General features: G+C 74.8%; 50 protein-coding genes and 1 pseudogene. 30 read left to right on the forward strand and 21 right to left on the reverse strand.

Annotated elements, in window-relative coordinates; all coding sequences use genetic code 11:
• The 11 genes and pseudogenes from K7640_RS20185 to K7640_RS20235 all read left to right on the forward strand — a co-directional run.
• Positions 1-200, forward strand: a pseudogene (locus K7640_RS20185) (hypothetical protein); the annotation flags it as partial.
• A 75-nt stretch (positions 201-275) separates the two neighbouring features.
• Positions 276-698, forward strand: a complete 423-nt coding sequence (locus tag K7640_RS20190) for a protein phosphatase (RefSeq protein WP_222956427.1) — start codon at positions 276-278, stop codon at positions 696-698.
• Between the two features lie 83 nt (positions 699-781).
• The gene (locus K7640_RS20195; RefSeq protein ID WP_222956428.1) at positions 782-1291 is read left to right on the forward strand and encodes a SigE family RNA polymerase sigma factor; all 510 of its coding nucleotides are present in this window, start codon (positions 782-784) and stop codon (positions 1289-1291) included.
• Positions 1291-2709, forward strand: coding sequence for a WD40 repeat domain-containing protein (locus K7640_RS20200; RefSeq protein ID WP_222956429.1), 1419 nt, complete (start codon positions 1291-1293; stop codon positions 2707-2709). Before K7640_RS20195 ends, K7640_RS20200 begins: the two co-directional genes overlap by 1 nt.
• A 111-nt stretch (positions 2710-2820) precedes the next feature.
• Positions 2821-3132 carry a hypothetical protein gene (locus tag K7640_RS20205; protein ID WP_222956430.1) on the forward strand — a complete coding sequence of 104 codons (312 nt, stop codon included), beginning with the start codon at positions 2821-2823 and terminating at the stop codon, positions 3130-3132.
• A 63-nt stretch (positions 3133-3195) separates the two neighbouring features.
• Positions 3196-4479, forward strand: a complete 1284-nt coding sequence (locus tag K7640_RS20210) for a D-alanyl-D-alanine carboxypeptidase family protein (RefSeq protein WP_222956431.1) — start codon at positions 3196-3198, stop codon at positions 4477-4479.
• Between the two features lie 136 nt (positions 4480-4615).
• Positions 4616-6961, forward strand: a complete 2346-nt coding sequence (locus K7640_RS20215; RefSeq protein ID WP_222956432.1) for a flippase-like domain-containing protein — start codon at positions 4616-4618, stop codon at positions 6959-6961.
• Positions 6962-7007: 46 nt separating this feature from the next.
• Positions 7008-8243: a glycosyltransferase gene (locus tag K7640_RS20220; RefSeq protein ID WP_222956433.1), complete on the forward strand. Its 1236-nt coding sequence runs from the start codon at positions 7008-7010 to the stop codon at positions 8241-8243.
• Positions 8240-9007, forward strand: a complete 768-nt coding sequence (locus K7640_RS20225; protein ID WP_308042617.1) for a polysaccharide deacetylase family protein — start codon at positions 8240-8242, stop codon at positions 9005-9007. The genes K7640_RS20220 and K7640_RS20225 overlap by 4 nt, the downstream gene beginning before the upstream one ends.
• Complete coding sequence (locus K7640_RS20230) at positions 9004-9846, forward strand: DMT family transporter (RefSeq protein ID WP_222956434.1); 843 nt, start codon at positions 9004-9006, stop codon at positions 9844-9846. Before K7640_RS20225 ends, K7640_RS20230 begins: the two co-directional genes overlap by 4 nt.
• A 165-nt stretch (positions 9847-10011) precedes the next feature.
• Entirely contained in the window at positions 10012-11262 is a 1251-nt protein-coding gene (locus K7640_RS20235; RefSeq protein ID WP_222956435.1) for a D-alanyl-D-alanine carboxypeptidase family protein, read from the forward strand.
• Positions 11263-11269: 7 nt separating this feature from the next.
• Here the strand turns inward: K7640_RS20235 and K7640_RS20240 are convergent, their stop codons facing one another.
• Positions 11270-12289, reverse strand: a complete 1020-nt coding sequence (locus K7640_RS20240; RefSeq protein ID WP_222956436.1) for a LacI family DNA-binding transcriptional regulator — start codon at positions 12287-12289, stop codon at positions 11270-11272.
• 441 nt (positions 12290-12730) lie between these two features.
• Between K7640_RS20240 and K7640_RS20245 the strand changes: the two genes are divergently transcribed.
• Positions 12731-13696: an acetylxylan esterase gene (locus K7640_RS20245; protein ID WP_222956437.1), complete on the forward strand. Its 966-nt coding sequence runs from the start codon at positions 12731-12733 to the stop codon at positions 13694-13696.
• 60 nt (positions 13697-13756) lie between these two features.
• Positions 13757-14572 carry a M15 family metallopeptidase gene (locus K7640_RS20250; protein ID WP_308042618.1) on the forward strand — a complete coding sequence of 272 codons (816 nt, stop codon included), beginning with the start codon at positions 13757-13759 and terminating at the stop codon, positions 14570-14572.
• 48 nt (positions 14573-14620) lie between these two features.
• Here the strand turns inward: K7640_RS20250 and K7640_RS20255 are convergent, their stop codons facing one another.
• Positions 14621-15280: a DedA family protein gene (locus tag K7640_RS20255; RefSeq protein WP_222956439.1), complete on the reverse strand. Its 660-nt coding sequence runs from the start codon at positions 15278-15280 to the stop codon at positions 14621-14623.
• 180 nt (positions 15281-15460) lie between these two features.
• Here K7640_RS20255 and K7640_RS20260 point away from each other — a divergent pair, with 180 nt between their 5' ends.
• A complete protein-coding gene (locus tag K7640_RS20260; RefSeq protein WP_222956440.1) occupies positions 15461-16501 on the forward strand; it encodes a zinc-dependent alcohol dehydrogenase family protein in 1041 nt (346 codons plus the stop codon).
• A 44-nt stretch (positions 16502-16545) separates the two neighbouring features.
• On the opposite strand, the gene K7640_RS20265 is transcribed toward K7640_RS20260, so the two are convergent.
• Complete coding sequence (locus K7640_RS20265; protein ID WP_222956441.1) at positions 16546-17319, reverse strand: alpha/beta hydrolase family protein; 774 nt, start codon at positions 17317-17319, stop codon at positions 16546-16548.
• A 175-nt stretch (positions 17320-17494) separates the two neighbouring features.
• Here K7640_RS20265 and K7640_RS20270 point away from each other — a divergent pair, with 175 nt between their 5' ends.
• The 3 genes from K7640_RS20270 (at position 17495) to K7640_RS20280 (ending at position 19751) form a co-directional block, all read left to right on the forward strand.
• Positions 17495-17866 carry a hypothetical protein gene (locus K7640_RS20270; RefSeq protein ID WP_222956442.1) on the forward strand — a complete coding sequence of 124 codons (372 nt, stop codon included), beginning with the start codon at positions 17495-17497 and terminating at the stop codon, positions 17864-17866.
• Between the two features lie 107 nt (positions 17867-17973).
• The gene (locus tag K7640_RS20275; protein WP_222956443.1) at positions 17974-18930 is read left to right on the forward strand and encodes an ATP-binding cassette domain-containing protein; all 957 of its coding nucleotides are present in this window, start codon (positions 17974-17976) and stop codon (positions 18928-18930) included.
• Positions 18927-19751 (forward strand): ABC transporter permease, encoded by an 825-nt coding sequence (locus K7640_RS20280; RefSeq protein WP_222956444.1) that lies wholly within the window; start codon positions 18927-18929, stop codon positions 19749-19751. The genes K7640_RS20275 and K7640_RS20280 overlap by 4 nt, the downstream gene beginning before the upstream one ends.
• A 5-nt stretch (positions 19752-19756) precedes the next feature.
• On the opposite strand, the gene K7640_RS20285 is transcribed toward K7640_RS20280, so the two are convergent.
• Together K7640_RS20285 and K7640_RS20290 are read right to left on the reverse strand one after the other, a co-directional pair.
• On the reverse strand, positions 19757-22906 hold the full coding sequence (locus tag K7640_RS20285; RefSeq protein WP_222956445.1) for a BTAD domain-containing putative transcriptional regulator: 3150 nt from the start codon (positions 22904-22906) through the stop codon (positions 19757-19759).
• A 32-nt stretch (positions 22907-22938) separates the two neighbouring features.
• Positions 22939-23538, reverse strand: a complete 600-nt coding sequence (locus K7640_RS20290; RefSeq protein WP_222956446.1) for a phosphatase PAP2 family protein — start codon at positions 23536-23538, stop codon at positions 22939-22941.
• An 84-nt stretch (positions 23539-23622) separates the two neighbouring features.
• On the opposite strand from K7640_RS20290, the gene K7640_RS20295 reads away from it, so the two are divergent.
• The 4 genes from K7640_RS20295 (at position 23623) to K7640_RS20310 (ending at position 31350) form a co-directional block, all read left to right on the forward strand.
• A complete protein-coding gene (locus K7640_RS20295) occupies positions 23623-23994 on the forward strand; it encodes a BlaI/MecI/CopY family transcriptional regulator (RefSeq protein WP_222956447.1) in 372 nt (123 codons plus the stop codon).
• Positions 23991-24944, forward strand: coding sequence for a M56 family metallopeptidase (locus K7640_RS20300; RefSeq protein WP_222956448.1), 954 nt, complete (start codon positions 23991-23993; stop codon positions 24942-24944). Before K7640_RS20295 ends, K7640_RS20300 begins: the two co-directional genes overlap by 4 nt.
• Before the next feature lie 181 nt (positions 24945-25125).
• The gene (locus tag K7640_RS20305) at positions 25126-30576 is read left to right on the forward strand and encodes a biotin carboxylase N-terminal domain-containing protein (RefSeq protein ID WP_222956449.1); all 5451 of its coding nucleotides are present in this window, start codon (positions 25126-25128) and stop codon (positions 30574-30576) included.
• 357 nt (positions 30577-30933) lie between these two features.
• The gene (locus K7640_RS20310) at positions 30934-31350 is read left to right on the forward strand and encodes a hypothetical protein (RefSeq protein WP_222956450.1); all 417 of its coding nucleotides are present in this window, start codon (positions 30934-30936) and stop codon (positions 31348-31350) included.
• A 7-nt stretch (positions 31351-31357) separates the two neighbouring features.
• Here the strand turns inward: K7640_RS20310 and K7640_RS20315 are convergent, their stop codons facing one another.
• From K7640_RS20315 to K7640_RS20335, 5 genes are all read right to left on the reverse strand, one after another.
• Positions 31358-32062: a hypothetical protein gene (locus K7640_RS20315; protein WP_222956451.1), complete on the reverse strand. Its 705-nt coding sequence runs from the start codon at positions 32060-32062 to the stop codon at positions 31358-31360.
• Entirely contained in the window at positions 32034-33326 is a 1293-nt protein-coding gene (locus K7640_RS20320; protein ID WP_222956452.1) for a hypothetical protein, read from the reverse strand. Before K7640_RS20320 ends, K7640_RS20315 begins: the two co-directional genes overlap by 29 nt.
• The gene (locus K7640_RS20325) at positions 33323-34069 is read right to left on the reverse strand and encodes an ATP-binding cassette domain-containing protein (protein ID WP_222956453.1); all 747 of its coding nucleotides are present in this window, start codon (positions 34067-34069) and stop codon (positions 33323-33325) included. The genes K7640_RS20320 and K7640_RS20325 overlap by 4 nt, the downstream gene beginning before the upstream one ends.
• Before the next feature lie 646 nt (positions 34070-34715).
• A complete protein-coding gene (locus tag K7640_RS20330) occupies positions 34716-34955 on the reverse strand; it encodes a helix-turn-helix transcriptional regulator (protein WP_222956454.1) in 240 nt (79 codons plus the stop codon).
• Positions 34955-35653: a DUF2975 domain-containing protein gene (locus K7640_RS20335; RefSeq protein WP_308042619.1), complete on the reverse strand. Its 699-nt coding sequence runs from the start codon at positions 35651-35653 to the stop codon at positions 34955-34957. Before K7640_RS20335 ends, K7640_RS20330 begins: the two co-directional genes overlap by 1 nt.
• A 403-nt stretch (positions 35654-36056) precedes the next feature.
• On the opposite strand from K7640_RS20335, the gene K7640_RS20340 reads away from it, so the two are divergent.
• Positions 36057-37256: an RtcB family protein gene (locus tag K7640_RS20340; protein ID WP_222956455.1), complete on the forward strand. Its 1200-nt coding sequence runs from the start codon at positions 36057-36059 to the stop codon at positions 37254-37256.
• Between the two features lie 44 nt (positions 37257-37300).
• Here the strand turns inward: K7640_RS20340 and K7640_RS20345 are convergent, their stop codons facing one another.
• The 4 genes from K7640_RS20345 to K7640_RS20360 form a co-directional block, all read right to left on the reverse strand.
• Positions 37301-38311: a hypothetical protein gene (locus K7640_RS20345; RefSeq protein WP_222956456.1), complete on the reverse strand. Its 1011-nt coding sequence runs from the start codon at positions 38309-38311 to the stop codon at positions 37301-37303.
• A complete protein-coding gene (locus K7640_RS20350) occupies positions 38302-38805 on the reverse strand; it encodes a SigE family RNA polymerase sigma factor (RefSeq protein ID WP_222956457.1) in 504 nt (167 codons plus the stop codon). The genes K7640_RS20345 and K7640_RS20350 overlap by 10 nt, the downstream gene beginning before the upstream one ends.
• Positions 38806-39047: 242 nt before the next feature.
• Complete coding sequence (locus K7640_RS20355) at positions 39048-39551, reverse strand: HIT family protein (RefSeq protein ID WP_222956458.1); 504 nt, start codon at positions 39549-39551, stop codon at positions 39048-39050.
• A gap of 27 nt (positions 39552-39578) precedes the next feature.
• On the reverse strand, positions 39579-41240 hold the full coding sequence (locus K7640_RS20360; RefSeq protein WP_222956584.1) for a Na+/H+ antiporter: 1662 nt from the start codon (positions 41238-41240) through the stop codon (positions 39579-39581).
• A gap of 193 nt (positions 41241-41433) precedes the next feature.
• Between K7640_RS20360 and K7640_RS20365 the strand changes: the two genes are divergently transcribed.
• Entirely contained in the window at positions 41434-43917 is a 2484-nt protein-coding gene (locus K7640_RS20365; RefSeq protein WP_222956459.1) for a M14 family metallopeptidase, read from the forward strand.
• Between the two features lie 52 nt (positions 43918-43969).
• On the opposite strand, the gene K7640_RS20370 is transcribed toward K7640_RS20365, so the two are convergent.
• The gene (locus K7640_RS20370) at positions 43970-45244 is read right to left on the reverse strand and encodes a hypothetical protein (protein WP_222956460.1); all 1275 of its coding nucleotides are present in this window, start codon (positions 45242-45244) and stop codon (positions 43970-43972) included.
• 195 nt (positions 45245-45439) lie between these two features.
• Here K7640_RS20370 and K7640_RS20375 point away from each other — a divergent pair, with 195 nt between their 5' ends.
• Entirely contained in the window at positions 45440-46210 is a 771-nt protein-coding gene (locus K7640_RS20375; RefSeq protein WP_222956461.1) for a hypothetical protein, read from the forward strand.
• Between the two features lie 252 nt (positions 46211-46462).
• The gene (locus tag K7640_RS20380; RefSeq protein WP_222956462.1) at positions 46463-48145 is read left to right on the forward strand and encodes a family 10 glycosylhydrolase; all 1683 of its coding nucleotides are present in this window, start codon (positions 46463-46465) and stop codon (positions 48143-48145) included.
• On the opposite strand, the gene K7640_RS20385 is transcribed toward K7640_RS20380, so the two are convergent.
• Positions 48070-48918 (reverse strand): alpha/beta fold hydrolase, encoded by an 849-nt coding sequence (locus K7640_RS20385; protein WP_222956463.1) that lies wholly within the window; start codon positions 48916-48918, stop codon positions 48070-48072. The genes K7640_RS20380 and K7640_RS20385 overlap by 76 nt on opposite strands.
• Positions 48919-49133: 215 nt before the next feature.
• On the opposite strand from K7640_RS20385, the gene K7640_RS20390 reads away from it, so the two are divergent.
• The 3 genes from K7640_RS20390 to K7640_RS20400 all read left to right on the forward strand — a co-directional run bounded on the left by K7640_RS20390 (position 49134) and on the right by K7640_RS20400 (position 52259).
• A complete protein-coding gene (locus K7640_RS20390; protein ID WP_222956464.1) occupies positions 49134-49862 on the forward strand; it encodes a hypothetical protein in 729 nt (242 codons plus the stop codon).
• A gap of 87 nt (positions 49863-49949) precedes the next feature.
• Positions 49950-51749, forward strand: coding sequence for a gamma-glutamyltransferase (gene ggt / locus K7640_RS20395; protein ID WP_222956465.1), 1800 nt, complete (start codon positions 49950-49952; stop codon positions 51747-51749).
• Positions 51750-52055: 306 nt separating this feature from the next.
• Complete coding sequence (locus K7640_RS20400; protein ID WP_222956466.1) at positions 52056-52259, forward strand: S1 RNA-binding domain-containing protein; 204 nt, start codon at positions 52056-52058, stop codon at positions 52257-52259.
• Between the two features lie 77 nt (positions 52260-52336).
• On the opposite strand, the gene K7640_RS20405 is transcribed toward K7640_RS20400, so the two are convergent.
• On the reverse strand, positions 52337-52660 hold the full coding sequence (locus K7640_RS20405) for a pentapeptide repeat-containing protein (RefSeq protein ID WP_222956467.1): 324 nt from the start codon (positions 52658-52660) through the stop codon (positions 52337-52339).
• Between the two features lie 204 nt (positions 52661-52864).
• Between K7640_RS20405 and K7640_RS20410 the strand changes: the two genes are divergently transcribed.
• Positions 52865-53077, forward strand: coding sequence for a hypothetical protein (locus tag K7640_RS20410; RefSeq protein WP_222956468.1), 213 nt, complete (start codon positions 52865-52867; stop codon positions 53075-53077).
• Positions 53078-53100: 23 nt separating this feature from the next.
• Positions 53101-53850, forward strand: coding sequence for a hypothetical protein (locus K7640_RS20415; protein WP_222956469.1), 750 nt, complete (start codon positions 53101-53103; stop codon positions 53848-53850).
• Here K7640_RS20415 and K7640_RS30625 read toward each other — a convergent pair.
• From K7640_RS30625 to K7640_RS20435, 4 genes are all read right to left on the reverse strand, one after another.
• Positions 53831-54775, reverse strand: a complete 945-nt coding sequence (locus K7640_RS30625; RefSeq protein ID WP_222956470.1) for a Gmad2 immunoglobulin-like domain-containing protein — start codon at positions 54773-54775, stop codon at positions 53831-53833. The genes K7640_RS20415 and K7640_RS30625 overlap by 20 nt on opposite strands.
• A complete protein-coding gene (locus K7640_RS20425; RefSeq protein WP_222956471.1) occupies positions 54772-56169 on the reverse strand; it encodes a HAMP domain-containing sensor histidine kinase in 1398 nt (465 codons plus the stop codon). Before K7640_RS20425 ends, K7640_RS30625 begins: the two co-directional genes overlap by 4 nt.
• A gap of 10 nt (positions 56170-56179) precedes the next feature.
• Positions 56180-56857, reverse strand: coding sequence for a response regulator transcription factor (locus tag K7640_RS20430; RefSeq protein WP_222956472.1), 678 nt, complete (start codon positions 56855-56857; stop codon positions 56180-56182).
• 90 nt (positions 56858-56947) lie between these two features.
• A complete protein-coding gene (locus tag K7640_RS20435) occupies positions 56948-57505 on the reverse strand; it encodes a hypothetical protein (RefSeq protein ID WP_222956473.1) in 558 nt (185 codons plus the stop codon).
• Positions 57506-57671: the final 166 nt, after the last annotated feature.

Here is a 57671-nt window from a genome sequence, read left to right on the forward strand (position 1 = left end):
GTTGGGGTACGCCGGAGCAGATCACCGACCCCGAGTACTCCACCCTCGCGTTCCTCAAGGGCCTGAAGCAGGTCGACGGCTGGCAGGACATGCCCCTGACCGACGCCGCCCAGACCGTGCAGGTGTCCGCCTACCCCGACGCGTACGCGCAGTGGGAGCAGCAGGCCGCCGACCTCGTCACCCAGCACTGGAACAGCTGACCTAAACCCCGAAGGCCGGCACCCGACAACGGGTGCCGGCCTTCGGCAGCTCCGGACCAGGGGCATGATGGCGGGATGGCTGCGTGGTCGGACCGTACCGGAGTGGTCGTACTGCCCGGCGGGGCCCAGGTACGCGGTCGACCCGCCGCCGCGCCGGCGTCGCCGGCCGACTTCACCGTGCTGCTGGTCGACGGGCCGGCGCCGGCGTGGCCGTACCGACGGGTGCGGTGGCCGGACTTCTGGATACCGGCCGACCGGGACGACGCGGTGGACGCGCTGCGGGAGGCGCTGCGGCGGGCGTACGCCGGGGAACGGGTCGAGGTGGCCTGCCGGGGCGGCAAGGGCCGGACCGGCACGGGGCTCGCCGCCCTGGCCGTGTTGGACGGCCTGCCGGTGCGGCAGGCGGTGCCGTGGGTCCGGCGGCACTACCACTCGCGCGCGGTCGAGACTCCCTGGCAGCGCTGGTGGCTGCGCGCGCTGCCCAGCCTCCGGGACTGACCGTCGCACGGACCGGGAATCCGGCACCGGCACCCCTCCACCCGGACACCTCCCGGCGTGTCAGAGGGAGGAGGAGGTGGCGAGTGGACGCCGACCGGCAGTCGTTCGAGGCGTACGCGCGGGAGCGCGGCGCCGCCCTGTCCCGCCACGCCTACCTGCTCACCGGTGACCACCACCTCGCCGAGGACCTGGTGCAGCAGACCCTGCTGCGGGTGGCGGGGCGGTGGCGGCGGGTGGTGGCCGGCGGCGACCCCGACCCGTACGTGCGCAGGGTGCTCTATCACCAGCATGTCTCCTGGTGGCGGCGGCGGACCCGGCGGGTGGCCGAGTCGCCGTTGGACACCGCCGACCGGGCGGTGCCGGATCCGGCGGACGCGGTGGCGGTGCACCTCGCGGTGCGCGACGCGTTGGCCCGGCTCGCGCCCCGGCAACGCGCCGCCATCGTGCTGCGCTACTACGAGGACCTGTCGGAGGCCCAGGTGGCCGAGACGCTGGGCTGCCGGGTCGGCACGGTGAAGAGCCAACTCCGGGACGGGTTGGCCCGGCTGCGGGTGCTCGCGCCGGAACTGGCGCGGCTGCTGGAGGTGCGGTGATGGGTGACGGGCGGCTGGGCCAGGTGCTGCACCGGATCGCGGCCGACGCGCGGCCCGCCCGGTTGGGGCCGGACCTGTGGGAGCGGGGACGGCGGCGTCGGCGGCGCACCGTGGCCACGGCGGTGGTGGCGGTGCTGGTGGTGCTGGGCGCCGCGCCGGTGGTGCTGCCCCGGGTGCACGCCGACGGGTACGCCCCGGCCGGCGGCGACCGGCCGGTGGTGCCGGCCCGGGTGTACCCGCCGCTGACCGGGCAGGCCGGCGTGGTCGAGCACCCGACCGGGCCGGCCGCCCTGGTGGTCTCCGGCGACCGGGAGCTGCGCGGCAGCGACATCTGGGGCTGGGAGGGACGCAGCCTGCTCGTCGCCCGGGACGGCCGATACCGGCTGGCCCGTACGGTGGGCGAGGTGAGCGCCGGGGTGGGGGACCTGCTGCTCTCCCCGGACGGCCGGCGGCTGGCCGCGATGCCGTGGCTGGAGGGCGTCGCCTACCAGCACGACGTCGCCGGCCCGGGCGGCCCGCAGGGCGTCACCGCGGTGGTCGAGCTCGGCACGGGGGAGAACCGGACCTACCCGGGCGGTTACCCGCTGGCCTGGTCGCCGGACGGCGACTCCCTGCTGCTGCGGCCGGCCACCGAGGATTCCCGGCTCGGCGGGTTGAACCTGCTCGACCTGGCCACCGGGCGGGTGCGCGCGCTGCCCCGGATCGACGAGGAGTTCCGGCTGGGCAACCTGGCCGCGTTCTCGCCGGACGGGGCCCGGCTCGCGGTGGCCACGGTCGACGCGCTGTACGTCGTGGAGACCGCCGGGATGACCGTACGCCGGATCGCCACCCTCACCCCGGCGGAGCGGCTGGCCGGGCCGGGCGCCTGGTCGCCGGACGGCACCCGGCTGGCCATGTGGACGATGGGGGACTGCGAGGACGGGACCACCTGCGACGAGCGGCGCCTCGCCCGGCGGGCGATCCGGCCCGGCTGGCGGGACGCGACGACCGGCGCGGTGGTGGACGGGCCCCGGCTGCCGGCCGCCCGTGGGCTGGCCGCCCGGCTGCTCGGCTGGCAGGGCGACGGTGACGCGGTGGTCGTCGAGTACCAGCCGGAGGCCGGCCTGACCCGCGAGCCGGACAACCCGCGCTGGTCGGAGACCGACTGGTGGGCGGTGGGCTCGGTGACGCTTACCGAGCTGCGCCGCGACGGCTCCCGGCACCGGTTGGTGGACCTGCCGGGCAGCGCGCTGTTCGTGGACGTGCCGGCGGGGCTGCTGGACTCCTTCGGCGGCCCGTCGCCGTCGCGGGTCGAGGGCGCGGTGCGGTGGCTGCTGGCGCTCTGGTGGCCGCTCGGCCAGTTCGTGCTGCTGCTGGTCGCGGCGGTGGTCGCCGGCTCCGGGCTGCGCCGGTGGCGCCGGCGGACCCGGCGGCGCTGACCGGCGGGTCCGGGCGGCGGTCGACGAGAGTCCGCCTCGGGGCCCCGACCGAGATGTTCGGCGGTGAATTCGTCGAGGGGATAAAGTTCGCGCAGTGAGGAAGGTGGCACGGTGCGGGCGCTGATCCTGATCCTGCCGCTGGTCGTCGCGGTCCTCCTGCTGGCGCTCGCGGTGGGCCGGGCGCTGGACCGGCGCTCCGCGCGCTCGGCCCGCTGGCAGGTGGTGCACTACGGGCAGGACGGGCACACCGTGGTCGCGGTGGGGCTGCTGCCCCGCCGCGGCGGTACGCCGCTCGACGAGCACGTGGTGGACCGGATCCCGGCGGGCGATCCGGAGTGGACCACCCGGTTCCTGCACGCCCGGGAGGTCGCCGAGGAACGGGCCTTCCATCTCAACTCGGGCCCGACGGCGTTGCCGGGCTGACGGCGCGCCGCCACGCCGGGGTGGTTAGCCCTTCCTGGATCTTCCCGGTTACCCTGCTCACCCATGAGAGGACGGGCCCTGGCAGCCGCGGTCACCGCCGCCGTACTGATGGCGACGCCGGTCCCGGCCGCCGCGACTCCCCGCGCCGCCGCGGCCCCGGCGGGTACGCCGGTGCCCTGCCCGCGCGTCCCGCCACCGCCGCAGACGAAGCGGCCGCCGAAGCCCGCACCCCCGCCCCGGGTGCCGGCGGACCAGCGGGTGGGTGGCGACGAGCTGGCCACCACCGGCCTGGTCGTGCCGGCCGGCGCGCCGAAACCGCCGGCGGTCAGCGCCACCTCGTGGATCGTCGCGGACCTGGACACCGGCGCGGTGCTCGGCGGTTGCGGCCCGCACGAGTACGGCATCCCGGCGAGCACCCAGAAGCTGCTGCTGGCGGCGACGATGATGCCGAAGCTGAACCCGAAGCAGCTGGTCACGGTCACCCGCGGTGATCTGGACATCGAACCGGGCAGCTCGGCGGTCGGGCTGGTCGAGGGCGGCAGGTACCGGGTCGAGACGGTCTGGCTCGGGCTGCTGCTCAACTCCGGCAACGAGGCGGCCAACCTGCTGGCCCGGTTGGGCGGCGGGTCGGTCGCCGGTGGCGTGGCGCAGATGAACGCGAAGGCCGAGGAGCTCGGCGCGTTGCAGACCCACGCGGTGACCCCGTCGGGGCTGGACGGCAAGGGGCAGTTCACCAGCGCGTACGACCTGGCGTTGATCGGCCGGGCCTGCTTCGCCCTCCCCGACTTCCGCCGGTACGCGCTCACCGAGAGCACCCAGATCCCGGCGCAGCCGGCGTTGAAGCGACCCGGCTTCCAGATCCAGAACGAGAACAAGCTGATCTACCGCTACGACGGCGCGCTCGGCGGCAAGACCGGCTTCACCGATCTGGCCCGGCACACGTACGTCGGTGGCGCGCAGCGCAACGGCCGGCGGCTGGTGGTCACCCTGCTCAACGCCGAACGCAACCCGATGCCCGGCTGGCAGCAGGGCGCGACCCTGCTGGACTGGGGGTTCGCGCTGCCGAAGGACGCCTCGGTGGGCCGGCTGGTCGAGCCGGGCGAGCTCGCCGCGGAGCGGGACGCGCCCGCCGCCGAGCCGGAGGGGACGGCAGCCGAGCCGGACCCGGCCGACACGCCGGGGCCGGTCGCGGCCTACCGCGCCGCCGAGGACTGGACCCGGCGCTACTGGCCGGCGGCGGCCGCCACCGGCGTGCTCCTCGTCGTCCTGGTGATCGTCGTGCTGGCCCGGGGTCGCGGGGACCGGGGCAAGCGCCGGCGCGGACCGGGCCGCCGCCGCGCCGCCTGACGGCGGGCGGGTCACCGCCTGCGTGATCTGACCGGTTGCCGGGATTCCGGCACGGCCGCCCACCTAAGGTCGACTCATGGCTCCTCGACGGCCGGCGGGCGGGACCGGCCGCCCACGTCCGGCCGGGTAGGCCGGGGTGGCCCGGATCCGTCGGCCCGCCCCGGCGACGGTGGCGAGTCTGCTGGTCTCCGCCGGCCTGCTCGTCGCGCTCAGCCACTGGGCCCGGCACCGGCCACCGGGGCGCTGGGAGCGGGACCTCTTCGCGCTGCTCAACCAGATACCGGGGCCGCTCACGCCGGTGCTCGGGGTGGTGCTGGCCCTCGGCTCGTACCCGGCGGTGTTCGTCGCGGCGGTCGGGGCGGCCGCCGCGCGCCGCTACCGGCTGGCCCGGGACCTGCTGGTCGCCGGCAACCTCGGCTACTGGCTGACGGTGCTGGTCCGGGCGGCGGTGGGCCGGCGCCGGCCCACCGGCTACCTGGCCGACGTGCGGGTGCACGCCCACGTGCCCGACACGTACGGCTATCCGTCCGGGCACGTGGCGGTGGTGACCGCGCTCGGCGTCGTGCTGGCGCCCGCGCTGCCCCGGCACCTGCGCTGGCTGGTGTGGTCGGCGGTCGGTGCGGTCGCCGTCGCCCGGGTCTACGTCGGGGCGCACCTGCCGGCCGACGTGCTGGGCGGGCTGCTGGTCGGCTGGTTCTCGGCCACCCTGACCCGGCTGCTCGTCGGTGAGGTCGGCCCGGGGGAGGCCGCCGGGCGGATCCGGCGGGTGCTCGCCGGGCGGGGGATCGCGGTGGCCGAGGTGGCCCCGATCGCCGGCGACGCGCGCGGTTCCCGCCCGTGGCGGGTGCGCACCACCGACGGCCGGCGGCTCTTCGTCAAGGTCACCGGCGGGCGGCAGCGGGACGCGGACTGGCTGTACAAGCTGTACCGCCGGCTGCGCTACCGGCACGTCGTCGACGAGCCGCCGTACGTGACGGCGAAGCAGAAGAGCGAGCACGAGACGTACCTGCTGCTGCTCGCGGCGCGGGCCGGAGTGCGTACCCCCGGGTTCGTGGCCACCGCCGCCGACCCGGCGGGGGACGCGCTGCTGGTGGAGGAGTGGGTGGCCGCCCGCCCACTGGACGGCCTCGGCCCGGGCGAGCTGGGCCCGGACGCGCTGGTGGACGTCTGCCGGCAGGTGGCGGCGCTGCACCGCGCCGGGCTGGCGCACGGCGACCTGCGGGCCGCCAACATCCTGGTCGCCGACGCCACCGCCTGGCTGGTCGACCTGGGTTTCGGCACCGACGACGCGACCCCCGAGCAGCAGGCCCGGGACCTGGTGGAGCTGCTGGTCACGCTGGCCTGCCTGGCCGGGGTACGGCCCACCGTGGACGCGGCGGTCGGCCAACTCGGCGCCGGCCCGGTCGCCGACAGCCTGCCCTGGCTGCAACGGGCGCTGCTGTCCCGGGCCGGGCGCGCGCTGCTCGCCGCCCACCCGGAGGTGCTCGACGCGCTGCGCGAGGAGATCACCCGCCGCTGCCCGGACCGGCCGGGGCAGCTCGCCCGGGTGGTACGGGTCAGCCGGCGCGACGTGTTCCTGCTGGTGATGCTGGGGCTGCTGGTGCACTTCCTGCTGCCGCAGCTGGCCCAGGTGCGGGTCGCGGCGCACGCGCTGGTGCACGCCGTCCCGGGCTGGGCCGCCGCCGCCCTGCTGGCCTCCGCGGCCACCTACCCGCTCAGCGCGTACGCCCTGCGGCTGGCCACGGCGGAGCGGGTGCCGCTGCGGGAGACCGTGCTGGTGCAGGTGGCCGCGTCGTTCGCGAACCGGCTGGCGCCGGGCGCGGTCGGGGGCGCCGCGCTCGGGGTGCGGTACCTGCGGCAGCGGGGCCTGTCGGTGGCGGTGGCCGCCACGGCGGTCGCGGTGACCCGGGTCGCCGGCATCCTGTCGGTGCTGGTCCTGCTGCCGGTGCTGGTGCCCTTCGCCCGGACGGCGGGCCGTCACCTCACCGGGGCCGCCACGGCCCGGGCGCTGACCGTGCTGCTGGTGGTGGTGGCGGTGCTGCTGGGGATCGCCGGGGCGCTCGCCGTGCCGCGGCTGCGGGCCCGGGTGCGCGCCGCGCGTCGCCAGGCCGCCGGGGCGGTACGCGCGCTGTGGCACAGCCGGCGGATGCTGCGGCTGCTGTCGGCCAGCGTGGGGCTCACCCTCGCCTACGGGGCCTGCCTCTGGTTCTCGCTGCTGGCCGTGGGGCTGCCGGTGGACCTGGCGCTGGTGCCGGCGGTGGTGCTGGTGTGCATCGTGGGGGAGGGAGTGGCCACGGCCGCTCCGACGCCGGGTGGGCTCGGTGCCACCGAGGCGGCCCTGGTGTCCGGTCTGTTGCTGTCCGGTACGCCGACGGCGACGGCGGTGGCCGGGGTGCTGGTGTACCGGCTGGCCAGTTTCTGGCTCCCGGTGCTGCCCGGCTACGCGGCGCTGCGGCTGCTGGTCCGCCGGCACATGCTCTGAGGGCGGTGACCGGATTGGATCATCCGTCGATGGGAAAGCCGGCCCGATGAGGGAGGAGAGCCGCGGCCGGGTCGTCGTGGTGTCGGCAGACGTGGGCGCGGGCCACGACACCGCGGCCGCCGAGCTGGCCCGCCGACTGTGCGAGCGTGGCTTCCTGGTGGACCGGGTCAACCTCCTGGAGACCCTGCCCCGGCCCGTACGCTGGGCGTTCCGCGAGGCTTACCGGGGCATCCTGCGCTGGCTGCCCTGGGGGTACGAGGCGCTGTTCACCATGACCAGCCGGTCCCGCCGATCGGTGACGGTGATCCGGATGCTGCTGTGGCCGGTGCGCCGCCGGATGCGCCGGCGCATCCCGCCGGACACCCGGGCGGTGGTCACCACGTACCCGTTCGCCAACCAGCTGCTCGGGCCACTGCGGGAACGACGGCGCCTCGGCGTACCCGTGCTCACCTACGTGACCGATTTCGTGGTGCACCCGACCTGGGTGTCGCCGGGGGTGGACGTGTACTGCGCGCTGCGCCACGCCGAGCTGCGGCCGGTCCCGCACCCGGTCACCGTCGAGGAGGTCCAGCCGCTGGTGCCGGCGGCGTTCACCACCGCGCCCGAGGTGAGCCGGGGGGAGGCCCGGTCCCGGTTCGGGCTGCCCCGGCACGACCGGCTGGCCCTGATCGTGGCGGGCGCCTGGGGCGCCGGGGACGTGGAGACGACGGTGGCCGAGGTCGCCGCGACCGGCTGCGTGCGGCCGGTGGTGGTCTGCGGTCGCAACGAGGCGTTGCGGGAGCGGCTGTCCCGCGCCCACGAGCACGTCCTCGGCTGGGTCGACGACATGCCCACGCTGATGCGCGCGGTCGACGTGGTGGTGGAGAACGCCGGCGGGCTGACCTGCCAGGAGGCGCTGGCCAGCGGCGTGCCCGTGGTGACGTACCGGCCGATCGCCGGGCACGGCCGGGCCAACGCCGCCGTGCTGGCCCGGTCCGGGCTGACCCGCTGGGCGCCCTCGGCGCACCACCTGCGGCGGGTGCTCGCCGCCCTCGACGGCGATCCGCCGGTCGGCGCCACCGGTGCGGGCGACGGCAGGTGGGCCGGCGAGGACTGGGTGGCGTCGACCGACCCGGCGCAGCTCGTCGCGCGGGCCGCGACCGCCGCGCCGGTCGTCGGGGCGCTGCCGGCGGGCCGGGTCCGCACCCTGGTCACCTCGATCGGCGACTTCGTCGGCGACGCGACGGCCGTGCTGATCGCCGTCGCCCAGTCGGCCACCCTGACCCGGACCGGCCGCCGGTGACGGGCCGCGTCGAGGTGACCGGTGCCTGGGCGGGCCGGCTGCGCCGGGCGGCCCCGGCGCTGCGCACGGTCGCGGCCACGCTGGCCGCGGCGCAGGCCGCGCCGGCGCTCACCGCCCTGCCCGGCCTGCGGGGGTGCTGCCTGCCCGGTCTCAACGGCGGTGTCGGGGCGGGCCGGGTGGCGCTGACCTTCGACGACGGGCCGGACCCCGAGTCGACCCCCTGGTTCCTGGCGGTGCTCGCCGAGCACTCCGTCCGGGCGACCTTCTTCGTGCTCGGCTCGATGCTGGACCGCTCGCCGCACCTGGGCCGGCGGATCGCCGACGCCGGGCACGAGGTCGCCGTGCACGGCTGGGACCACCGCAACCTGCTGCTGCGCGGGCCGGTGGCCACCTGGCGGGAACTGGCCCGCACCCACGAGCTGGTCACCCGGGTCACCGGCCGGGAGCCCCGCTTCTTCCGCCCGCCGTACGGGGTGCTCACCGGCTCGGCCCTGTTCGCCGCGCGCCGGCTGGACCTGCGCCCGGTGCTGTGGACCTGCTGGGGCCGGGACTGGACCCGCACCGCCACCAGCGCCACCGTCTACGACACCGTCCGGGCCGGGCTGGGCCCCGGCGGCACCATCCTGCTGCACGACTCGGACTGCACCTCCGCGCCGGGCGCCTGGCGGTCCAGCCTCGGCGCGCTGCCCCGGCTGCTCGCCGAGTGCCGCCGGCAGGGCTGGTCGGTGGGGCCGCTGGGCGAGCAACGGGCCGCCGCCCGGTGAGCATCGCGGTGGTGGCCGCCCTCGTCGCGGCGTTCAGCTACGCCGTCTCCACCACCATGCACCAGCGGGCGGCGAAGCGGCAGCCGCCCCGGCGGGCGCTCGACCTCCGGCTGCTGTGGCGGCTGCTGCGTACCCGGCTGTGGCAGCTCGGCTGGGTCCCGGACGTGGCCGGCACGCTGGCCCAGGCGCTGGCCCTGCGCTACGGTCCGCTGGCCGTGGTGCAGCCCGTGCTGGCCAGCGGGCTCTTCATGGCCGTCCTGCTGGAGGCGGCCTGGAACCGGCGGCTGCCGCACTGCCGCGACCTCGCGGCGACGCTGGTCGGCATCGCCGGGGTGGCCGGTTTCCTGGTGGCCACCGACCCGAGGGCGGGGATCGACGACCCGGCGCCGGCCGCCTGGGGGTGGGCGGGGGCCGCGGTGGCCGCCGCGGTGGCCGGCTGTCTGCTGCTGGCCCGGGCGGCCACCGGGGCGACCCGGGGAGCGCTGCTCGGGGTGGCCGCCGGGATCCTCTACGGGATGGCGGCGGCCCTGCTGAAGGCGGTGGCGACCCGGTTCGACGGCGACCCGCTCGCGCTGCTGACCGACTGGCGGCTGGCCGCCCTGGTCGTGGTCGCCGTGGTCGGGGTGCAGGTCAACCAGAGCGCGTTCCAGAGCGGGCGGATCGCGGCGCCGCTGACCGCGCTCACCCTCACCGAGCCGGTGACCGGGGTGGTCATCGGGGTGACCGTGTTCCGGGAGACGCTCTCCCTCGGCGGGGCGCGGACCCCGCTGGTGGTCGCGGCCGTCGCCGCCATCGCGGCGGGGGTCTGGCTGGCCGGCAGCACGTCGCGGGCCCGTTGACCGGCGCGGGGCGGCGCAACCCGGTCGACCCGCGCCCGGTCCCGGGCGGTTCGTCACGGGCGTGGCCCGGACGCGGCGGGGAATCCTACCGGGCCACCCGGCCCGCAGGACGCGAATGGCCGAGCAGGTGACCCGATCGAGTCGGCGTGGCTAACGTCCGTGGACATGAGAGGCCTGCCCGCGGCGCTGGCCGCCGCCCTGCTCCTGCCGGTGCTGACCGTGCCGGCGCCGGCCGTGGCGAAGGCCCGGGCCGGCGCGCCCGTGCGGCCCGGCCGGCTGCCCGCCGAGGCGCCGCCCTGCCCGAACGTGCCCGCCCCGGCGACCCGGCCGCCGCAGCCGCCACCGCCGGCCGACCCGGCCGCCCGGGCGGTCGGCGGGGCCGCGCTGGACACCGCCGGGCTGGTGGTGCCCCGGCAGGCGCCCGTGCCACCGGCGGTCGCCGCCACCGCCTGGCTGGTCGCCGACCTGGACAGCGGCGCGGTGCTCGGCGGCTGCGGCCCGCACGAGTACGCCACCCCGGCCAGCGTGCAGAAGCTGCTGCTGGCGGCCACCATGCTGCCGAAGCTGGACCCGCACCGGGTGGTCACCGTCACCCACGCCGACCTGGACATCGAGCCGGGCAGCTCGGCGGTCGGGCTGGCCGAGGGAGGCCGGTACCCGATCGAGACGATCTGGCTGGGCCTGCTGCTCAGGTCCGGTAACGAGGCGGCGAACGCGCTGGCCCGGCTCGGCGGGGGATCGGTCGCCGGCGGGGTCCGGGAGATGAACGAGAAGGCGCGGGAGCTCGGGGCGTACCAGACGCACGCGGTGACGCCGTCGGGGCTGGACGGGCCCGGCCAGTTCACCAGCGCGTACGACCTGGCGTTGATCGCCCGGGCCTGCTTCGCCGAGCCGGCCTTCCGGCGGTACACGGCGACCCGTACCGCGGTGGTGCCGGGACAGCCGGCGCTGCGGGAGAAGCCGTTCGAGATCCAGAACGACAACCAACTGCTGACCCACTATCCGGGCGCGCTGGGCGGCAAGACCGGCTTCACCGACGTGGCCCGGCACACGTACGTCGGGGCGGCCGAGCGCGGCGGCCGGCGGCTGGTGGTGACCGTGCTCGGCGCCGAGGCCACCGGCCAGCGCGGCTGGCAACAGGGCGCGGCGCTGCTGGACTGGGGGTTCGGCCTGCCCCGGGACGCGGCGGTCGGTGAGCTGGTCCGGCCCGGCGGGACGGCGGTGGCCACGCCGAGCGCCGGGGCGTCCGCCCTGGCCGGGGGCGCCGGGTTGCGGGGCGCGCCGGCCACCGGGACGTCCCGGCCGCCCACCGCGGTGGCCGTCGCGGCGGCGGTGCTGCTGGTGGCCGGCGGCGCGGTGCTGGTGGCGCGCCGGCGGCGGCACCTGCTGCGCGCCCGCTCCGGCGTCGGCCGCTGACCGGGGGTTACCGGGGGACGGGGGCGGAGCTGTCCCGCACCACCAGCTCGGTGGCCAGCTCCACCCGGGGGGACTCGATCTGCTCGCCCTGGGCCAGCCGCAGCACGGTACGGGCGGCGAGCCGCCCCATCTCGGCCAGGGGCTGGCGGACGGTGGTCAGCGGCGGTGACGCCCAGCGGGCCTCGGGCAGGTCGTCGAAGCCGACCACGCTGATGTCGTCGGCGACCCGCGAACCGCGCTGGCGCACCGCCTCGTACACGCCGAAGGCCATCTGGTCGCTGGCGGCGAAGATGGCGGTCGGCGGGTCGTCGAGGTCGAGCAGCGCGGACCCGGCGGCGAAGCCGGAGGCGTGGTAGAAGTCGCCGGGCTGGACCAGCCGGTCGTCCAGCGGCACCCCGGCGGCCTCCAGCCCGGCCCGGTAGCCGTCCAGCCGGGCCCGGCTGCACAGCAGGTTGGCCGGGCCGGCGACGAAGCCGATCCGGCGGTGGCCGAGCCCGAGCAGGTGCTCGGTCGCGGCGAGGCCACCGGTCCAGTTGGTCGCGCCGACGCTCGGCACGTCGGTGGCTGGCACGCCGGCCGGGTCGACCACCACCACCGGCACGTTGAGCCGGCGCAGCTGGGCGTGCACCGGCTGGCTCAGCTGCGAGGTCACGAAGATGACCCCGTCGGTGGCCCGCGCCCGCAGGTTCTGCAACCACTGCCGGGTCGAGGTGGACTCGCGGTGGATGGCCGACACGACGGTGCCCGCGCCGGCCCGGTGGGCGACGTCCTCCACCCCGCGGATGATCTCCACCGCCCACGGGCTGTCCAGGTCGTTGAAGACCAGGTCGACCAGGTTGGCGCGGGTGACCGTGCGGTTGCCGCGCCGCCGGTAGCCGTGGTGCCGCAGCAGTTCCTCGACCCGCTCGCGGGTGCCCGGCGCGACGTCGGAGCGCCCGTTGAGCACCCGGGACACGGTGGGCACGGAGACGCCGGCCTCCCGCGCGATCGCCGTGATGGTCACCCTGCGTTCGTCGTCCGCCTTCACGGTGTCTCCTCCTGCGGCCGTGCCCGTCGGCCGCATCCCTGCCGGGGCCCGGCGGCGTGCGCGTGCCACGGCCAATCTTGCCCCACCGGCGGGGGTTGACGACAGGCCGGGACGGGTTCTAGCGTTCCCGCAAATTACGGAAACGTTTCGGAAACGAGCCGGTGTCCTTTCCGACGGCCCGGTTCGCCGGGCGCCCGCCTCTCCTCAGCGTCGAGTGGGCGATCGGTGCGGCCCACGCGTACCTCCGGTCCCGCCCGGCCGCGGCCCGCGGCCCGGCCCCGGGGCGCCGAACCGGGGCTACTTCCGGAACGGGCCCGGCCGCGCCCCCAGCGGCGAAGCGAAAGGTACGACGATGAGCGGACCCACCCGGCCCGGCCGCGCGCCGGTGGCCGAGAACCTCCGGCGCCCGCACCCGGGCCGCGCCGTCGCGGCGGCCTGAGGGTGCACACCGACCTGCCCGAGGAGCAGTTGCGCGGCTACCGCAGCGGGCTGCGCGAACCGGCGGACTTCGACCAGTTCTGGGCCGACACCCTCGCCGACGCCCGCGCCTGCGACGTTCCCGTCACGGTGACCCCGGTGGCCAGCCCGCTGACCACCGTCGAGGTGTCCGACGTGACCCTCCCCGGCTTCGCCGGGCAACCGGTGCGGGCCTGGCTGCGGCGACCCGCCGGGGCCGACCGGCCGCTGCCGACGGTGGTGCAGTACGTCGGCTACGGCGGCGGCCGGGGCCACCCGCTGGAGAACCTGCTCTGGGCCTCGGCCGGCTTCGCCCACCTCCAACTGGACACCCGCGGCCAGGGGTCGAGCTGGAGTCGCGGCGACACCCCCGACCCGGCGGCGGCCGGCCCGGAGGTGCCCGGCGTGGTCACCCGGGGCATCGACGACCCGCGCCGCTACTACTACCGCCGGCTGTTCACCGACGCCGTACGCGCCGTGGACGCGGCGTGCGACCTGCCCGTCGTCGACCCCGACCGGATCGCGGTGCTCGGCCAGAGCCAGGGCGGTGGCATGGCGCTCGCCGTCGCCGCCCTGGCGCCACGGGTACGCGCGCTGGTGTCGCACGTGCCGTTCCTCTGCGACATCCCGCGCGCCGTGCTGGTCACCGACGCCCACCCGTACCGGGAGATCCGCGACTACCTGGCCGTGCACCGGGACCGCGAGGAGCAGGTGCTGCGCACGCTCGGCTACGTCGACGGGGTGGCCTTCGCCCGGCGGGCCACCGCGCCGGCCCGGTTCTCGGTGGCGCTGATGGACGAGATCACGCCGCCGTCGACGGTCTACGCCGCGGTCAACGAGTACCGGGGTCGGGCCGAGCTGTCGGTGTGGCGGTACAACGGCCACGAGGCGGGCGGGATCGACGACGACGCCGCGGCGGTGGACTTCCTGCGCCGTACCCTCACCGACTGACCGGGCGCGGCCCGGCCGATGCGCCGCCGGCCCGGCACCGGGTCCGGTAGACAGGACGGCGTGGGGTTCGGCCCGGCCAGCACCGTCCGGCGGCTCACGGCGGTGGCCGTGGTGGCCGCGGCGCTCACCGCCGGCTGCCAGCGGCCCGCCCCGCGCCCACCGCCGCCGACCGCCACGTCCCCCGGGCCCCGCGTCGCGGCGGGCTTCGTCGTCCTCACCGACGCCGACCCGAGCATCCGGACCGACATCCGCTACGCCACCGCGCACAACTTCGTCGGCCGGCCGATCACCGGCTACCCCGAACCGCTGTGCCTGCTCACCCGGGCCGCCGCCGACGCGCTGCGCCGGGTGCAGGCCACCGCGCTCGCCGCCGGCCGCAGCCTCAAGGTGTACGACTGCTACCGCCCGCAGCGCGCCGTGGACGACTTCGTCGCCTGGGCGCGGCGCCCCGGCGAGGAGCAGATGAGGGCCGAGTTCTATCCGGACGTGCCGAAGTCGCGGCTGTTCGCCGACGGCTACCTCGGCGCGCCCACCGCGCACAGCCGGGGCAGCACCGTCGACCTGACCCTGGTCCCGGTGCCGACGCCGGCGCAGCCCGGGTTCACCCCCGGGCAGCCGCTGGTGGCCTGCACCGCGCCGGCCGGCGAGCGGTTCGCCGACGACTCGGTGGACATGGGCACCGGGTTCGACTGCTTCGACCCCCGCGCGCACACCGCCGACGCCCGGGTCACCGGGACCGCGCGGGACAACCGGGAGCTGCTGCGGCGGTTGATGACGGCGCAGGGGTTCGAGAACTATCCCCGCGAGTGGTGGCACTACCGGCTCGTCGACGAGCCGTACCCCAACCGCTACTTCGACTTCCCGGTGGCCCGGTGACAGGAGGGTGCCCTTGTTGACGCCTGCGGTAGCGGCGGGGCCCCCGGGTTAACGCACCCGCTGCTCGCGTGCGGCGGCGCGGTGGCGGGAGCGCAGCAACTGCACCGCGATCGGCAGCACCGAGACCAGCACGATGCCGATCAGGATGAACTCGACGTTGGCCCGGACGAACGCGATCCGGCCGAGGAAGTAGCCCAGCACGGTGACCCCGACGCCCCAGAGCAGCCCGCCCACCACGTTGTACGCCACGAACGTCCGGTACCGCATCCGGCTGACCCCGGCGACGATCGGGGTGAAGGTGCGTACCACCGGCACGAAGCGGGCCAGCACCAGCGAGCGGGCGCCGTGCCGGGCGAAGAACCGGTTGGCCCGGGCCACGTGCTGCTGCTTGAACAGCCGGGAGTCGGGGCGGCGGAACAGCGCCGGCCCGACCCGCCGGCCGAACAGGTAACCCACCTGGTCGCCCAGCACGGCGGCCACCCCCACCAGCAGGCAGACCAGCCAGAGCGGCTGGTGCAGGTAGTGGCCGTCGGCGACGAGCAGCCCGGCGGTGAACAGCAGCGAGTCGCCCGGCAGGAAGAACCCGACCAGCAGCCCGGACTCGGCGAAGACGGCGGCCAGCACGCCGATCAGCCCGAAGGTGGAGATCAGCGACTCGGGCGCGAGGAAGCCCGGGCCGGCGGCCCGGGTGCTCAGGAGCGGGGACATCGGCGGCTCCGGGGGGCGGGAACGGCCGCCGTGGCGGCGGGGGGCCCACCCTCGCTACCCCACGCCGCACCCGGCAAACCCGGACGGGCCGAACGCCCCGGGCCGGGCCGACCTGCGGCCCTGCCCACCGGGCGCGCCGGCGGGAAGCGTGGGAGGTGACACACGGCGTGAGGAGGAGCCATGAAGGCACTCGTGTACGGCGGGCCGGGCCGCAAGTCCTGGTCCGAGGTTCCCGATCCGGTCGTCGCCGGCCCCCGGGACGCGATCGTCCGGGTCGACGCGGTCACCATCTGCGGCACCGACCTGCACATCCTCGGTGGCGACGTGCCCGAGGTGCAGCCGGGCCGGGTGCTCGGCCACGAGGCGGTCGGCACGGTGGTGGCGCTCGGTGACGGCATCGGCAACCTGACGGTGGGCGACCGGGTCCTCGCCTCCTGCATCTCCGCCTGCGGCGTCTGCCGCTACTGCCGCCAGGGCGCCTACGGGCAGTGCCTCGGCGGTGGCGGTTGGGTGCTCGGGCACACCGTCGACGGCGTGCAGGCCGAGTACGCGCGCATCCCGTTCGCCGACCTGTCCACCTACCGGCTGCCCGCGTCGCTCTCCGACGAGGCGGCGGTGCTGCTGGCCGACATCCTGCCCACCTCGTACGAGGTCGGGGTGCTCAACGGCCAGGTCCGGCCCGGCGACACGGTGGTGGTGGTCGGCGCCGGCCCGATCGGCCTGGCCGCCATCCTGACCGCGAAGCTGTTCTCGCCGACCCACATCGTCGCGGTGGACAGGGCGCAGAGCCGGCTGGACGCGGCGAAGCAGTTCGGCGCGGACCTGACCGTGCTGGCCGACGCCGACCCGCTGGAGGCGGTCCGGCAGCTCACCGGCGGGCTCGGCGCGGACGTCGTGGTCGAGGCGGTCGGCACCCCGGCCACCTTCGAGCTGTGCACCACCCTGGTCCGCCCCGGCGGCCGGGTGGCGAACATCGGCGTGCACGGCAAGCCGGCCACGCTGCATTTGGAGCGGCTCTGGATCCGCAACGTCACCGTCACCACCGGCCTGGTCGACACGTACTCCACGCCGAAGCTGCTGGACATGCTGGTCGCCGGCCAGCTCGACGTCGGCCACCTGGTCACCCACCGGTTCACCCTGGACCGGATCCTCGACGCGTACGACGTCTTCGCCCGGCCGGCGGAGACCGGTGCGCTGAAGGTCCTGCTGACCCGCGGCTGACCGCCGCGGCCGGGCCCGGCCGGCACACCCCCGGCCGGCCGGGCTCAGCGCTGCTTCAGCGGCAGCCAGGCCAGCACGTCACGGATCTTGGCGTCCCAGTACGCCCAGTCGTGGTCGCCGGGGGACCAGTCGACCGTGAGCGGCACGCCCCGGCGCTGCGCCGCCGCGACGAACCGGCGGTTGTCCTCGTAGAGGAAGTCCTCGGTGCCGCAGGCCAGGTAGAGCGCGGGCAGGTCGTCACCGGCCCGCTCGACGAGGGCCACCGTGTCCGCGTCCTCGGCGGGCGGCCGGTCGCCGAAGACGGTGTGCCAGACGGCCGGGTCGAGCGGGTGGGTCGGGTGGTCCCGCCGGTGGACCACGTCGAGCGCGCCGGAGAGGCTGGCCGCGGCGGCGAACCGGCCCGGGTCGCGCAGCGCCCACTTGACCGCGCCGTACCCGCCCATCGACAGGCCGGCGACGAAGGTGTCCTCCCGGCGGTCGGAGAGCCGGAAGAACGAGTGGCACACCCGGGGCAGCTCGTCGGTGAGGAACCGCCAGTACCGGTTGCCGTGCGCCTCGTCGGTGTAGAAGCTGCGACCGGCGTTCGGCATGACGACGGCCAGGCCCAGCGGTGCCACGTAGCGTTCGATGGCGGTGCGCCGGGTCCAGATGGTGTCGTCGTCGGTGAGGCCGTGCAGCAGGTAGAGCACCGGCGGGTCACCGGCCGGGGGGCTGCCCGCCAGGCCGATCTGGGCGGCGGCCCGCTCGGGCAGCAGCACCGTCATCGAGGTGCCCATGCCGAGGGCCTCGGAGAAGAAGTCGCACCGGATCCGCGCCATGGTCCCCGACCCTACCGAGGTCCCGGCGCGGCTGGCGCGCTCTCCCGTCCGGGGCGGAATCGACTGTTCCTATTGCCCTCGGACGGTGGCGGGGGACAGGATGACCAGGCGCGCCGGAAACATTCCCGTAACCCGCGCGCAGCTGGTCTCTGTCACAAGGAAGTGGGAGGCAGTCATGAGCGACGCGTCCACCGCGCTCGGTGTCCGGCTCTATCCGGACCTGGTCGAGCAGGACGGGCTCGCCGCCGCGCTGGCCGACTGCGCCGCCCGGCACGGGCTGTCCATCGGCCGGTTGAGCGCCCCGGAGAGCGGGCGGGCGCACTACACCCACGCCGAGATCTCCTGTGACCGGGGCCTGGTCCGGGTCGGGCTGGCCCGGGAGGCCCGCTACTTCATGGTGGACATCTCCGAGGGCGGCCGGGTACGCGCCCACGGTGACGCCTGCGACCTGCTGCCCGTCGTGCAGCTGGCCGAGGCGTGGTGCGGCGGGGTCGAGCTGACCGAGCTGGCCGCCCGCTTCCCGTTCCTGAAGCGCAAGAAGGACTGACCCCGCGTCCGATCGCGGCCCCGAAGCTCCGGTGCCGTCGGGCGCGGTGCGACCGCTGTCAGCGTCGTGTGCGTGGCCTGCCAGCAGGCCCGGCCATGGTGGCTGCCATGAGCTACGCATTCGAGGCGGAGGGCCTGGTCAAGCGGTTCGGTGCGACGACCGCGCTGGCCGGGATCGACCTCGCCGCACGACCGGGGACGGTGCTGGGGGTGCTGGGGCCGAACGGCGCCGGCAAGACCACCGCGGTACGCATCCTCGCCACTCTGCTGCGCCCGGACTCCGGGCGCGCCACCGTCGGTGGCCACGACGTGGTCCGCGACGCCGGCACGGTGCGCCGGCTGATCGGGCTGACCGGGCAGTACGCCTCGGTCGACGAGGACCTGACCGGCACCCAGAACCTGGTGCTGATCGGCCGGCTGCTCGACCTGAGCCGGCGCGACGCGCGGGCCCGGGCGGCGGAGCTGCTCGCCTGGTTCGACCTGACCGATGCGGCGGGACGGCCGGCCAAGACGTACTCCGGTGGCATGCGCCGCCGGCTGGACCTGGTCGCCAGCCTGGTCGGCCGGCCGGAGGTGATCTACCTGGACGAGCCGACGACCGGCCTGGACCCGGCCAAGCGGGAAGAGATGTGGGGCGTGGTCCGCTCGCTCGTCGACGACGGGTCGACCGTGCTGCTGACCACGCAGTACCTGGACGAGGCCGACGCGCTGGCCGACGAGATCTCGGTGATCGACCACGGTCGGGTGATCGCGCACGGCACGCCGGGCGAGCTGAAGCGGATCGCCGGCAGTCAGACCATCGTGGTCCGGCCGACCGACCCGGACCGGATCGGCGAGGTCGCCGACATCCTGCGCGCCGGCACCGGCGCCGAACCCGAGCTGCCCCGGCCCGGCCTGCTCACCGTGCCGGTGGAGAGCGACGCGGCGTTCACCACGGTGGTCCGCCGGCTCGACGACGCCGGCATCGGGGTGGTCGAGCTGGCGTTGCGGCTGCCCAGCCTCGACGAGGTGTTCTTCACGCTGACCGGCCACGGCGCCGCCGAGCCGACGGAGGTGCCGGCATGACCACGACCACCCGTACGGCGGCGACGCCGCCCCGGACCAGCCTGCCCCGGGCCGACGCCCGCCCGTTCGGGCTGGCCCGGCACAGCCTGTCACTCGCCGGCCGTAGCCTGATCAAGACGGTGCGTACGCCGGAGCAGCTGCTGGACGTGACGCTCCAGCCGGTCGTCTTCGTGGTCATCTTCGTCTACCTGCTGGGCGGCGCGATCTCCGGCTCGCAGCACGCGTACCTGGAGTTCCTGCTTCCGGCGATCATGGTGCAGACCGTGCTGTTCGCCTCGATCGCGACCGGGGTCAGCCTCAACACCGACGTGGAGAAGGGCGTCTTCGACCGGTTCCGCAGCCTGCCGATCGCCCGATCCGCGCCGCTGGTCGGCTCGGTGGTCGGCGACCTGGTCCGGTTCGTGGTCTCCATCGTGGTGCTGTTCGCGTTCGGCTACGCCATCGGCTTCCGGATCGGCACCGATCCGCTGTCCACGGTGGCGGCCTGCCTGCTGACCATCGCGTTCGCGTTCGCGGTGAGCTGGATCGGCGTGCTGCTCGGCGTGCTGATGCGCAGCCCGGGCGCCGTGCAGGGCACCGCGTTCCTGGTGCTGTTCCCGCTGACCTTCGGCACCAACATGATGGTGCCGACGGACACGCTGCCCGGCTGGTTGCAGTGGTGGGTCGGGGTGAACCCGGTGGCCGACGTGATGGCGGCGGCCCGGGGCCTGATCATCGGCGGGCCGGTGGCCGGGCCGGTGACCCGGTCGCTGCTCTGGACCGTGGCGATCATCGCGGTCTTCGCCCCGCTCGCCGTCCGGGCCTACCGGCGTCGGGCCTGACCGCCTCACCGAGCCGGGTCGCCGCCCACGGACGCGAGGGCGTCGGCCCGGCTCAGGCCGTGCCCTCGGGCGTACGCGGCGGCGTACCCGTCGTCGCCCAGCTCGGCGCGCAGCCGCTCGGCGAGCCGCTGCGCGTCCGCGTTGGACCGGTCCGGCCAGCCGCGCAGCGAGTCGGACGTGCCGAGCAGCTCGGCGGCCCGCGCGTACCGGCCGTCCGCCTCGGCGAGGGCCGCCCAGCCGACCGCGATGATCGCGACCACCGGCATGTCCCGGGCGGCGAGGCCCCGCTCGGTGGCCTCGGAGAGGCGTTTCCGTGCCTCCGCCACGTCGCCGCGAGCGAGCGCGAGGTGGCCCCTCGCGGCCAGCAGCAGGCCACGGAACTGTGGCGCCACCATCGGCGCGGCCTCCTGGCGGCGCATCGCGTCGGCGAAGCACTCCTGCGCCTCGTCGAGCGAGCCCTCCAACCGGGCGATGTCGCCGAGCATCATCAGCCCGAACGCGGCGTCCTGGCCGTGCCGGTCGGTCGTCCGGTCGGCGACGAACCGGCGCAGCTCCGCCTTGGCGCCGGCCACGTCGGAGCGGGCCCGGATGGCGGCCAGCCAGATCAGCTGGAAGCTCGGCTCGGCGGCCGGGTCGAGTTCGCGGGCCAGCCGCGCCGACTCCTCCAGCGCGGCCGTCGCCGCCGCGAAGTCGCCCCGCTTGGTCAGGCCGTCGGCGTAGTTGCTCAGGGCCATCGACAGGCTCCACCGCTCGCCGACCGCGCGCAGCTCCTCGACCGCCTCGGTCAGGTCGCGCAGCATGCCCTCGGCGTCGCCGTTGTTCTCCAGGATCTGGCCGCGCATGGCCAGCAGCGTCCCGTCGGTCCACGGGTCGGGATGCCCGCGCGCCCGGTCCACCGCGGCGATCCCGGCGGCCGTGTCGTCGGTGAACATGGACAGCGCCGGTTCGAGCAACGCCACCAGCGGGTGTCCGCTCCCGTTCGCCGCGCGCACCGCCTCGGTCATCTCCGCGACCCGCTCCCCGGTCGGCTCGCGGGCGCCCTGGAACATCTCGGTGACCATCCGGATGGCGAGCACCACGGCCCGTTCCGCCGCCGACGTCGGCCCGGGCAGCGCCAGCGCGCGGGCCAGCACGTCGCCGCCGATCCCGCCGTCGTCGCCCCAGATCACCAGCGGCAGCGCCAGGCCCGCGCCGATCCGCAGCGCGGTGTCCGCGTCACCGGCGTCGCAGGCGAAGTGCAGCGCGCCGACGATGTTCTCCCGCTCCGCCGTCAGCAGCCGCAGCCAGGGCAACTGGCCGGCGGTGCGCAGGTGCGGCTCCGCGGTCGCCACCAGGTCCCGGAAGTACCCGGCGTGCGCGGCGCGCGCCTCGGCGGCGGCCCCGGCGGCGGCGAGCCGCTCCAGCCCGTACTCGCGGATGGTCTCCAACATCCGGAAGCGCCCGTCGCCGACCACCTGGAGCAGCGACTTGTCGACAAGCGCGTCGAGCAGCGCGGCGGCGGCCGGCCCGGCGACGCCGGTCGCCGATTCGCCGGTGATCGAGGAGGGGAAGACCGCGAGCCGCTCGGCCAGCCGGCGCTCGTCGTCGGTGAGCAACCCCCAGCTCCAGTCCACCACCGCCCGCAGCGTCCGGTGCCGGGGCAGCGCCGTGCGGCTGCCGCCGGTCAACAACCGGAACCGGTCGTCCAGCCCGGCCGCGACCTGCCGCGGCGACAGCGTCCGCAGCCGCGCCGCGGCCAACTCGATGGCGAGCGGCAGGCCGTCCAGCCGGCGGCAGATCTCCACCACGTCGGCGACGTTGTCGTCGGTCACCGCGAAACTGGCCCGCACGGCCGCGGCCCGGTCGCGCAGCAACTGCACCGAGGGGTACGCCGCCGCGTCGGCCGGCGTCGCGTCGGCCGGCGGCAGGCGCAACGGCGGTACGGGCTCCAGCGCCTCGCCGACGATGCCCAGCGGCTCGCGGGAGGTGGCCAGCACGCGCAACCCGGGGCAGCGGCCGAGCAGTTCCTCGGCGAGCCGGGCCGCGGCCTCGACGACGTGCTCGCAGTTGTCCAGCACGATCAGCGTCTCGTCGGCGGCGAGCGCGTCGACCAGCCGGCCGAGGGTGTCGCGGACCGTGGGCCGGGCCGGTTCCACCGCCCGGTCGCGGCGGCCCAGCGTGTCGAGCACGGCCCGGGGCACGTCGGCCGGGTCGGTGATCGGCGCCAGCTCGACCAGCCAGGCACCCCCCGGCGCGCCGTCGGCCAACCGGCCCGCCGCGACGCTGGCCAGCCGGGTCTTGCCGGCGCCGCCCGGCCCGATGAGGGTGACCAGCCGGTTGCCGGCGAGCAGCCCGGTGAGCCGGCGCAGGTCCTCGTCCCGCCCGACGAACGTGGTGAGCGCGGCCCGCAGGTTTCCGCGCCGCGCGGCGGCCACCGGCGGCGGGGCCGCCTCGCCCCGCAGCACCGCCAGGTGCGCGGCCCGCAGCTCGGGCGAGGGGTCCACGCCCAGCTCGTCGGCGAGCCGCTGCCGGACCCGCTCGTACCCGGCCAGCGCCTCGGCGGGCCGGCCGGCGGCGGCCAGCGTCCGCAGGTGCAGCGCGGCCAGCCGCTCCCGCAGCGGGTGCGCGGCGGTCAGCTCGGCCAGCTCGGCGCCCAGCAGCTCCGGCCGACCGGTGCGCAGCTCCGCCTCGATCCGGTCCTCCTGGGCGGTGAGCCGCAGCTCCGCCAGCCGGCCCGCCGCCGCGGCCGCGTACGGGGCGTCGGCGACGTCGGCGAGCGCCGGTCCCCGCCACAGCGCCAGCGCGTCCCGTAGCGTGCCGAGCGCCCGCGGCGCGTCCCCGGCCAGCAGCGCCTCCCGACCGTCCCGGGCCAGCGTCGCGAACCGCTCGGCGTCCACGTCGCCCGGGTCCAGGTCGAGCCGGTAGCCGGCGGGACCGCTGCGGACGCCCAGCCCGGGCACCGCCCGGCGCAGCCGGGACACCAGCGTCTGCACGGCGTTGGCGGTGTCGGCCGGCGGCGCGTCCGCCCAGAGCGCCTCGGCCAGCGCCGACACGCTCACCGGCCGGCCCGGATCGAGGGCGAGGCGGATCAGCAGGGCCCGCAGCCGTGCCCCGGCGACGTCGACGAGTCGTTCGCCGTCGCGGACCTCCAGCGGCCCGAGGATCCCCACCCGCACGGCCCCACTCTCTCATCCGCCGAGGTGGTCGCTCAGGGGCGGCCGGCCGGCAGCGGGGGCCCGGCGACGACGAGCGGGCGCATCGGGGTGCGGCCCAGCACGTCGACGAGTCGGGTGGCGAGCGGCCGGGCCAGCGGCAGCACGATGATCGCCACGGCGGCGCCGACGGCCAGGCCGGCGAGGACGTCGTGCGGGTAGTGGGCGGCGATGTACACCCGGGAGAAGCCCATCAGCACGGCGGCGACCGTGGTGACCAGGCCGAGCCGGCGGGAGACGAACCACAGCGCGGTGGCCGCCGCGCCCGCCATCACCGAGTGGTCGGAGGGAAAGGAGAAGTCGGTGCTGCGGGTGGCCAGCACGAGGATGCCCGGGTGGGCGGTGTACGGGCGGGGCTCGTGGAACAGGGCGACCAGTGGCTGGTTGACCGCGATCGCCAGGCCGGTGGCCACCGGTGCCAGCAGGGCGGCCGCCGTCCGTCGCGGGTCGCCGGTGCCGCGGGCGTACCACCACCCGGCCAGCATCAGGGCCGCGAAGAGCAGCACCCCGTAGCCGGCGTAGCCGGTCAGCGCGGCGTGCAGCCAGGGGGTCGCCACCGCGAACCGGTTGATCCCGTCGAACAGCCCGGCGTCCATCGCCGCCCCCCGTCGTCCGCTGAGTCCTACAATGTTTGTAGTCAGCAGCCTACTCCGACAATATTTGTAGTTACTGGGGGACGGGTGAAGAACCGACGCCGCGGGCACGGGGACCTCGAACACGAGATCCTCGCGGTGCTCGCCGCCGCCGACGCCCCGCTCACCCCGGCCGAGGTTCGGGAGCGCCTCGACGCCGGCCTGGCCTACAACACCGTCACCACGGTGCTGGCCCGCCTGCAAGACAAGGGCCGGGTGACCCGCCGCCCGGCCGGCCGCGCCTACGCCTACCGGGCCGTGCGCGACCGGGCCCAGGTGGTCGCGCACCAGATGCGCCGCCTGCTCGACGACGACAGTGACCGCTCTGCCGTGCTGACCCGGTTCGTCGGCGCCCTCACCCCCGAGGACGAGGCGCTCCTGGTCGCCCTGCTCCACCGCGCCGAGCCGGACCAGACATGATCACCCCGCTGCTGGCGGTGCTGACCGCGACCCTGGCGTACGCCGGCTGCGGGCCGTGGCTCAGCCGTACGCTGCGCCCGTCCCTGGCCGTCCGCCTGCTCGCGCCGGCCGGCCTGGCGGTCACCGCGACCCTGTGGTTCGCCGCGGCCGTCACCGCGTTCACCTGGGTCGGCCAGGACGCCGAGGTCGCCGCCGTCGGCGCCTGGTCCGCCCAGGCGCTGCGGTCGCAGGCCCCACTGCCCTGGCCGGTCCCCGCCGCCGCCCTGCTCGGGCTCGCGCTCGGCGCGGCCCGCACCGCCGTCTTCCTCGGCCGGCGGGCCCGGGCGATGCGCGTCGCGCACCGCGACTGCGGGCGGCTCGCCGCGCCCGGTGCACTGGTGGTGCTCGACAGCGACGTCCCCGACGCCTTCACCACCCCGGAGGCGGCCGGCCGGATCGTGGTCACCCGCGGCATGCTGCGCGCGCTGTCCGCCGACGAGCGCGCCGCCCTGCTCGCCCACGAGGGCTCCCATCTGTCGCACCGGCACGCCTGGTGGGTGGCCGCGGTCGACCTGGCCGCCAGCGCCAACCCGTTGCTGCGGCCCACCGCCCGCCGGCTGCGCAACGCGATCGAGCGGTGGGCCGACGAGGACGCCGCGGCGCGGCTGGGGGACCGGCGGCTGGTCGCCCGGGCCCTGGCCCGCGCCGCGCTGGCCCGCCGGCGGTACGCCGCCGGTCCGCTGCCCGCCGCCACCGGCGGTGACGTGCCCGACCGGGTCCGCGCCCTGCTCGACCCGCCCGCCACCCGCCGTGGCCCCGCGCTCGCCGTGCTCACGCTCGTGCTCAGCGTGCTGGCGTTCGGCGGGGCGGCCGTCCAGCACCAGGGTGAGCACCTGTTCGAGCAGGCCCGCAGCGCGTACGCCGCGCGGGGACAGCAGGCCCCGGAGGCGGAAGCCGGCCGACGGTTGTGACCCGGAACACCGCCGGGTCGGTGGTGACGGGCCGCGTTGGTCGGTTGTCCACAAGATTCCTGCCCTCCGGGTGGCGGGTCCGGCGGTTTGCCTACCGGCCGGTAGGGGTGAAGGTTGATACGGGGACCCCGGCGCGGGCGTCCCCGTTCTGCTGTGAACGCACCATTGGGAGGCTTGCTCGGTGATCAGCCGCATCGCCATCGTCAACCGGGGTGAGGCCGCCATGCGGCTGATCCACGCCGTCCGCGAGCTCAACGCCGAGTCCGGTGCCCCGCCGATCGAGACCATCGCGCTCTACACCGAGGCCGAGCGCGGGGCGACCTTCGTCCGCGAGGCCGACCACGGCTACTGCCTGGGTCCGGCGTCGGCGCGGCCCTACCTGGACCACCGCGTCCTCGAACGGGCGCTGCTCGACACGGGCGCGGACGCGGCGTGGGTGGGGTGGGGCTTCGTCGCCGAGGACCCGACCTTCGCCGAGCTGTGCGACAAGATCGGCGTCACCTTCATCGGCCCCAGCCCCGAGGCGATGCGGACGCTCGGTGACAAGATCGGCGCGAAGCTGATCGCCGAGGAGGTCGGCGTCCCGGTGGCGCCGTGGAGCCGGGGCGCGGTGGAGAGCCTGGCCGCGGCGAAGCGGGCGGCGGCCGAGATCGGCTACCCGCTGATGCTCAAGGCGACCGCGGGCGGTGGCGGCCGGGGCATCCGGGTGGTACGCAGCGACGACGAGCTGACCGAGGCGTACGAGCGCACCAGCCTGGAGGCCGAGCGCGCGTTCGGCAGCGGGGTGGTCTTCCTGGAGCGGCTGGTCACCGGGGCGCGGCACGTCGAGGTGCAGGTGATCGCCGACGGTCAGGGCACCGCGTGGGCGCTGGGCGTGCGGGACTGCTCGGTGCAGCGGCGCAACCAGAAGGTGATCGAGGAGTCCGCCTCGCCGGTGCTCGGCCCCGAGCAGGCCGCCGAGCTGAAGGCGGCGGCCGAGCGGCTGGCGCTGGCCGTGGACTACCGGGGCGCGGGCACGGTCGAGTTCCTCTACCACCCGGGCGACCGGCTGTTCGCCTTCTTGGAGGTCAACACCCGACTCCAGGTGGAGCACCCGATCACCGAGGCCACCACCGACTTCGACCTGGTCAAGGCCCAGATCCACGTGGCCGGCGGCGGGCGGCTCGGCGACCGGGTCCCGGCCGAGGCCGGGCACGCGGTCGAGGCCCGGCTCAACGCCGAGGACCCGGACCGGGACTTCGCGCCCGCGCCGGGCCGGATCGTGCGGCTGGCGCTGCCCAGCGGCCCGGGCGTGCGGGTGGACACCGGGGTCAGCGAGGGCGACGTGATCCCCGCCGACTTCGACTCGATGATCGCCAAGATCATCGCCTACGGGCGTACCCGCGACGAGGCGCTCGGCCGGTTGCGCCGGGCGGTCGCCGAGACCACGGTGATCATCGAGGGCGGCGCCACCAACAAGAGCTTCCTGCTCGACCTGCTCGACCAGCCCGAGGTGATCGACGCCAGCGCGGACACCGGCTGGATCGACCGGGTCCGCGCGCAGGGCCGCCTGGTCTCCACCCGCCACTCCGGCGTCGCGCTGGCCGCGGCCGCGATCGAGGCGTACGAGGACGAGGCGCTCGTGGAGCGGCAGCGGCTGCTCTCCACCGCGCACGGCGGGCGCCCGCAGGTGCAGCACACCAGCGGCCGGCCGATCGACCTGAAGCTGCGCGGCGCGACCTACCGGGTGAGCGTCGCGCAGACCGGGCCGCGCCGGTTCCGGGTCGGCATCGGCGAGACCACCACGGTCGACGCCGAGCTGGAGCGGTTCGACGAGCACACCGGCCGGCTGGTGGTCAACGGCCGGCGGTTCCGGCTGGTCACCGACACGCACGGGCCGGTGCACCTGGTCGAGGTGGACGGCATCACCCACCGGGTCAGCCGCGACGAGGGCGGCGTGCTGCGCTCCCCGGCGCCCGCGCTGGTGGTCGCCACCCCGCTGGAGGTCGGCGCCGAGGTCGAGGCGGGCGCGCCCGTGCTCGTGCTGGAGAGCATGAAGATGGAGACGGTGCTGCGCGCGCCGTTCAAGGCGAAGCTGCGGGAGTGCCTGGTCTCCGTCGGCAGCCAGGTGGAGACCGGCGCGCCGCTGCTGCGCCTGGACCCGGTCGGCGACGACGACGCCGGCCCGGCCGCCGAGACCGAGGCCGTCGACCTGGAGCTGCCCGCCGAGCCGGCCGGGCTGACCGCCGAGGCCCGGGTGGCCCGGGGCGTCGCCGACCTGCGCAGCCTGCTGCTCGGCTACGACCCCGACCCGCGCGACGGGCGCCGGGTGCTGGCCGACTACCTGGCCGCCCGGGACGAGCTGGGCCACCGCCCGCTCGACCAGGAGGTCGAGCTGCTACAGGTCTTCGCCGACCTGTCCGAGCTGAGCCGCAACCGACCGGCCGGCGAGGAGAGCCACACCGACACCCGGGTGCACAGCCCGCGGGAATACTTCCACGCCTACCTGCAGAGCCTGGACGTCGACCGCGCCGGGCTGCCGGACACCTTCCGGCACCGGCTCGCCCGGGTGCTGCACCACTACGGCGTCGACGACTTCGCGCGTACCCCCGCGCTGGAGGACGCCGTGTTCCGGATCTTCCTCGCCCAGCAGCGGGCCTCGGCCGACGTCTCGGTGATCGTCACCTTCCTCCAGCGGTGGCTGACCGAGCCGCTGCCCGGCAACGGGCTGCGCGAACTGGTCGGGCAGGCGCTGGAGCACCTGATCTCCGCCACCCAGCTGCGCTTCCCGGTGGTCGGCGACCTGGCCCGCAGCATCGTGTTCCGCTGGGCGGCCCAGCCGATGCTGCGCCGCAAGCGGGCCGAGGTGTACGCGGCGGTCCGCGCCCACCTGCGCCACCTCGACCTGAACCCCGAGGCGGCCGACCGGGCCGAGCGGATCGCGACCATGGTCGCCTCGCCCGAGCCGCTGGTGCGGCTGCTCGGCCAGCGCATCGGCAAGCCGGGCGCCGACCACGGCCCGATGCTGGAGGTGCTCAGCCGCCGCTACTACGGCAACCGTGGCGCGGGCGACGCGCGCTGCGTCGAGGTCGCCGGGCACACCTTCTTCACCGCCGGGTACGACCTCGACGGCGAGCGGTTCCGGCTGGTCGCCGCCGCCACCGACTTCGCGGGGTTGCCCACGGCGCTGGCCGAGGTCGCCGGGCTGGCCGCGGCGGACACGGTCGCCGACGTCTACCTGACCTGGAGCGACCAGCCCGACGTGGACGCGATGGCCGGCACCCTGCGGGAGATCATCGACCGGGCCGGGCTGCTGGACGCGCTCCAGCGGGTCACGGTCACGGTCGCCGGCCGCACCGGCGCCGAGGTGCACCACCACTTCACCTTCCGCCCCGGCCAAGGCGAGGACCGGGTCATCCGCGGGCTGCACCCGCGGATCGCCCAGCGGCTGCAACTGCCGCGGCTGCGCCACTTCGACCTGACCCGGCTGCCGTCGGCCGACGAGGAGGTCTACCTCTTCCACGCCGTCGCCCCGGACAACCCGGCCGACGAGCGGCTGGCCGCGATGGCCCAGGTCCGCGACCTGACCCCGCTGCGCGACGCCGAGGGCCGGATCCTCGCGCTGCCCGCCGTCGAGGGCGCCCTCGACGCGTGTCTCGACGCGATCCGCAAAGTGCAGGCGCAGCGGCCGGCGCGCAAGCGGTTCGACACCAACCGGATCACCATCTACGTCTGGCCGCCGAACGACCTCAGCATCGAGGACCTGAACGCGGTGGCCCAGCGGGTGCTGCCCACCACGTCCGGCGCGGGCCTGGAGGAGGTGCTGTTCCTCGGCCGGCAGCCCGACGCCGCCACCGGCGCGGTGACCGACATCGCGGTCCGGGTCTCCTACGACGCGGGCATGCGCATCTCCGTCGACGCGCCGACGGCCGAGCCGGTCCAGCCGCTCGACGACTACCGGCAGAAGGTGCTCTCGGCGCGGCGGCGCGGCACCACCTACCCGTACGAGCTGACCGGGATGCTGGCCGGCCCGCAGGGCACCTTCACCGAGTACGACCTGGACGACAGCGGCGCGCTGGTGCCGGTCGAGCGGCCGAAGGGGCGCAACACCGCGGGCATCGTCGCCGGGGTGGTGAGCACCCCGACCGAGCGCTATCCCGAGGGGGTCACCCGGGTGGTGCTGCTCGGCGACCCGACCCGGGCGCTGGGCGCGCTGGCCGAGCCGGAGTGCGCGCGGGTCATCGCCGCGCTCGACCTGGCCGAGCGGATGCGGGTGCCGATCGACTGGTTCGCGCTGTCGGCGGGCGCGCGCATCTCGATGAGCTCGGGCACCGAGAACATGGACTGGGTGGCCGCCGCGCTCAAGCGGATCGTGCAGTTCACCCAGGCCGGCGGCGAGATCAACATCGTGGTCGCCGGGATCACCGTGGGCGCCCAGCCGTACTGGAACGCCGAGGCCACCATGCTCATGCACACCAAGGGCATCCTGGTGATGACCCCGGATTCGGCGATGGTGCTGACCGGCAAGCAGTCGCTGGACTTCTCCGGCGGCGTGTCGGCCGAGGACAACTTCGGCATCGGCGGCTACGACCGGGTGATGGGCCCCAACGGCCAGGCCCAGTACTGGGCGCCGGACCTGCCGGCCGCCCGCGACGTGCTGATGGCCCACCACGACCACACGTACGTCGCGCCGGGGGAGACCCTGCCCCGCCGGGCGGTCACCGCCGACCCGGTCGACCGGGACATCTCCGGCTACCCGCACGCCGTGCCGGACAGCGACTTCACCACCGTCGGCGAGATCTTCTCCCGGGAGCGCAACCCGGACCGGAAGAAGGCCTTCGACATCCGTACGCTGATGCGGGCCCTGGCCGACCAGGACCACCCGGTCCTGGAGCGCTGGGCGGGCATGGCCGACGCGGAGACCGCCGTCGTGCAGGACGTACACCTCGGTGGGCTGCCGGTGTGCCTGCTCGGCATCGAGTCCCGGTCGGTGCCGCGGCGGGGGTTCCCGCCCACCGACGGCCCGGACACCTACACCGCCGGCACGCTGTTCCCGCGCTCGTCGAAGAAGGCCGCGCGGGCGATCAACGCCGCCAGCGGGAACCGGCCGCTGGTGGTGCTGGCGAACCTGTCCGGCTTCGACGGCTCGCCCGAGTCGATGCGGCAGTTGCAACTGGAGTACGGGGCGGAGATCGGCCGGGCCATCGTCAACTTCGACGGACCGATTGTGTTCTGCGTGATCTCGCGGTACCACGGTGGCGCGTTCGTGGTCTTCTCCAAGGCGCTCAACCCGAACATGACGGTGCTCGCCGTGGAGGGCTCGTTCGCCTCCGTCATCGGCGGGGCGCCGGCCGCGGCCGTGGTGTTCGCCGGCGACGTCAACGCGCGTACCGCTAAGGACCCGCGGGTGGCCGACCTGCAGGCCCGGGTCAACGCGGCGACCGGCGCGGAGCGGGCGGCGCTGGTCACCCAGCTCGTGGACGTCCGGGCGAACGTCCGGGCGGAGAAGCTGGGCGAGGTGGCCGCCGAGTTCGACGCGGTGCACAGCATCCAGCGCGCGGTCGAGGTCGGCTCGGTGGACGCCATCGTCCGGCCCGAGGAGCTGCGCCCGCAGATCATCGCCGCCGTCGAGCGGGGCCTGGAACGGGCGTGACCCGACCGGATGCCCGCGCGGCGTCCGCCTGACAGCGGCGCTGGCCTGGTGGTGCTCCCACCAGGCCAGCGCCGTGTCGGGCCGGGTCGTGCTGGGTCGCGTCGTGTCTGGCCGTGCCGGCTGGGCTTCGGCGGGGCTTCGGCGTGTCCCGACCGCCACCGGACACCCGGCCCGCAGCCTTTGCTCTGCTGCCCTGTCCGCAACACAACGGCCCGGTTTCTGTTGCGCCGGCGTGAGCAGAGCAAAGGCGGCGCGCGGGGGTGTCGCCGCCGCCGACGGTGCAGGGCGGTTGACCTTCGACCTGGTTGAGCCCGCAGGATCACCGCGTCAGCCGATCGGCGATCAACGGGAGTGACGATGGATCTCGGCAATCCGGTGCTTCAGCTCTGCCAGGACGGGATGCGGGCAGAGGCGCAGGGGCGACCGGCCGCCGCGCGGGCGCTGTTCGAGCAGGCGTGGGCGAGGCGTGTCGACGACTACGACGCCTGCGTCGCGGCGCACTATCTGGCCCGGCAGCAGGACGACCCGGGGGAGGTCCTGCGGTGGAACCAGGACGCGCTGCGGCATGCCGACGCCGTCGGCGACGAACGGGTCGCCGCGCTCTATCCCTCGCTCCACGTGGCGGTGGCGATGGCCAACGAGCGGCTGGGCGACCCGGTCGCCGCGCGTGCCGCCTTCGCGCAGGCGGCCGAGCGGGTCGGCGCGTTGCCGGCCGACGCGTACGGCGAGCAACTCCGTTCGGCCATCATTGAGGGGCTTCGCCGGCTGAGCTGACGGGCCGCTACCTGATCGCGCTGCCGGCGTCCGGCGTCCGCGTCTTGCTCCAGCGGCGCCAGCTGGTCCACCGGCGGCGGCGCCAGGGGGTCGCCGCGTACGCGATCAGGCCCGTGGCGAGCAGTGTGACGCTCAGCAGGAGGCTGGGTAGGTCGTCGGCCGGCCGGGCGCTGAACTCCCACCACCGGTACTGCTGGTTCTCGGCGTACCCCCAGTACGACAGCACGATGGCCACTGTCGACGGCAGCACCCAGGCCAGCCGCCAGCCCAGGAATGCTCCACCGGCCAGGGCCAGCCCGAACCAGGCGATCCACGACCGTGCCATGATCCCGAGGATCTCCGGGCGCAGCACGACGGCACAGCTGCCCAGGAAGATCACCGCAGAGCCGGCACCCAGGCCGGCGAGGTAGAGCCGCTGCATGGCACGGAACCGCCGGGTGGCCACCAGCTCCAGGTTGGCAAGGGGGCTGTGCAGGGCGAGGACCGGCAGTACGGCGACGCCCATGGTGAGCATGCGCCAGACCGGGACCGTCGCCCTGCCGTCCGACACCGCTGTCGGGATGGGCGTTTCGACCAGACCGAACCAGGCGGCCAGTGCGCCGGAGAGGACGGTGACGGCCAGTACGGTCCGGACCGACCGCACGGTGAGGAACAGCCGGACCGGGAGCCTCTGCCCGGAGACCTCAGCGTCGTGTCGGACAGTAACGCCCACGGAGTTCGTTCACCTCTCCCTCAGCCCATCGGAACTGAGCGGCGCGAGACGGGTTTCCGGCGACCGCCCGTCCCTCGGCCCATGCCTGCTGCATCTGGGCGGGTGCGTTGGTGTGGGAGTTGGGACTACCTCCGCCGGCCAGGAACACCTCAAGCCACGCGTCGAGGGCCCAGAGTCGGGGCTCGTCCGACGAGGTGATCCGCTGCCAGTCGCATCCTTCGTCCTGGTACCCGAAGGTCGATGCGCTGATCGAGGTGCCGATGTCACCGGCATAGGACCACGGACTGCCCTCGAGGATGTAGAAGATCGGCGGTCCCTCCTCGTAACCGAGGTACTCCTTCCCGTCCGGCCCGATGTACCGGGTCTTCTGGAGCCCGACCTCGTTGATCCGTGACGGCCGGACGAAGGCGTCGGGCAGCAGATCGATCCGTGCGTTGAGGGCGCGTAGCTGGGGCAGGTATTTCTCGTGCTCCGGCCAGATGCACAGGGTCGCCGACCCTTGGACACAGGTCACCCTGGTCCCCGGCGGTTTCCGGTCGGCCACCACGTCGGTGCCGAGCATGACCACCACGAGTGGCAGAGCCACCGGGACCAGCAGCCACGTTCGCCGCCGGACCGGTCCCGAGGCGGCTGCGGCGGGCAGCCACAGCAGGACCAGGATCAGCGCCACGATCGACCCCAACCGCAGCGCCAAAGGCAACGGGTCGACCGCCACCTCAGGTCGGCCGGAGATCACGACGGACCCGTCGCGGTCCAGCAAGGTGGTCAGGAACAGGAACCCCAACGTCGCCGCGAGCGGCGCGAAGACGGGTCCGAACAGCTGGCCGCATGCCCAACCCAGCGCGACCGACGTCAGAATCGTGAAGAGACCGAGCAGGAGGTACCCCAGCCAGAGGTGGACGCCCGGCGGGAAGGTCCGAGCGGTGACGGCGAACGCCGTCGCCTGACCGATCAGATAGGGGATCAGCAGGACGATGACGGTGGCGCCGAGGCGGTGGGCCTCCGACACCATCGGCGGGACCCGCGCCGCCCGCACCTGTTCCGTGAGCCCGTGTCGCTGGGACGCGCCCGCCGACCAGGCTGCCGCGCCCGCGCCGACGATGCCCAGCAGGTACGCGGGCACCTGCGCCGCGGCGCCGGTCTCGGGCCAGACGCCGATCCAGTGCCGGTTCCGCAGGAACAGCACGGCCAGGTCGATGACGACGAATGCCGGCAGTGCCCAGCGGATCGGTGAGGTACGCAGATGCAGCCAGACCGTACTCACAGTTTCTGCTCTCCCTCGGGCAGCAGGTGCATGTACGCCCGTTCCAGTGGGGAGTGACCGGGAAGGCCGTCGTGGGCCAGCGCCGCCAACTCGGCGACCGTGCCGTCGAACCTGGCCGCGCCGCCGTTCATCACGATCACCCGGTCACAGACTGCCCCGACATCGTCGATGAGATGGGTGCTGAGCACCACGACCGTGTCGTCGAGCCCCGAGATGATCTTCCGAAACTGCAGCCGCTGACGCGGGTCCAGGCCGACCGTGGGTTCGTCGAGCAGCACCAGTCGCGGGCGCCCCACGATCGCCCAGGCGATGCCGGCACGCCTGCGCATGCCGCCCGAAAGGCTGCGCATCCGGGACTTCCGCAGCTCGGTGAGGTCGACCATCTCCAACGCCTCATCGACCACCCGGTGCCACTGGCCGGACGGCACCCCGCGCAACCAGGCCGCATATGTCACGAAGTCGGCGACCTTCATCTGCGGGTCGAAGCCGAAGTCCTGCGGCAGGTAGCCGATCCGGTCGCGGACCCGGCGCGCCGACCGCTCGCCGGCTATCTCAATCTCATCGATGCGGATCACGCCGTTGCGCGGCGGCATGACGGTGGCCAACGTACGGAGCAGGGTCGTCTTGCCCGCCCCGTTGGGACCCAGTAGCGCGGTTATGCCCGGTCGCAGCGTGACGCTGAGATTGTCGATGACGGTGGTGGTCCCGTAGCCCTGGGCCAGCGCCTCTAGCACGACACTCATGGAGCGACTCTCATTTCACGAACACGCGAGGCGAAGGAACACGGGCGCCTGACCCGCGCTCCTTCGCCGCACTGCTGGGATGGATCAGTTGTAGTCGTAGGTGATCCAACCGTTGCTGGCGCTGAACGTGCAGTCGGTCCCACTGTAGGTGGCGGTGCTGCCCGCGGAGCGGACCTTCCGCATGCTCTTGTCAACCTGCTTTGAGCACGCGACGCCGGAATAGTAGGCACCGGCGTTCTTCGCACCCGGCGAGGAGCACTTCTGTGCCTAGGCCGTGTTCCACCACTCGGTGTAGCAGTTGAAGACCTTCGTGGACGTGCCGGCAGCGGCCGCAGGTGCGGTGGCGGTGAGCCCGACCGCGCCGCCGGCGAGCAAGCCCAGCACGGCTACCTGGACGATCCGCTTTCCTGCCAGCCACGACCGTGGCGAACCCTGAGATGTGCGCACAAGCCCTCCTAGGCTCGGTGAACAAGAGGCACCGCGAAACACCTTCGCGGCACGCCGCTCCCCAGCCTTGGCGCAGGCTCATACTAGGGAGCGACGATCACCGCAGCAACCCTCGGTGCGCACTCGGTCATCCTTGGTGTCTGTCTGATGTGGATTGATCCGGCTCAGTGGTGCCTCGCGTGCGGGACTGTGGCCGGCGTCAGCCGTCGCGGGGCTCGACCTCCAGCAGGTCCCCGGGGGTGCAGCCCAGCGCGTCACAGAGGGCGGTGAGGGTGGAGAAGCGAATGGCCCGGGCGCGCCCGTTCTTCAGCACCGAGAGGTTGACCACGCTCACGCCGACCTGCGCGGAGAGTTCGACCAGGGTCAGGCCGCGGGCGGCGAGCAGCCGATCGAGGCGGACGGTGACCCGATGACCGGGCTCCTCCGGCGTCGGGGCCATCACACCAGCCCGTCGACGTCGGCGCGCAGTCGTACGCCCTGCCGGAACACCTCGGCGAGCAGCAGGACGATCGCCCCGATCGCCAGCGGCGCGACGGAGAAGGAGAAGGCCACGTCGACGACGCCCGCGGCGGCGGACCGGGCGATGACGGCCTTGTCGGCGGCGTAGCCGAGCAGTTGGACGGCGCTGCCGCCGACCGCCACCAGCAGGCCGATGAGGACTATCCGGCGGGCGTTGACGGCGGTGAACACCTCGGCGGCCGGCATCGTGCGCACGATCCGGCGCAGCAGCCAGAGCACGGCCAGGATCAACGCCTGCGCGGCGAGGTCGGGCCCGGCGAGGCGGAGCCGGTCGGGCCAGCCGGGCTCCAGGATCGACAGCACCATCGTTGGTGTCGCCAGCTCGACCGGCGGCAGTCCGGTGACCGCGTCCCGGGTGCCGTCGGCGGTGTCCTGCCAGGCGAAGACCGGGTGGGTGGCGGGGACCGCCGCCTGCCAGCGGGCGGCGAACCCGTCGTCCGGCCGCACGGTCACGGTCTGCGCGGGCTGGGGCGTGAGCATCGGGGCCAGGCCCCGGCCCAGTTCCAGGCCGGCCGGGCCGAGCACGGTCGGCCACACGCCGAGGACGAGCACGGCCGCGGCAGCCGCGCCGGTCAGCGCGAGGAGCAGTCGGACGCTCGCGTTCACGGTCGTGTTCACCACTGGCCCCCATATCGTCTTTCGTTATGTGCCCGTAGCGTGCGTAACGAAAGTCGATATGTCAAGGAGCGCCGTCAATATCGATTGCGGTGACCCGACGACCGGCATACCGTTGCGGCACCAGATCGACGAGCCGGTCCCCGAGGGAGCATGCCGTGACGCAGCGCACCAGCACCGAACCCACGCGGTCGTTGCCGCGCGGCGGTGGCCTGCCCTGCGCCGACGAGCGCACCCGGGCCGGCCGGGCCCGCCGGTGGTATCGGCGGCCAGGGTGGTGGCGCGACTAGCGCCGAGCGCGATCCACGCGCAGCCGCCCGCCCCCACCGCAGGGACCGGGCGGCTTCTTCGTCACCGGGTTCCCACGCACCCACCCCGTACGACCACCCCTATCGAGGAGACGACGATGGGTTACACCCCGCTGCCCGGCACCCGTGCGCCGGTGCGGGTCTGGACCGACCCGTACACGATCGAGGAGCAGGCGGCCCGGCAGCTGCGCAACATCGGTTCCCTGCCCTGGGTGCAGGGCGTGGCCGTGATGCCCGACGTGCACTTCGGCAAGGGCGCCACGGTCGGCTCGGTGATCGCGATGCGGCAGGCGGTCTCGCCCGCCGCGGTCGGCGTGGACATCGGCTGCGGCATGTCCGCCGTGCGCACCTCGCTCACCGCCGACGACCTGCCCGACGACCTGAAGTCGCTGCGTACGGCGATCGAGGCGGCCATCCCGGTCGGCTTCGCCAAGCACGACCACCCGGTCGACCCGCGCCGGGTCCGCGGCCTGGAGCAGCGCGGCTGGGACGCCTTCTGGACCGGCTTCGACGACCTGGACCGGCGGGTGGCGCAGCTGGAGAGCCGGGCCCGGCACCAGCTCGGCACCCTCGGCGGCGGCAACCACTTCATCGAGGTCTGCCTGGAGCAGGGCGGCCCGGACGCCGGGCGGGTGTGGCTGATGCTGCACTCCGGGTCCCGCAACATCGGCAAGGAGCTGGCCGAGCGGCACATGGCGGTGGCCCGCGGGCTGCCGCACAACACCGGCCTGCCCGACCGCGACCTGGCGGTGTTCCTCGCCGGCACTCCGGAGATGGACGCCTACCGCCGGGACCTGTGGTGGGCCCAGGAGTACGCGCGGCGCAACCGGGCGGTCATGCTCGCCCTGCTCTGCGGCGTGGTGCGGGACGCGTTTCCGCAGGTGGCGTACGACGAGCCGATCTCCTGCCACCACAACTACGTTGCCGAGGAGAGCTACGACGGGGTGGAGCTGCTGGTGACCCGCAAGGGGGCGATCCGGGCCGGCAAGGGTGACCTGGGCATCATCCCCGGCTCGATGGGCACCGGCTCGTACATCGTGCGCGGCCGGGGCAACCCGGAGGCGTACCACTCGGCGTCGCACGGCGCCGGGCGGCGGATGTCGCGGGGGCAGGCGAAGCGGACGTACAGCACCGCCGACCTGGCCGCGCAGACCGCCGGGGTGGAGTGCCGCAAGGACGCCGGGGTGGTCGACGAGATCCCCGGCGCGTACAAGGACATCACCGAGGTGATGGCCCAGCAGGACGACCTGGTCGAGGTGGTCGCCCACCTCAAGCAGGTGGTCTGCGTCAAGGGGTGACCCCGCCGGCGCCCGCGGGGGGCGGGCGCCGACGGGTCACCGGGTCAGCTCTCCGCCGGGGACAGCACCACCTGCCAGGCCCCGGTGAGGTGCTCGGGTACGACCTCGACGACCACCTGGTCACCCGGGCGCGGGTCGAGCCCGAACTCGCGCTTCCACCCGCCGCCCTGGTCGCCGTACATGCCGTTGCCGCGGCAGTAGTAGTCCCACCACTCGCCGGTGGTGATCTCCACGCCGTTGACCCGCAGGTGCAGCAGCCCGGGCGTCTGGGCGACCATGTCGACCGACTGGAGCGTCCGCCAGGTCAGGGTGCGCCGCACCGGCCGGGTCGGGTCGGCGGCGTCGGCGCGGATGATGACGGCGTCCGGGCAGACCGCCTCGGTGCAGCCGGCCGGCAGCATCTGGTCGAGCGCGCCGAGCGGTCCGAACGGCCGGGGCGGTAGCGGATACCTGTCGAACGGGATCCGCTCGCCGATCGCCAGCCCCACCGTCGCCGTCACCGAGGCGGTGGCGGAACCCGCCGCCTCGGTGACGGTCATGACGAAGGTGACGGGCCGGCCGACCACCACGCCCAGTCCGTCCCACTTCGACGGACGGTTGGCGCCGGCGTTCCCGCAGCTGCCGCTGACCAGCGGGTGGCCGTTGACCCGTACCGTGTGCTCCAGCGTCACCTCCACGCCGACGTCGGTGCAGCGGGTGAAGACGACCAGGTCGAGCGTGCGGGGCACCATCGTCAGCTCGATGCGGCGCTCCGCCAGCGGGGCCGACGTGGCCGCGACGACGCGCGCGCCCTCGGCGTACTCGGGAAAGCCCTCGATGGTGCGGTCCGGGCTGGTCGCCGGGGTGGGCGTGCCGTCCGCGCCCGGGCCGGGCGCGACGGCCGCGGCCACCCCGGCGAGGGCGAGCACCGCGCAGGCGGACCAGGCCGCGAACCGGCGCCGCCGCCGCGCGACCACCTTGGCGCGTACGCCGTGCAGCCGCACCTGGTGCAGGACGTGCTCGCCGGAGCCGTCGGAGCGCTCGTCGAGCACCTGCTTGAGGTCGGTCAGGTCCATCCCAGCATCCCTTCCGGAGCCAGCGTCTCGTCGAGCCGCAGCTTGGCCACGGCCCGGCTGGCCTGGCTCTTGACCGTGCCGACCGAGCAGCCGAGGACGTCGGCGATCTCGGCCTCGGAGAGGTCCTCGAAATACCGCAGCACGAGCACGGCGCGCTGCCGGCGGGGCAGCCGCCCCAACGCCCGCCAGAGCCGGTCCCGGTCGTCGAGCCCGGCGTGCGGGTCACGGTGACCGGCCACCTCGGGCAGCTCGGCGGTGGGCACCTCACCCCGCCACCGGCGCCGCCACGCCGAGGCGTACGCGTTGACGAGGATCCGCCGCACGTACGGTTCCGGGTCGCCGTCGATGCGCCGCCACACCTCCCAGGCCCGCGCCAGCGCCGTCTGCAACAGGTCCTCGGCCGCCGCCCAGTCCCGGGTGAGCAGGTACGCGGTGCGTAACAGCCGCGGTGAGCGGGTCACGACGAAATCGTCGAAGCCCTCCGGTGTGATCACGTGCCCGCCCTCCTGCCACGTCGGTCACGGGTAGTACCGGCTGGCCCTGGAAAAGGTTGCCTCACCCGCCAGGACGGTTAGGGCCTGTTTCATAAGAACTGGCCGGCCTGCGGCGGGCCCGGGCGACGACCGGCGGCGTTGCGGTTTCGTCCGGATACAACACCGGTATCCGGACGAAACCGCGCCTTGCCGGACCGCCGCCCGGACTCCGCCTCGGCTCGACCGCCCTTATGAAACAGGCCCTAGTTCATTCGGAGGCGGGCGCGGATCCGGCCGGCCAGCGCCGCCTGGTCGTCGTCGTCGACCGCGAGCACGCCGTGCTCGGCCATCAGCGCGGGGAACTGCTGCCGGTGGTAGGGCACGCCCGGGGGCAGCGGCGCTACGTGCCAGTGCAGGTGGGCGTTGCCCTGCTGGCTGCCGAGGCTCAGCGCGTACATCCGCTCGGTCGGCACGGTCGCCTCGACGGCGGTGGCGACGGCGTGCACGACGGCCTGGAACCGCAGGAACTCGTCCCGGGCCATCCCGTGCACCCAGCTCTCGATGTGCCGCTTCGGCGCGACCAGGCAGTAGCCGAGCAGCGTCGGGTGGCGGGCCAGGAACGCGACCGTGTCGTCGTCCTCGTGCACCAGGTGGTGCCGGTAGTCGGGGTCACCGCGCAGGAAGGCGCAGACGAAGCAGGGCCCGTCGCGCACGCGGCGCGCGTACCCGTCGAGGTCGAAGGCCGTCCGCTCCGGTGGGCCGCTCACTGCCGCAGCATAGGCGCGGGTAGGCCGTCAGCGCCCGCCGCGCTTCGGCAGCAACAGCTCCTCGTGGTCGAGTTCCCGTTCCAGGACGCGCAGCCCCTCGTCGGGCAGCCGGCCGGCGTCGCGCCAGCGCAGCAGCTCCTCCCGCTGCGCCTCGATGGCGGCCCGGCGGATGCGCAACGCCGCCTCGTACTCCGGTGAGGTGGGCACCTCGGTCGACTCGGCCTGCTGGAGCAGGTCGAGCCGGCCCCGGTAGCGGGCCAGCCGGGCCCGCAGCTGGGCGCGGGTGGTGTCGACGGCCGGGGCCTGGTCCGGCTCGTCGGCGACCAGCTCGTCCAGGCGGGCCAGGGCCGCCTCGACGGCCGCCGAGCGGGCCTCGTTGCGCACCCGGGCCTGGTCGGTCGCGTCGGCGCGCAGGCCCAGCGCCCGCACCAGCGGGGCGAACGTCAGGCCCTGCCCGACGAGGGTCACCAGCACCACCACGAACGTGCAGAACAGCAGGAGGTTGCGGTCGGGGAAGGGGGCCCCGCTGTCGGTGGTCAGCGGCAGGGTGAAGATCGCGGCGAGGCTGATCACGCCCCGGGTGCCGGACCAGCTCAGCGCCGTCACCTCCCGGGCGGTGAGCCGGCGGGCGTTGCGCTCGGCCAACGCGGCCTGCCGCGCGCCGGCGGCCTCGTCGAGGTCGTCGTCGGAGGCGCCGCCGAGCCGGGTGTGCAACGACCGGGGCAGCGACTGGGTCAGCACCAGCCACGCCGGGCGCAGCAGCAGCACCACGCCGACCGACACCGCGACCGCGATGACCACTGTCGACGTGTCGTACTCGCGCAGGCCGCCGACCACGGCGGGCAACTGCTGGCCGATCAGCAGGAAGACGAACCCTTCGAGCAGGAAGTCGACCAGCCGCCACACCGCGGTGGTCTGCAACCGGCTGGCGCCCGAGGAGAGCCGGGGCGCGTGGTGACCGACGATCAGCCCGGCGGTCACCACGGCGAGCACGCCGGAGACGTGCAGCTCCTCGCCCAGCAGGTAGGCCAGGAACGGGGTCGCCAGCGAGACGGCGTTGGCCAGCAGCGGGTCCGAGGTGAGCGGCCGGGCCAGCCGGACGGCCCAGGCGACCGCCGCGCCCACCGCGACCCCGCCCGCCGCGACGACCACGAACGTGCCCGCGGCCGAGGCGTAGGAGAACGTCCCGCCGACCGCCGCGGCGACGGCGACGCTGAGGATGGTCAGCGCCGTGGCGTCGTTGAGCAGCCCCTCGCCCTGGATGATGGTGACCAGCTTGGGCGGCAGGTTGACCCGGCGGCCCACCGCCAGCGCGGCCACCGGGTCGGGTGGCGCGACCGCGGCGCCGACCGCGATCCCGGCGGCCAGCGTCGCCCCGGCGACGAACAGGTGGAAGCCGATCCCCACCAGCACGGCGGTGAGCAGGACCAGCACCACCGACAGGCTGACCACGATGCGCAGGTTGCGGCGGATGCCGAGCAACGACGAGTCCAGCGCCGCGCTGTAGAGCAGCGGCGGCAACACCACCAGCAGCACGAATTCGGGATCGAGGCTGATGTTGGGCCCGGGCAGCAGCGCGTACCCGATGCCGATCAGCGGCAGCAGCGCTGCCGCCGGCAGACCCGTCCGCGCCGCCACCCACCGCACGGCGACGATCACCGCGACGGCGGCGAGCACGAACAGCAACATCGCCTGGAGAGTCACCGGGCGAGCCTATCCGCCGTGGGGGCTGATCGATCTTGCGGCGTCCGGGACCGGGCGAACTTCAAGATTCCCTCAACTGTGCACGTCAATGCCCATCCGGACGCATCCACGCCGATACTCTCCGGGCACCTGAGCGGAGAGCACCACGGCAGACCGCCACAAGCAGAAGGAGGGGAGTATGCGAGGCACACGACGCCGGCGCATTGCGTTGGTCGCGCTGCCCGCCCTGGTGGGCAGCGTCCTCATCGCCACCGCGCCGGCCGGCGCCGACCCGGCCGGGCCGAGCGCCCCGGCCAGCTCCGGGCGATCGCACCTGGAGGACCCGGGGGCGGTGAGCCTGGTGCGCATCCAGCTGACCGGCGCCGACATGCTGGACAAGGTCGTCGCCGCCGGCTTCGACCTGGAGCACGGCCTCAAGCGCGTCCCGGCGGGCATCGAGGGCGAGGCGGTGGTGACCGCCGAGCAGACCGCCGAACTCGAGGCGCTGGGCGTGAAGATCCTCGCCGACGACGAGGGTTTCGCCTGGGACGACGAGGCCGAGGCCCCCGCCGGCGCGTTCGCCGCCCGGGCCGTCGCGCCGCTCACCCACCAGGAGACGGTACGCATCGCCCGCGCCGACTGGTTCACCACCAAGGGCCAGGGCTTCCTGTACGTCGAGGCGCGCACCACCGAGGGGCAGCAGACCAGCCCGATCGTCGGGATGCAGTTGGCGAACGACTCCGGTCCGGGCACCGAGTTCGGCTCGGCCCGCACGATGAGCCGGTTCGTCGACTCCGGGCAGTACATGTTCCACCGGAACCTGTTCAAGCTCGACACCCGTCCGAACCAGATCCGGGTGACCAGCTCCACCGGCGGGGTGGCCACCGGCCACGTCTCCAACTGGCTGGAGGACGGCGCGCCGCCGCTGACCGCCAACCCGGCCTACAGGTGGAACTTCGTCGACGGCTACCGGCACCCGCAGCAGCTGTTCAGCCGGGCCGAGGAGATCGCCCGGCAGTACCCGGACATCGCCGAGATCGTCTACCTGCCGAACCGCACCAACGGCTACCAGCGCAAGGCGCAGGCCACCATCGGCGGCACCGGGCAGGCCGCGGTCGTGGTCAGCTCGGCGGCCTGGGGTCACGAGGGCGGCAACGACGTCACCGTCGAGTTCGTGGACCGGCCGGGGGCGAACCTCCCGCTCGCGGTCGAGGTGAGCGGCACGGCGGTCCGCGTGCTGCTCGCCAAGAACGCCTCCGGCGCGCCGGCCAGCACGGCGGCCGAGGTGGCGACGGCACTGCGTACCCGGTCGGCGGGGCTGATCGACCGGGCGCACCCGTACCGCACCAACACCGGCACCGGCATCGTCGCGGCGACGCCCGGCCCGGTCGCGCTCACCGACTTCCTCGACCAGAAGCGCGTCGGCGCGCCCGAGGGTGAGGTGCCGCGCGGTCCGGCCACGATCCCGGTGCTGCGCATCGGCAAGCACCGCGACGGCCGCAACCCCGGCGTGCTGATCCAGGCGCAGGACCACGCCCGCGAGTGGGTGCCGGCGACGACGTCGCTGGAGTCGGCCGAGCGGCTGGTGCACAACTACAAGTCCGACTGGGAGACGAAGAAGATCGTCAACAACACCGACATCTTCTTCATCCTGTCCAACAACCCGGACGGGGCGAACTACAGCTTCTACAACTTCGCCTCGCAGCGCCGGAACCTGACCAACCACTGCCCGGACGACAACGCCGATCCGGGCCGGCGCAACGCCTGGGGCGTCGACCTGAACCGCAACTACCGGGTCGGTTCGGCCCAGGACGGCTACGCCGGCGGTTCGAGCAGCTGCGTCAGCGACACCTACCAGGGCCCGGAGAAGCTGTCCGAGCCGGAGTCGAAGAACATCGTCTGGCTCGTCGAGAAGTACTCGAACATCAAGTTCATGATGTCGGTGCACTCCAACGGCGGGCAGCTGTTCTGGCAGCCCGGCGCGTACATCGCGGACGGGCGGATCACCACGCCCCGCCCGCCGCTGGGTGACGAGGCGTTCTACTGGCAGTCGGCGGCCCGGATCCTGTCCCAGGTCAAGGCGCACCGGCAGACCGTCGTCACGCCGGAGAACGTCGGCGGCTCGTCGGACGTGCTCTACTCGTCGGCGGGCAACGTGCGCGAGGACCTCTACCACACCTACGGCATCTACGCCTTCGGGTGGGAGGTCGGCGGCTCGATCTACAACCCGGCCACCGGCAACTGGCAGGGCGGCTCGTTCCAGCCGGCCTGGGAGGGCAACCCCGAGCTGGTCAGCGGGCACGCCGAGACGATGGAGTACGCCAACGGCATCATGGAGATGTTCCGGATCGCCGCCGACTGGGGCAAGGACAACAAGAAGCCGACGTCCCAACTGGTCCCCGGCGGCGGGACGTACGCCGGGCCGGTCGACGTGCGCTTCGAGACCAGCGAGCCGGCCACCATCTACTACACGACCGACGGCAGCCGGCCCACCATGGAGTCGCCGCGCTACGCCGCGACCGAGTTCCGGGAGCCGGGGCAGGTCTTCCACGTGACCGAGACGACGACGTTCCGCTGGTTCTCGGTCGACACCGCCGGCAACATCGAGCAGAACTACGACCCGAGCAACAACGACACCCGCAACAACTACCGTACGGCGACGGTCACCATCGCCCAGCGGTAACGCCCGGCCGGCCTCGCCGGCGCGCTCCGGTGCGCCGGCGAGGCGGTGGCGGTCAACGCCGGTCCGGCCTCGCCAGCATCCGTTGCACCGAGTCGAACGCCCACCAGGCCCGCGACTCGTACCCGTCGGCCTCGCTCAGCTCGCCCAGCCGGGCCAGGGCGGCGGCGTCGTGGCGCAGCGCCAGCCCGGTCGCCGCCAGGATCTCCACCTCGTGGTCGTCGCCGGCCAGTTGCGCGGCGAACAGCTCCCGCAGCGCGGGCACGTCGATCGGGGAGTAGCCGAGGGTCGCCGTGGCCACGGCGCGCACGTCCGGGTCCGGGTCGCGGGCCAGGCGGGTCATCGCCGCCAGGATCTCCGGCGGCGGGTCGTCGGCGGCGCCGCCGTGGCCGTTGAGCAGGTCGTGTGCCACCCGGGCGCGCACCTGCGCCCGCTCGTCGGTGGCGAACGGCAGGAACTCGAACAGGATCGCGCCGGTCTCCCGGTAGCCGGCGTACGCGCCCAGGACGGCGCAGAGCGTCTCGGTGTCCGGCTCCGCCGCCATCCGCTCGCGCAGCACCGCGCATGCCTCGCCGGCGTACGGCGCGTCGGGGGTCTCCCCGTCCACGGTGCCGAAGTGCAGCAGCTCGGCGGTGAACCGGCGGACCAGCACGTCCGGGTCGGCGAGCCGCTCGGCCGCCCACCGGAAGACCTCCGCCGGTGGGAACCGGGTCATCAGGGCGTGCCGCGCCGCCGACCAGTCGTACGACTCCGGGTCGGCCGACCACCGCGCCCGCGCGAGCAACTCGTCGGGTGAGACGGAGAGGTCCAAACTCTCCTCGAGGACGGTGACGGCGGCCCGGTGCGCCACCAGCACCTCCGTCCACCGGCCGTCGGCGGTGGTGAGCCGGATCCGGAGCACGCGGGGCTCGTACTCGTCGGTGGTGAGGTGCTCCCGTCGCACCGTGACGTGGTCGGCGTCGGTGAACCCGGACCGGCGGCGCAGCTCGGCCTCCGGGTCCACGTCGAGCCAGGCCCGGGCCGCGTCCAGCGCCGTCCGCCGGGTCGCCTCCGGCACGGATGCGCGCAGCAGCAGGCTGCTCAGCAGATCGCTGGCACCGTGCTCGGCCGCCCAGCGCACCGGGTCGACGTCGCCCCACGGCCCGTCCGGCAGGATCTCGCCGTCGCGGTAGAACAGGTGCGCCAGACCCGGCCCGCCGAAGCGGATCAGCGCGCCGGCCACCGCCGAGCCCTCGCCCCGCCACCGGGCCTCGCGCGGCAGCGCCGCCAGGTGATCCCGGACGGCGGCGAGGTCGCCCCGTTGAATCGCGTCGGTCAGCGCGTCGTCCACCCGGCGAATTGTGCCGGGTGTGGCCGGCCGGGGTCGGCTCACCGGAGCAAACCAGCCCAATTCGCCGGCTGCTGGCCGTTGCGGCAGTCCGTGCAGACCAGGTAGTCGGTGACGCCGTGACGCTGCACGCCGGCCCCCGCGCCGAGGGCGGGTTCGAGGTCCGGGCGGTTCTTCCCGTCCGGCTATCGTTCTCCCGTGACGGAACGGGAGGCGACGGCCGACCTGCTGCGCGAGTTCCTGGGCCGCCGGGTGGTCACGGTGACCGAGGCCCGCCACTGGCCCGACGGCCGGCCGCCCGAGGAGGAACCGGCGCTGCTGCACTTCTGGCTGCACGTCGAGGGCGGCGCGGCGTTGATGTTCCACGGCGCGGGCGACCACCTCCGGCTGTCCCGCGCCCAGCCGTACCCGGCGTACGAGATGGGGGAGTACGGGCGGGTGCGGGTGGCGGCGGCCCAGCCGCCCGGCGTGCTGGCGTCCTTCGCCGAGCGGCCGCTGGACGACGCCGCGTTGCTGTACCTGGACGCGGACCGCCGCTCGCCGAGCGGGGTGCGGCTGCGGTTCCCGGGCGATGACCTGATCGTGGCGTCCGTCGGCGACGAGTGGTTGATCGAGGCAGCGGCGGCGCACACCGACCCCGGCTGGGGTCTGACGTCCGGCCCGTGGCTGCGCGAGGCTGCCGGCGACGCGATGGACGTCGACCAGGTCGGGGAGGGCGCGCTGGCCGACCGGCTGCGGGCCGCCCGCGACGCCGAGTCGCGTGCCGACTGGGCGACCGCCATCGCGTTGCTGGCGCCGGTGGCCGAGTGTTACAGCGCGGACCACGCGCGCCACCACGCGCACCTGTGGCACCTGGACCTGCTGGCCCGCACCGGGCGCCGGGGCGAGCTGGCGGCGTTGGCCCGCACCGACGTGCACGCGCGACGCCGGCTGAGCTGGTTGTCGCGCGACGAGCCGGCGGACGCCTGACCTGCGGCGGGGCACGCGAAGGGGCCGCCGGTGTCCCGGCGGCCCCCGCACCCGTGACGCCGATCAGACGATCTGCACACCGTAGACGCTGAGCGCCTCGGTGACCGGCTGGAAATGGGTGGTCCCGCAGGGCCGATCGGGCGAGTCGAAGTTGTCACATCGACGGTGGTGGGCGTCCGGGCCGCCTTAGCGGCACGTTAAATAACCACCCCCGCCGCGCGGTCGCGCCGCTCACCTGGGCAGACTGGCCAGATGCCCGTCGCCGACCCGCACCCCGCCGCCCCCGCGCCGAGCCGGCGTCACCGCAGGCGGGGCGGGCGCCGACGTACCCGGGCAGTCGTGGCGGTGGTCGTGCTGCTCGCGGTGGCGGTCGCGGCGGGCGCCTGGTCGCTGCGCGGGCGCGGCGACGGCGACGCGGCCGGGACCGCCGCCGTGCGCATCGCGCCCGAGGCCGCCGCGGGCCAGGTCGGCTCGTGCGCCGGCCGGGCCGCCCGGGCGCCCCGGGAACTGCGTGGCATGTGGATCACGACGGTGAACAACATCGACTGGCCGAGCCGGCCCGGCCTGCCCGCCGAGACGGTACGCGCGGAGTTCCGCGGCTGGCTGGACCTGGCCGTGCGGCGCAACCACAACGCGGTCTTCGTGCACGTACGGCCCAGCGGCGACGCGCTCTGGCCCTCGGCCTACGCCCCGTGGTCGCAGTGGCTGACCGGTCGGCAGGACGGTCGGGACCCGGGCTGGGACCCGATGGCGTTCATGATCGCCGAGGCGCACGCCCGCAACCTGGAGTTCCACGCCTGGTTCAACCCGTACCGGGGTGGGCAGCCGGCCACCGTCGGCGGGCCCGGCCCCCGGATGGACCGGCTCGCGCCGACGCACCCGCTGCGCCGGCACCCCGAGTGGGCGGTCACCTATCCCAGCGCCGACCGGCCCGGCAGCCGTCTCTACTTCAACCCGGGCATCCCCGAGGCGCGGGCGTTCGTCGAGGACGCCATGCTGGAGGCGGTCGAGAAGTACGACGTCGACGGGGTGCACTTCGACGACTTCTTCTACCCGTACCCGGAGGCCGGGCAGGACTTCCCGGACGGCGCGGCGTTCGCCCGGTACGGCCGGGGCTTCACCGACCGGCACGCCTGGCGGCGGGACAACGTCGACACGCTGGTCCGGGAGATGAGCGAGCGGATCAAGGCGGTCAAGCCGTGGGTGAAGTTCGGCATCAGCCCGTTCGGCATCTGGCGCAACAAGGGCACCGACCCGGCCGGCTCGGCCACCGCCGGCCTGCAGAGCTACGACGACATCTACGCCGACACCCGCCGCTGGGTCCGGGAGCAGTGGCTGGACTACGTGGTGCCGCAGCTGTACTGGCACATCGGCTTCGCCAAGGCCGACTACGCCAAGCTGCTGCCCTGGTGGGCGGCCCTGGTGCGGGGCACCCGGGTGCAGCTCTACATCGGCCAGGCCGACTACCGGGTGGGCGAGCGGGGCGCCTGGCGCGACCCGGCCGAGCTGGACCGCCAGCTCGCCCTCAACCGCCGGCACCAGGTCAGCGGGAGCGTGCACTTCAGCGCCCGCCAGGTACGCGACGACAAGCTCGGCGCGGTCAGCCGGTACAGCGCGGCGCACTACGACGGTCCGGCGCTGCTGCCGGCGATGGCGCAGCTGCCGGCCGCCCCGCCGGCGGCGCCCGCGCTCACCGGCGTACGGCGGGCGCCGGCCGGCGGTGTCGAGGTGACCTGGCGCGGCGACGCCGCGACGAGCTTCGCCGTCTACCGGGTGGACGGGGACACGGCCCGGCTGGTCGGCACCACCCGGACCGGCGCCTGGACCGACCGGGCCGCCCCGGCGGACCGCCCGGTGTCCTACTGCGTCTCCGGTGTGGACCGCAGCGGCAACGAGGGCCCGCTCAGCGCGCCGGTGTCCCTCGCCGTGGGCTGACCGTCCTGCCCCAGGAACTCCTCCAGTACGGTGACCAGCCGCACCGGCGTCTCGTACATCGCGTAGTGCCCGGCGTTGGCGAGCACCTCCAGCCGGGCGTTGGGGTAGTGCCGCAGCCAGGTCTCGCGCATCGTGTCGGCGCCCAGCGCCGGGTCGTGCTCGCCGACCACGGCGAGCGCCGGCACCGGGTTGCCCTTCACCTCGTCGGTGAAGTCGGTGCGCGCCCAGGCGCTCAGGTACGCCCCGAACGCCTCCCGGGTGGAGTGTTCGAGGGAGAACCGGACCATCTCGTCCAGCCAGTGCCCGGAGAGCCGGTTGCCGGTGGTGAGGTCGATGATGGCGCGCCGGTTCGCCGGGTTGCCGGCCGCGCCGTCGAACAGCGCCCAGCTCTGCAGGTCGAAGGGCACCCCGCCGGCCGGGACCGGGCTGATGCCGACGAGGTGTCGCACCCGGCCGGGGGCGTCGGCGAGCACCCGCTGGGCGGCGCTGCCGCCCATCGAGTGCCCGACCACCGAGAAGGTGTCCCAGCCGAGCGAGTCGGCCAGGTCCAGCGCGTCGCGGGCGATCTCGGCGATGCTGTGCTCGCCGGCCACCCCGGCGCGCGCGCCGTAGCCCCGGTAGTCCAGGAAGGCCCAGGTGAAGCGTTCGCCGTCGATCAGCTCGGGCAGCCCGCCCCAGCCGCGCGCCGATCCGAACCACCCGTGCAGGGCCAGCACCGGGTGCGGGCCGTGCCCGACGGTGAGCGGGCTGCCGTCGGTGGGGCTGCTCGTCATCACGGGGTCCTTTCGCGAGGCTGACGCGGGCGACCCGGCCGGTGGCCGAGGTGAGAGCGACCGTAGCCCCGCGTCCCGGGCGAACGGAAGCGCGTGTCGGATCAGCGTCGCTGCCCAGCCGGGGGAGCCTGACCAGGGGCGCATCCCGGAGTTCACCGGCTATAAGATCCACCGACCGTGGCGAAGCATCGCCACCGCCCCCTCCGGAGCCCCGCATGTCCGAGCCGCCGCCCCGCACCGACGTACCCGAGGTCAGCCGGTCCCGGCGGCGCTGGCTGCTGCCGGCGGCCGGGCTCGCCGTGGTGCTGGCCGTGCCGCTCGTGACGGTGCTCGTCACCGCCGATGCCGAACCTCCGGCGGCCCGCCCCGCCGCCGCGCCGACCTCGCTGGCGCCCACCCCCGTCGCCGCGCCGACCTCGCCAGCCCCCGCCGCCACCTTGACCCCGACGCGCCCGGTCGCCGTGCCGGCGCGCGTGCCGACTCCCGAGGCCACCCGCGCGTCGACCCCGACCCGGCGGCCCACGGCGACCCGGTCGACGACCGCGCCCGCCACCCGGCGCCCCACGGCGACCACCTCGCCCACACCGAGCTGCACCCCGGCCGGGGTCGTGGACGTGGTCCAGGTCTTCACCGACGGGGTGGTCAAGGTCGCCGCCCGCACCGGCGGCGACGTCACCGACCTGCTCTGCCCCGGCGAGCGGGTCCGGGTGCTCTGGGCCACCTACCGGCGCACCGCCGACGGCGGCGCCACGCTGTACCGCTCCGAGGTGCGCTACCTGGACCGATCCGCGCCCACCTGGACCATGCGGCTCGCCCTCTCCGGCGCCTGCGGTGACTCCTGGTACGTGGTGGCCGGCAACTGGAGCATCCCGCGCACCCTCAAGCCCGGGGTGGTGCCGTTCGGGCGCGGCAAGCTGAACTGGGAGACCGGCGGGCCCTGCTGACCCCCCGGGCGATCGTCGGCCCGGGTTGCCGGATCCCGACCACGGGAGTAGGCAGGAGGCTCACCCGTGTCGATCTGGGGAGACCACATGAGACCTCGGGCCCTACTCGTCACCGCGACCGTCGCCGCGCTCGTCGCCGGCGTCGCCGCGCCCGTGCAGGCGAAGCCCGCCGAGCCGCCGAAGCAGCCGACCGCCCTCGGATACGGCGGCGCGGTCTCCACTGTCGACCCCACCGCCACCGCCGTCGGGCTGGACGTGCTGCGGCGCGGCGGCAACGCCGTCGACGCGGCGGTCGCCGCGGCGGCGACCCTCGGCGTCACCGAACCGTTCTCGGCCGGCGTCGGCGGTGGCGGCTTCCTCGTCTACTACGACGCGAAGACCAGGCGGGTGCACACCATCGACGGCCGGGAGGCGGCCCCGGCCTCGATGACCGAGACCAGTCTGATCGACCCGGCCACCGGCCAGCCGTACCGGTTCGACGAGGCCCGCATCAGCGGCCTGTCGGTCGGCGTGCCCGGCACCCTGGCCACCTGGCGCGACGCCCTGGACCGCTGGGGCAGCCGGTCGCTGGCCCAGCTGTTGCGCCCCGCCGCCCAGGTCGCCGAGCGCGGCTTCGCCGTGGACGAGACCTTCGCCGGCCAGATCGCCGCCAACCAGGCGGCGTTCGCGCAGTTCACCTCCACCCGCGCGCTGTACCTGCCCGGCGGGCGACCCCCGGCGGTCGGCAGCACCTTCCGCAACCCCGACCTGGCCGCCACCTACCGGCTGATCGGCAAGCGGGGCACCGACGCGTTCTACCGGGGCGAGATCGGCCGGGACGTGACCGCCACCGTGGCCCGCCCGCCGGTCGCGGCGCAGCCGACCGAGTCGTGGCCGTACCCGATCCGCCCGGCCACGATGACCGCCGCGGACCTGGCCGCCTACCGCACCCGCTTCCCGGAGCCGACCCGGTCGGACTACCGCGGCCTTCAGGTGTACGGCATGGCCACCCCGTCCAGCGGCGGCACCGCCGTGGGCGAGGCGCTCAACATCCTGGAACGCTACAACCTGCGGTCGATGACCGCCGCCCAGGCGCTGCACCACTACCTGGAGGCCAGCGCCCTGGCATTCGCCGACCGCAACCGGTACGTCGGCGACCACACCCCGCGCGAGCTGCTGCGCGAGCTGCTCAGCGACGGCTACGCCGGCGAGCGCGCCTGCCTGATCGACCCGGCGGCGGCGCTGCCCAAGCCGGTCGCCCCCGGCGTCCCCGACGGCGCGTACGGCGGCTGCGCGGCGGCACCGGCCGCCGACGTGCGCGACGACCGCAAGAGCACCACCAACCTCACCGTCGCCGACCGGTGGGGCAACGTGGTGGAGTACACGCTGACCATCGAGGCCACCGGCGGCAACGCGATGGTCGTACCCGGTCGCGGGTTCCTGCTCAACAACGAGCTGACCGACTTCAACTTCGCGCCCACCCAGGGCACCGCACCCGACCCGAACCTGCCCGGGCCGGGCAAGCGCCCGCGCAGCTCGATGGCACCGACGATCGTGCTGGCCGACGGCCGGCCGTTCCTCGCCGTCGGCACCCCCGGCGGCGCCACCATCATCACCACCGTGCTGCAACTGCTGGTCAACCGGATCGACCTGGGCATGACCCTGCCGCAGGCGCTGGCCGCGCCGCGCGCGTCGCAGCGCAACAGCGCCAGCACCCAGGCCGAACCGGCCTTCATCACCGCGTACGCGGGCACCCTACCGCCCGGCCACACGTTCGCCTCGACGGCGGAGATCGGCGCGGCGACCGGCATCGAGTTCCAGCCGGACGGCCGGCTGCTCGCCGCCGCCGAGCCGGTCCGCCGGGGCGGCGGCGCGGCGGCCGTGGTCGGCCGCTGGGGCCGCCACTGACCCCGGTCTCGACGCTGCCGCCGGCCCAGTCTCCTTTGCCTGCTGGCGGCCCGGGCCGCCCACCACACGCTGCGCGCCCCGACCGCCGTGAATCTTGGACACTTACCGTTCCGCCCGAACGGCAACTGTCCAAGATCCGGGCCGGTGATCGCCGGCGCGGCCAGCAGCTCGCTCCGGGCGGTAGCATCTGTCGGCGTGACGTCTGGGCAGAGCCCGGCGCCCGCGCTGCCCCGCGACAGAAGGAACCTGGGGCGGCGTGCGCACCGCTGCCCGACTCACCCCGAGGATGGAGAGGGGGTGAGCCGTATGACCGGAACCCTCCTGACTGCCGGTGACGAGGTCGATGTCGTCGTCACGTCCGTCAAGCCGTTCGGGCTCTTCGTCGAGTCTGATACCGGTGTGCACGGGCTCGTCCGCGGTGGCGGTGCCGCGGTCGGCGCGACGGTACGCGTGCGCGTGATCGAGTTCGACGCCGCCGAGTCGCGATTCCACGCGACGCTCGTCGACTGACGAGGTGGCCCGGTCGGCCTCCGAGCCGACCGGGCCATACCTCGGCCACCGGGCACCCGCTGACCGCGCCGTCCCGGTCAGCGGTCGTCAGGCCACCCGATGACCCGCTCGGCGGTGACCCCGCGCAGGTCGGCCCCCTCCCAGCGGGCCCCGGTGACGTCCGTGCGGCCGTACTCCGGATCGTGCGTCATGACGTGGCCGAACCGCGCGTACGACAGATCGGTGTCACGCAGGTCGGCATCCCGCAGGTCACAGCCGGCGAAGCTGGCGCCGCGCAGCGAGGCGCCCCGGAAGTCGGCGCCGCGAAAGTCGCACATCTTGAAGAAGTGCCCGTCGAGGGTGCGATGCCGAAGGTCGCTCCCCACGAACGACTGCCTCGTCGCGCCGGGCAGGATGTCCATGCCCGAGACGGTAGCCGGATCCCCGCTGCCGGACCATCGGGGTCCGACCACCAAGCATCAAGACTTGCGGTCACTCTCGGGGGTAACGAACGAGCCCGAGAGGCAACCGCCGCCGCAGATGGGTTTACCTGGGAAAACAACCCCGAAGGCGGACGCTTGGACGAGCCGGCCACACCCATCCCCGGCCTCGGTTAGCGTCGGGCCATGGCCGAGGTGAACCTGCGCCTGCGTGGCGGACCGTACGACGGGCAGCGGCTCGTCTGGGACGTGCCGGACGCCGACGACCCGCCGCCCACGTACGAGCTGAAGCTGCACGGGCCGCACGAGGGCGTGGAGACGTTCAGCTACCGCCGGGTCGGTCTCGATCCGGGCGGGGACGGTTGGCTCTACGAGGCGCCGGACCTCGGCATTCCCTAGCCGGGGGCGGGTGAGTCGGGGGCATGGCCGAGGTGCTGGAGGACGGGGACATCTACTTCCTCTACCGTCCACGAGTGGGGGAGGAGCACGTCGGTTCGCTGGCCGAGGTGCAGCGGCTGCTGGTGGTGCTGTGCCCCTGGCGTGGGCGGCGGCGCCTGCGGCTGCTCGTGGTGGGCCGCAAGCACCTGCCCGAGATCAGCGAGCACGCCCGGTACTGGGCGTTCGTGGAGTCGGTCGTCGACCGGCCCGAGCAGCTGTACGAGGCGCTGCGCCCGTCCCGGTACGTCACGAAGACCCGGGGTGAGCGGCTGCAGCAGGCGCCCCGGCCGCTGGCCGAGGGGGCATACTGCGTCACCCGGCACGACGACCACACCCACCTGGCGTACCAGCTGGAGCTGCCCCGGCGGCCCGGCCCGCCACAGCGTGAGCTGGACATCGAGCCGGAGGCCAGCTACATCGTGACGGTGAAGAACCCTGCGGCGCCGTCTCCGCCGGGAGTGGGGCTGCCGGGCCGCGGCAGGGCGCGGCTCCCGGCCGACCTCCAGGAACGCTTCCACACCCGGCGCTTCGCACCCGTCGATCCGCCCCGGTTCCTCGACCACCCGGGCGTGGAGCTCGTGCTGATCGGGGCGGCACACGACGCCTCGGCGGAGCTCGGCATCGACCTGGACGCGGAGGTCGAGCGGGCCGCCCGGGACACGATCTTCGAGGAGCTGCGCATCGGCCGGGCCGACCGACCGGTGGCACCGGAGATCACCGCCCGGTGGCGCTGACGGCCGGGTCTCCCGCCGACGCGGCGAGTGCGACCGGCACCGCCACCACGTTCACCCGGGAGCCGTCGCGCGCGGACACCTCGTACACCTCGATCGTGCCGGGACCGGCGACGGCCAGCCGGTACCGGACGGTGGTGCGGTAGTCGCCCCGGCAGCCGGTGCCGCAGGTGGCGGTGGTGAAGCCGGTGCCGATCTCCCGGCCGGCGCGGTCGAGGATCCGGATGCTGACCGTGGCCTCGAAGACCTGCGCGGTGCCGGTGACGGTGACCGGGGTGGTCACGGGCTGCCCGACGAGTGGCGCGGTGACCACGATCGGGGGCAGCAGCGCGGCGTAGTCGGCCCGGGTGGTCGGCGCGCCGTCGCCGAGGTCGACCCGACGCACGGTGGGGAACTGGGTGAGTGTCCACACCAGTTGCGCCCGGCGCAGCCGTACCGTCGCCGCCGCGCCCTGGTCGAAGCCGGTGGGGACGGCGACCGTGGCGGTGCCGGCGGCGATCCGGACGATCTGCACGCCGGCGGGGAGCAGGGTGGTCATCCCGGTGGCCGCCTCGGCCGGGGACGGCCCGGCGGCGAGTTCGGTCAGCGCCAGCCGGGACGTGGCGGGCGTCGCCGGCCGGGTGCGCGCGGTGGGCACGAGCCGCCCGTCGCGGACGAACCAGAGGTGCACGGTGACGACGCCGGTGGGCGTCGGCTCGGCCGCCGCCGTGGCCGCCGGTGAGGCAGGGGGCGGCGATGCAGGGGGCGGCGAGGCAGGGGACGGCGGGGCCGGAGCGGAGGCCGTCGGTCGGGCGGCCGGGCTGGTCGGGGCAGTGGCGGTGACCGGCGCGGGGAGCGTGGGGGCCGGCCCGAGCGTGCCGGAGCGGGCGTCGGCGCAGCCCGCCGCGAGCAGCGCGGCGGCCAGCAGCGGGGCGAGGACGCGTCTCATCCGGCACCTCCCTCGGCCGGGTCGACGGGCAGTTCCAGGCGGAACTCGGTGCCCACGTCGACCTCGCTGCGCACCGTGAGCCGGGCGCCGAGCAGCCGGGCGTTCTCCCGGGCGATGGCCAGGCCCAGTCCGCTGCCCGCTCCGGCGCGGTCCGTGTCGACCTTGTAGAAGCGGTCGAACAGGTGCGGCAGGTGGTCGGCGGGGATGCCCGGCCCCTCGTCGGTCACCGTGACCAGCAGGGTCGGGCCCGCCCGGGCCACCGCCGCCCGCCGGCGGCCGGTGCCGTGCTCGACGGCGTTGCCGACCAGGTTCGCCAGCACCCGCTCCAGCCGCCGGGGGTCGCTGCGCGCCAGGAACCGGCGGCCGTCGCCGGTGACGGTCACCCGGTCGCGCCAGCCCCGGGCCTCGACGACCGCGCGCAGCAGCGCCGGCACGTCCACCGGCCGGGGCTCCACCACCTCCCGGCCGGCGTCCAGCCGGGAGATCTCCATCAGCTCCTCCACCAGCCGGCGCAGCCGGACCACGTCGGTCACCAGCAGTTCCGCGTCGCGCCGGGCGTCGGCCGGCAGCGCGTCCAGGTGCTCGCGCAGCAGCGAGGCCGCGATCACCAGCGCGGTCACCGGGGTACGCAGCTCGTGCGCCACGTCGGCGGTGAACCGCCGCTCCCGGGCCTGCGCCCGGGACAGCGCGTCGATCTTGCCCTGCAACGCGTCGGCCATCTCGTTGAACGCGGCGGCCCAGTCGCTGAACTCGTCCCGGCCGCGCACCGGCAGCCGGGTGTCGAGCAGGCCCTCGGCGACCGCGCGGGCGGCCCGGCTGGCCCGGCCGACCGGTTCCAGGGTGCGCCGGGCCAGGGCGTGCCCGACGGCGGCGGCGAGCAGCACCACCACCACCCAGCCGGCGGCGAGCGCGGTGCGCAGCTGGTCGAGGTCGGCGACGATGCCGTCCTCGACGGTCACCACGTACAGCTCGGTGGTGGAGCCGGGGATCCGGCCGCCGACCAGGAGCAGGTGGCGGCCGGCGTCGGCGCGGCGCTCGTACGCCAGTTGCCCGGCGGCGACGGCGGACCGCAACCGGGCCCCGGGCGCCGGGGCCAGGTCCGGGTCGCCGGTGCGGGCGTCCGGGTCGACCAGCAGCACCTGCCGGCCGCTGCCGGTGAAACTGGCCAGCAGGTCGGCCCGGCGGGCGTCGGTCAGCGGCAGGAACTGCGCGGCGAGCACCAGCTCGTAGCGGGCGTCCGCGGCGGCCCGCTGCACCGAGCCGTCCAGCCGGGCCTGCCGCAGCAGCAGGTACGACCCGCCGGCCAGCACCCCGGCGGACACCCCGGCGACCAGCACGAACGCCACCACCAGCCGCCGTCGCAGGCGACCCGGGGAGACGGCGTACGCGGCCATCGGCGGTCCTTCAGGGGGAGAGTTTGTAGCCGGCGCCGCGCACGGTCCGGATCAGGATCGGGTGGGCCGGGTCGTCTTCCAGCTTGGCCCGCAGCCGCTGCACCGCCACGTCCACCAGCCGGGTGTCGAACACCTGCGAGTGCTGCCACACCCGGTCCAGCAGCACGTCGCGGGTGAACACCCGCCCCGGGCGGCGGGCCAGCTCCAGCAGCAGCCGGAACTCGGTCGCGGTCAGGGTCAGCTCCCGGCCGTCCTTGCGGACGGTGAACCGGGCCGGGTCGACCTCCAGCCGCCCCACCAGCAGCGTGGTCTCCTCGACCGGGGCGGCGGCGCGGCGCAGCACCGCCCGTACCCGGGCGACCAGCTCCGGCAGGTCGAACGGTTTGCGCAGGTAGTCGTCGGCCCCGCACTCCAGGCCCACCACCACGTCGACGGTGTCGGTGCGGGCGGTGAGCATCAGCACCGGCACCTGACTGCCGCGCCGGATCTCCCGCAGCACCTCGAACCCGTCCAGCCCGGGCAGCATCACGTCGAGCACGATCAGGTCGACCGGGCCGGCCCGCCACGCGGCCAGCGCCGCCCGCCCGTCGGCGGCGGTGCCCACCCGGAAACCGGCCCGGCGCAGACCGAGGGCGGTCGCCTCCCGGATGGCGGCGTCGTCCTCGACGAGCAGCACGCGGCCCTCCATCACCCCAGCGTAAGTCCGCCGTCACCGGGACGTACCTGCCGGAACGGCCGGTGCCGAGGGTCCGCGCGGACCCTCGGCACCGGCGTCGGTTCACGCCTGCCACTGGTGGGCGACGTCCAGCACGATCCGGCTGTGGGTGCCCGGGCCGGCGAGCACGAACACCCGGAACGGCAGCTGCGCCCGCACGCCCACGGCGAACGTCGTGTAGCCCTCGAAGCTGCCCCCGAACACCACGTCGCGCAGCGTCCGGTAGCCGAAGGCGTTGACCGCGTGGTCGCCGACCCGGTACGGCACCGTCGCGCCGTGCGACCCGTCGTACGCCGGGGCCCGCAGCGACACGCTCAGCAGCGCCCCGCCCGCGGTGTACGGCGACATCGGCTCGCCCGCCCCGTCGGTGTACGTCTCGCCGTAGGCCACCGAGTAGCCGGTCACCGACCCGTCGAACTCGAACACCACCCGGTCCCAGCAGTCCTGCTGCCCGGCCCGCACCTCGATCAGCGGGGCGCCGCTGAGTGTGCCGGCCGTCTTCGCCCCACTGCCCCAGGTGATCCCGCAGTACGGCGCCGCCGCCGATGCGGTCGTCGCGCCGCCGGCCACCAGCCCGGCCGCCAGCAGCACCGCCGCCACCAGGGCCCTTCTGATCCTCATCGGTCTGCTCCCTCCCGTCATCCGGCCGTCGCCGGCCGGTCGTGTGCTTGCGGCTCGACCGTCCGCCGGCCGTACGGCAGCAGGTTCGCCGTGGCGTAACAGGGGGGTAACAGGTGTCGCGGGGCGTCGACGGGCGCGACGAGGGTGCGCGCGGCCCGGTGAAAGC

Origin of the sequence: Micromonospora sp. PLK6-60 (assembly GCF_019890675.1) — a bacterium.
Classification (GTDB): domain Bacteria; phylum Actinomycetota; class Actinomycetes; order Mycobacteriales; family Micromonosporaceae; genus Micromonospora.

Bases quoted from the DNA above. Each gene is read 5' to 3' on its own strand.
- K7640_RS20360 (WP_222956584.1), bottom strand. From the start codon at position 41,240: ATGTTGCTGTTCGTGCTCGCCGCCGTCGCGGTGATCGTCGCCGTGCGG.
- K7640_RS20345 (WP_222956456.1), bottom strand. From the start codon at position 38,311: ATGGACCTGACCGACCTCAAGCAGGTGCTCGACGAGCGCTCCGACGGC.
- K7640_RS20290 (WP_222956446.1), bottom strand. From the start codon at position 23,538: ATGGACGCCGGGCTGTTCGACGGGATCAACCGGTTCGCGGTGGCGACC.
- K7640_RS20410 (WP_222956468.1), top strand. From the start codon at position 52,865: ATGGCCGAGGTGAACCTGCGCCTGCGTGGCGGACCGTACGACGGGCAG.
- K7640_RS20430 (WP_222956472.1), bottom strand. From the start codon at position 56,857: ATGGAGGGCCGCGTGCTGCTCGTCGAGGACGACGCCGCCATCCGGGAG.
- K7640_RS20380 (WP_222956462.1), top strand. From the start codon at position 46,463: ATGCCCGTCGCCGACCCGCACCCCGCCGCCCCCGCGCCGAGCCGGCGT.
- K7640_RS20340 (WP_222956455.1), top strand. From the start codon at position 36,057: ATGGGTTACACCCCGCTGCCCGGCACCCGTGCGCCGGTGCGGGTCTGG.
- K7640_RS20255 (WP_222956439.1), bottom strand. From the start codon at position 15,280: ATGTCCCCGCTCCTGAGCACCCGGGCCGCCGGCCCGGGCTTCCTCGCG.
- K7640_RS20310 (WP_222956450.1), top strand. From the start codon at position 30,934: ATGGATCTCGGCAATCCGGTGCTTCAGCTCTGCCAGGACGGGATGCGG.
- K7640_RS20300 (WP_222956448.1), top strand. From the start codon at position 23,991: ATGATCACCCCGCTGCTGGCGGTGCTGACCGCGACCCTGGCGTACGCC.
- K7640_RS20200 (WP_222956429.1), top strand. From the start codon at position 1,291: ATGGGTGACGGGCGGCTGGGCCAGGTGCTGCACCGGATCGCGGCCGAC.
- K7640_RS20265 (WP_222956441.1), bottom strand. From the start codon at position 17,319: ATGGCGCGGATCCGGTGCGACTTCTTCTCCGAGGCCCTCGGCATGGGC.
- K7640_RS20365 (WP_222956459.1), top strand. From the start codon at position 41,434: ATGCGAGGCACACGACGCCGGCGCATTGCGTTGGTCGCGCTGCCCGCC.
- K7640_RS20385 (WP_222956463.1), bottom strand. From the start codon at position 48,918: ATGACGAGCAGCCCCACCGACGGCAGCCCGCTCACCGTCGGGCACGGC.
- K7640_RS20425 (WP_222956471.1), bottom strand. From the start codon at position 56,169: ATGGCCGCGTACGCCGTCTCCCCGGGTCGCCTGCGACGGCGGCTGGTG.
- K7640_RS20400 (WP_222956466.1), top strand. From the start codon at position 52,056: ATGACCGGAACCCTCCTGACTGCCGGTGACGAGGTCGATGTCGTCGTC.
- K7640_RS20210 (WP_222956431.1), top strand. From the start codon at position 3,196: ATGAGAGGACGGGCCCTGGCAGCCGCGGTCACCGCCGCCGTACTGATG.
- K7640_RS20330 (WP_222956454.1), bottom strand. From the start codon at position 34,955: ATGGCCCCGACGCCGGAGGAGCCCGGTCATCGGGTCACCGTCCGCCTC.
- K7640_RS20260 (WP_222956440.1), top strand. From the start codon at position 15,461: ATGAAGGCACTCGTGTACGGCGGGCCGGGCCGCAAGTCCTGGTCCGAG.
- K7640_RS20220 (WP_222956433.1), top strand. From the start codon at position 7,008: ATGAGGGAGGAGAGCCGCGGCCGGGTCGTCGTGGTGTCGGCAGACGTG.
- K7640_RS20275 (WP_222956443.1), top strand. From the start codon at position 17,974: ATGAGCTACGCATTCGAGGCGGAGGGCCTGGTCAAGCGGTTCGGTGCG.
- K7640_RS20190 (WP_222956427.1), top strand. From the start codon at position 276: ATGGCTGCGTGGTCGGACCGTACCGGAGTGGTCGTACTGCCCGGCGGG.
- K7640_RS20280 (WP_222956444.1), top strand. From the start codon at position 18,927: ATGACCACGACCACCCGTACGGCGGCGACGCCGCCCCGGACCAGCCTG.
- K7640_RS20405 (WP_222956467.1), bottom strand. From the start codon at position 52,660: ATGGACATCCTGCCCGGCGCGACGAGGCAGTCGTTCGTGGGGAGCGAC.
- ggt (WP_222956465.1), top strand. From the start codon at position 49,950: ATGAGACCTCGGGCCCTACTCGTCACCGCGACCGTCGCCGCGCTCGTC.
- K7640_RS20325 (WP_222956453.1), bottom strand. From the start codon at position 34,069: ATGAGTGTCGTGCTAGAGGCGCTGGCCCAGGGCTACGGGACCACCACC.
- K7640_RS30625 (WP_222956470.1), bottom strand. From the start codon at position 54,775: ATGAGACGCGTCCTCGCCCCGCTGCTGGCCGCCGCGCTGCTCGCGGCG.
- K7640_RS20415 (WP_222956469.1), top strand. From the start codon at position 53,101: ATGGCCGAGGTGCTGGAGGACGGGGACATCTACTTCCTCTACCGTCCA.
- K7640_RS20435 (WP_222956473.1), bottom strand. From the start codon at position 57,505: ATGAGGATCAGAAGGGCCCTGGTGGCGGCGGTGCTGCTGGCGGCCGGG.
- K7640_RS20390 (WP_222956464.1), top strand. From the start codon at position 49,134: ATGTCCGAGCCGCCGCCCCGCACCGACGTACCCGAGGTCAGCCGGTCC.
- K7640_RS20270 (WP_222956442.1), top strand. From the start codon at position 17,495: ATGAGCGACGCGTCCACCGCGCTCGGTGTCCGGCTCTATCCGGACCTG.
- K7640_RS20235 (WP_222956435.1), top strand. From the start codon at position 10,012: ATGAGAGGCCTGCCCGCGGCGCTGGCCGCCGCCCTGCTCCTGCCGGTG.